The organism is Pelagibacterium sediminicola (genome assembly GCF_003390885.1).
Taxonomy (GTDB): domain Bacteria; phylum Pseudomonadota; class Alphaproteobacteria; order Rhizobiales; family Devosiaceae; genus Pelagibacterium; species Pelagibacterium sediminicola.
This window is the reverse complement of record NZ_QMEL01000010.1, coordinates 1-53,655: the sequence shown is the minus strand read 5'-3', so window position 1 is coordinate 53,655 and position 53,655 is coordinate 1. Positions and strand designations below refer to the sequence as shown.

Annotated in this window: 62 protein-coding genes, 2 tRNA genes and 1 pseudogene (1 of these 65 only partly in view); 30 read left to right on the top strand and 35 right to left on the bottom strand. The window is 62.0% G+C overall.

Features of this window, described 5'->3' with window-relative positions:
* The 22 genes from DQG18_RS13970 to DQG18_RS13875 form a co-directional block, all read right to left on the bottom strand.
* Positions 1-21 carry the beginning of a phage head closure protein gene (locus DQG18_RS13970; protein WP_116654866.1) on the bottom strand. Its footprint begins 342 nt before the window's first position, so only the first 21 of its 363 coding nucleotides appear in the window; its start codon is at positions 19-21; its stop codon lies beyond the left edge, outside the window.
* Positions 21-650 (bottom strand): head-tail connector protein, encoded by a 630-nt coding sequence (locus DQG18_RS13965; protein WP_116654865.1) that lies wholly within the window; start codon positions 648-650, stop codon positions 21-23. Before DQG18_RS13965 ends, DQG18_RS13970 begins: the two co-directional genes overlap by 1 nt.
* Before the next feature lie 48 nt (positions 651-698).
* Complete coding sequence (locus tag DQG18_RS13960) at positions 699-1,085, bottom strand: hypothetical protein (RefSeq protein ID WP_116654864.1); 387 nt, start codon at positions 1,083-1,085, stop codon at positions 699-701.
* A 62-nt stretch (positions 1,086-1,147) separates the two neighbouring features.
* Positions 1,148-2,434, bottom strand: a complete 1,287-nt coding sequence (locus DQG18_RS13955) for a phage major capsid protein (RefSeq protein WP_116654863.1) — start codon at positions 2,432-2,434, stop codon at positions 1,148-1,150.
* 9 nt (positions 2,435-2,443) lie between these two features.
* Positions 2,444-3,298, bottom strand: coding sequence for a head maturation protease, ClpP-related (locus DQG18_RS13950; RefSeq protein ID WP_116654862.1), 855 nt, complete (start codon positions 3,296-3,298; stop codon positions 2,444-2,446).
* Positions 3,276-4,553 carry a phage portal protein gene (locus DQG18_RS13945; RefSeq protein WP_116654861.1) on the bottom strand — a complete coding sequence of 426 codons (1,278 nt, stop codon included), beginning with the start codon at positions 4,551-4,553 and terminating at the stop codon, positions 3,276-3,278. The genes DQG18_RS13950 and DQG18_RS13945 overlap by 23 nt, the downstream gene beginning before the upstream one ends.
* 9 nt (positions 4,554-4,562) lie before the next feature.
* Positions 4,563-6,257: a terminase large subunit gene (locus tag DQG18_RS13940; RefSeq protein ID WP_116654860.1), complete on the bottom strand. Its 1,695-nt coding sequence runs from the start codon at positions 6,255-6,257 to the stop codon at positions 4,563-4,565.
* On the bottom strand, positions 6,254-6,829 hold the full coding sequence (locus DQG18_RS13935; RefSeq protein ID WP_116654859.1) for a hypothetical protein: 576 nt from the start codon (positions 6,827-6,829) through the stop codon (positions 6,254-6,256). The genes DQG18_RS13940 and DQG18_RS13935 overlap by 4 nt, the downstream gene beginning before the upstream one ends.
* A 111-nt stretch (positions 6,830-6,940) precedes the next feature.
* A complete protein-coding gene (locus DQG18_RS13930) occupies positions 6,941-7,153 on the bottom strand; it encodes a hypothetical protein (protein WP_116654858.1) in 213 nt (70 codons plus the stop codon).
* Between the two features lie 25 nt (positions 7,154-7,178).
* Positions 7,179-7,514 (bottom strand): HNH endonuclease, encoded by a 336-nt coding sequence (locus tag DQG18_RS16360; RefSeq protein WP_198669778.1) that lies wholly within the window; start codon positions 7,512-7,514, stop codon positions 7,179-7,181.
* A gap of 3 nt (positions 7,515-7,517) precedes the next feature.
* Positions 7,518-7,679: a hypothetical protein gene (locus DQG18_RS16215; protein WP_157970184.1), complete on the bottom strand. Its 162-nt coding sequence runs from the start codon at positions 7,677-7,679 to the stop codon at positions 7,518-7,520.
* A gap of 60 nt (positions 7,680-7,739) precedes the next feature.
* Positions 7,740-8,066: a hypothetical protein gene (locus DQG18_RS13920; RefSeq protein WP_116654857.1), complete on the bottom strand. Its 327-nt coding sequence runs from the start codon at positions 8,064-8,066 to the stop codon at positions 7,740-7,742.
* 1,167 nt (positions 8,067-9,233) lie between these two features.
* The gene (locus tag DQG18_RS13915) at positions 9,234-10,091 is read right to left on the bottom strand and encodes a hypothetical protein (protein WP_116654856.1); all 858 of its coding nucleotides are present in this window, start codon (positions 10,089-10,091) and stop codon (positions 9,234-9,236) included.
* 76 nt (positions 10,092-10,167) lie between these two features.
* A complete protein-coding gene (locus DQG18_RS13910) occupies positions 10,168-10,743 on the bottom strand; it encodes a hypothetical protein (protein ID WP_157970183.1) in 576 nt (191 codons plus the stop codon).
* A 91-nt stretch (positions 10,744-10,834) separates the two neighbouring features.
* Positions 10,835-11,623, bottom strand: coding sequence for a DUF262 domain-containing protein (locus DQG18_RS13905; RefSeq protein ID WP_116654854.1), 789 nt, complete (start codon positions 11,621-11,623; stop codon positions 10,835-10,837).
* A gap of 13 nt (positions 11,624-11,636) precedes the next feature.
* The gene (locus DQG18_RS13900; RefSeq protein WP_116654853.1) at positions 11,637-11,897 is read right to left on the bottom strand and encodes a hypothetical protein; all 261 of its coding nucleotides are present in this window, start codon (positions 11,895-11,897) and stop codon (positions 11,637-11,639) included.
* Between the two features lie 898 nt (positions 11,898-12,795).
* On the bottom strand, positions 12,796-13,728 hold the full coding sequence (locus DQG18_RS13895; protein ID WP_157970182.1) for a toprim domain-containing protein: 933 nt from the start codon (positions 13,726-13,728) through the stop codon (positions 12,796-12,798).
* The gene (locus tag DQG18_RS13890) at positions 13,725-15,323 is read right to left on the bottom strand and encodes a DEAD/DEAH box helicase (RefSeq protein WP_198669777.1); all 1,599 of its coding nucleotides are present in this window, start codon (positions 15,321-15,323) and stop codon (positions 13,725-13,727) included. The genes DQG18_RS13895 and DQG18_RS13890 overlap by 4 nt, the downstream gene beginning before the upstream one ends.
* Entirely contained in the window at positions 15,320-15,646 is a 327-nt protein-coding gene (locus DQG18_RS13885; protein ID WP_116654851.1) for a hypothetical protein, read from the bottom strand. The genes DQG18_RS13890 and DQG18_RS13885 overlap by 4 nt, the downstream gene beginning before the upstream one ends.
* A complete protein-coding gene (locus DQG18_RS13880) occupies positions 15,639-16,490 on the bottom strand; it encodes a hypothetical protein (RefSeq protein WP_116654850.1) in 852 nt (283 codons plus the stop codon). Before DQG18_RS13880 ends, DQG18_RS13885 begins: the two co-directional genes overlap by 8 nt.
* On the bottom strand, positions 16,487-16,747 hold the full coding sequence (locus DQG18_RS16210; RefSeq protein ID WP_157970181.1) for a hypothetical protein: 261 nt from the start codon (positions 16,745-16,747) through the stop codon (positions 16,487-16,489). The genes DQG18_RS13880 and DQG18_RS16210 overlap by 4 nt, the downstream gene beginning before the upstream one ends.
* 66 nt (positions 16,748-16,813) lie before the next feature.
* The gene (locus DQG18_RS13875) at positions 16,814-17,023 is read right to left on the bottom strand and encodes a helix-turn-helix domain-containing protein (RefSeq protein ID WP_116654849.1); all 210 of its coding nucleotides are present in this window, start codon (positions 17,021-17,023) and stop codon (positions 16,814-16,816) included.
* A gap of 117 nt (positions 17,024-17,140) precedes the next feature.
* Here DQG18_RS13875 and DQG18_RS13870 point away from each other — a divergent pair, with 117 nt between their 5' ends.
* From DQG18_RS13870 to DQG18_RS13820, 14 genes and pseudogenes are all read left to right on the top strand, one after another.
* On the top strand, positions 17,141-17,854 hold the full coding sequence (locus DQG18_RS13870; protein WP_116654848.1) for an XRE family transcriptional regulator: 714 nt from the start codon (positions 17,141-17,143) through the stop codon (positions 17,852-17,854).
* Between the two features lie 85 nt (positions 17,855-17,939).
* Entirely contained in the window at positions 17,940-18,767 is an 828-nt protein-coding gene (locus tag DQG18_RS13865; protein WP_157970180.1) for an ORF6N domain-containing protein, read from the top strand.
* A 65-nt stretch (positions 18,768-18,832) separates the two neighbouring features.
* Positions 18,833-19,093 carry a hypothetical protein gene (locus tag DQG18_RS13860; protein WP_116654846.1) on the top strand — a complete coding sequence of 87 codons (261 nt, stop codon included), beginning with the start codon at positions 18,833-18,835 and terminating at the stop codon, positions 19,091-19,093.
* Positions 19,090-19,374, top strand: coding sequence for a hypothetical protein (locus DQG18_RS13855; RefSeq protein ID WP_116654845.1), 285 nt, complete (start codon positions 19,090-19,092; stop codon positions 19,372-19,374). The genes DQG18_RS13860 and DQG18_RS13855 overlap by 4 nt, the downstream gene beginning before the upstream one ends.
* Positions 19,358-19,642 carry a hypothetical protein gene (locus tag DQG18_RS13850; protein WP_157970179.1) on the top strand — a complete coding sequence of 95 codons (285 nt, stop codon included), beginning with the start codon at positions 19,358-19,360 and terminating at the stop codon, positions 19,640-19,642. Before DQG18_RS13855 ends, DQG18_RS13850 begins: the two co-directional genes overlap by 17 nt.
* On the top strand, positions 19,639-19,800 hold the full coding sequence (locus DQG18_RS16205) for a hypothetical protein (RefSeq protein ID WP_157970178.1): 162 nt from the start codon (positions 19,639-19,641) through the stop codon (positions 19,798-19,800). The genes DQG18_RS13850 and DQG18_RS16205 overlap by 4 nt, the downstream gene beginning before the upstream one ends.
* A complete protein-coding gene (locus tag DQG18_RS13845) occupies positions 19,797-20,045 on the top strand; it encodes a hypothetical protein (protein WP_116654843.1) in 249 nt (82 codons plus the stop codon). The genes DQG18_RS16205 and DQG18_RS13845 overlap by 4 nt, the downstream gene beginning before the upstream one ends.
* The gene (locus DQG18_RS13840) at positions 20,042-20,353 is read left to right on the top strand and encodes a hypothetical protein (protein ID WP_116654842.1); all 312 of its coding nucleotides are present in this window, start codon (positions 20,042-20,044) and stop codon (positions 20,351-20,353) included. Before DQG18_RS13845 ends, DQG18_RS13840 begins: the two co-directional genes overlap by 4 nt.
* Positions 20,350-20,814 carry a hypothetical protein gene (locus tag DQG18_RS13835; protein WP_116654841.1) on the top strand — a complete coding sequence of 155 codons (465 nt, stop codon included), beginning with the start codon at positions 20,350-20,352 and terminating at the stop codon, positions 20,812-20,814. Before DQG18_RS13840 ends, DQG18_RS13835 begins: the two co-directional genes overlap by 4 nt.
* On the top strand, positions 20,811-21,095 hold the full coding sequence (locus tag DQG18_RS13830) for a hypothetical protein (protein WP_116654840.1): 285 nt from the start codon (positions 20,811-20,813) through the stop codon (positions 21,093-21,095). Before DQG18_RS13835 ends, DQG18_RS13830 begins: the two co-directional genes overlap by 4 nt.
* Positions 21,092-21,229 carry a hypothetical protein gene (locus tag DQG18_RS16200; protein ID WP_157970177.1) on the top strand — a complete coding sequence of 46 codons (138 nt, stop codon included), beginning with the start codon at positions 21,092-21,094 and terminating at the stop codon, positions 21,227-21,229. Before DQG18_RS13830 ends, DQG18_RS16200 begins: the two co-directional genes overlap by 4 nt.
* Complete coding sequence (locus DQG18_RS16195; protein ID WP_157970176.1) at positions 21,226-21,402, top strand: hypothetical protein; 177 nt, start codon at positions 21,226-21,228, stop codon at positions 21,400-21,402. The genes DQG18_RS16200 and DQG18_RS16195 overlap by 4 nt, the downstream gene beginning before the upstream one ends.
* A pseudogene (locus tag DQG18_RS16765) lies at positions 21,395-21,535 on the top strand (excisionase family DNA-binding protein); the annotation flags it as partial. The gene DQG18_RS16195 and the pseudogene DQG18_RS16765, both read left to right, overlap by 8 nt.
* A gap of 20 nt (positions 21,536-21,555) precedes the next feature.
* A complete protein-coding gene (locus DQG18_RS13820) occupies positions 21,556-22,545 on the top strand; it encodes a tyrosine-type recombinase/integrase (RefSeq protein WP_116654838.1) in 990 nt (329 codons plus the stop codon).
* Between the two features lie 83 nt (positions 22,546-22,628).
* On the opposite strand, the gene DQG18_RS13815 is transcribed toward DQG18_RS13820, so the two are convergent.
* The 3 genes from DQG18_RS13815 to cpdR all read right to left on the bottom strand — a co-directional run bounded on the left by DQG18_RS13815 (position 22,629) and on the right by cpdR (position 23,321).
* Positions 22,629-22,703 (bottom strand) — tRNA-Val (locus tag DQG18_RS13815).
* Between the two features lie 56 nt (positions 22,704-22,759).
* Positions 22,760-22,834, bottom strand: a tRNA-Val gene (locus DQG18_RS13810).
* A gap of 127 nt (positions 22,835-22,961) precedes the next feature.
* Positions 22,962-23,321 (bottom strand): cell cycle two-component system response regulator CpdR, encoded by a 360-nt coding sequence (gene cpdR / locus DQG18_RS13805; RefSeq protein WP_116654910.1) that lies wholly within the window; start codon positions 23,319-23,321, stop codon positions 22,962-22,964.
* A 231-nt stretch (positions 23,322-23,552) separates the two neighbouring features.
* Here cpdR and DQG18_RS13800 point away from each other — a divergent pair, with 231 nt between their 5' ends.
* A complete protein-coding gene (locus DQG18_RS13800; RefSeq protein ID WP_245958467.1) occupies positions 23,553-24,431 on the top strand; it encodes an N-formylglutamate amidohydrolase in 879 nt (292 codons plus the stop codon).
* 308 nt (positions 24,432-24,739) lie between these two features.
* Positions 24,740-25,561 (top strand): histidinol-phosphatase, encoded by an 822-nt coding sequence (gene hisN / locus DQG18_RS13795; protein ID WP_116654836.1) that lies wholly within the window; start codon positions 24,740-24,742, stop codon positions 25,559-25,561.
* 69 nt (positions 25,562-25,630) lie between these two features.
* On the opposite strand, the gene DQG18_RS13790 is transcribed toward hisN, so the two are convergent.
* Positions 25,631-26,605: an alpha/beta fold hydrolase gene (locus DQG18_RS13790; RefSeq protein WP_116654835.1), complete on the bottom strand. Its 975-nt coding sequence runs from the start codon at positions 26,603-26,605 to the stop codon at positions 25,631-25,633.
* A 511-nt stretch (positions 26,606-27,116) separates the two neighbouring features.
* Between DQG18_RS13790 and DQG18_RS13785 the strand changes: the two genes are divergently transcribed.
* From DQG18_RS13785 to DQG18_RS13770, 4 genes are all read left to right on the top strand, one after another.
* On the top strand, positions 27,117-27,575 hold the full coding sequence (locus DQG18_RS13785) for an Hsp20 family protein (protein ID WP_116654834.1): 459 nt from the start codon (positions 27,117-27,119) through the stop codon (positions 27,573-27,575).
* A 115-nt stretch (positions 27,576-27,690) separates the two neighbouring features.
* Positions 27,691-28,173: a DNA starvation/stationary phase protection protein Dps gene (gene dps / locus DQG18_RS13780; RefSeq protein ID WP_198669779.1), complete on the top strand. Its 483-nt coding sequence runs from the start codon at positions 27,691-27,693 to the stop codon at positions 28,171-28,173.
* Between the two features lie 559 nt (positions 28,174-28,732).
* The gene (gene gltB / locus DQG18_RS13775) at positions 28,733-33,436 is read left to right on the top strand and encodes a glutamate synthase large subunit (protein WP_245958466.1); all 4,704 of its coding nucleotides are present in this window, start codon (positions 28,733-28,735) and stop codon (positions 33,434-33,436) included.
* 9 nt (positions 33,437-33,445) lie between these two features.
* Positions 33,446-34,870: a glutamate synthase subunit beta gene (locus DQG18_RS13770; protein WP_116654832.1), complete on the top strand. Its 1,425-nt coding sequence runs from the start codon at positions 33,446-33,448 to the stop codon at positions 34,868-34,870.
* A 178-nt stretch (positions 34,871-35,048) separates the two neighbouring features.
* On the opposite strand, the gene DQG18_RS13765 is transcribed toward DQG18_RS13770, so the two are convergent.
* On the bottom strand, positions 35,049-36,188 hold the full coding sequence (locus DQG18_RS13765) for an SGNH/GDSL hydrolase family protein (RefSeq protein WP_116654831.1): 1,140 nt from the start codon (positions 36,186-36,188) through the stop codon (positions 35,049-35,051).
* A gap of 226 nt (positions 36,189-36,414) precedes the next feature.
* Entirely contained in the window at positions 36,415-37,413 is a 999-nt protein-coding gene (gene galE, locus DQG18_RS13760; protein WP_116654830.1) for a UDP-glucose 4-epimerase GalE, read from the bottom strand.
* A gap of 159 nt (positions 37,414-37,572) precedes the next feature.
* Between galE and galU the strand changes: the two genes are divergently transcribed.
* On the top strand, positions 37,573-38,469 hold the full coding sequence (galU, locus tag DQG18_RS13755) for a UTP--glucose-1-phosphate uridylyltransferase GalU (RefSeq protein WP_425454227.1): 897 nt from the start codon (positions 37,573-37,575) through the stop codon (positions 38,467-38,469).
* Here galU and DQG18_RS13750 read toward each other — a convergent pair.
* The 4 genes from DQG18_RS13750 to hemH all read right to left on the bottom strand — a co-directional run bounded on the left by DQG18_RS13750 (position 38,453) and on the right by hemH (position 42,824).
* Positions 38,453-39,856: an outer membrane beta-barrel protein gene (locus DQG18_RS13750; protein ID WP_157970174.1), complete on the bottom strand. Its 1,404-nt coding sequence runs from the start codon at positions 39,854-39,856 to the stop codon at positions 38,453-38,455. The genes galU and DQG18_RS13750 overlap by 17 nt on opposite strands.
* Before the next feature lie 144 nt (positions 39,857-40,000).
* Entirely contained in the window at positions 40,001-40,468 is a 468-nt protein-coding gene (locus tag DQG18_RS13745) for an NfeD family protein (protein WP_116654828.1), read from the bottom strand.
* 16 nt (positions 40,469-40,484) lie between these two features.
* Entirely contained in the window at positions 40,485-41,453 is a 969-nt protein-coding gene (locus DQG18_RS13740) for an SPFH domain-containing protein (protein WP_116654827.1), read from the bottom strand.
* A 345-nt stretch (positions 41,454-41,798) separates the two neighbouring features.
* On the bottom strand, positions 41,799-42,824 hold the full coding sequence (hemH, locus tag DQG18_RS13735) for a ferrochelatase (RefSeq protein ID WP_116654826.1): 1,026 nt from the start codon (positions 42,822-42,824) through the stop codon (positions 41,799-41,801).
* Positions 42,825-43,317: 493 nt separating this feature from the next.
* Between hemH and DQG18_RS13730 the strand changes: the two genes are divergently transcribed.
* The 5 genes from DQG18_RS13730 to DQG18_RS13710 are packed head-to-tail and all read left to right on the top strand — an operon-like array spanning position 43,318 to position 46,679.
* Positions 43,318-44,169 (top strand): transporter substrate-binding domain-containing protein, encoded by an 852-nt coding sequence (locus tag DQG18_RS13730; RefSeq protein WP_157970173.1) that lies wholly within the window; start codon positions 43,318-43,320, stop codon positions 44,167-44,169.
* Between the two features lie 26 nt (positions 44,170-44,195).
* Complete coding sequence (locus tag DQG18_RS13725; protein WP_116654824.1) at positions 44,196-44,879, top strand: amino acid ABC transporter permease; 684 nt, start codon at positions 44,196-44,198, stop codon at positions 44,877-44,879.
* The gene (locus DQG18_RS13720) at positions 44,876-45,580 is read left to right on the top strand and encodes an amino acid ABC transporter permease (protein ID WP_116654823.1); all 705 of its coding nucleotides are present in this window, start codon (positions 44,876-44,878) and stop codon (positions 45,578-45,580) included. Before DQG18_RS13725 ends, DQG18_RS13720 begins: the two co-directional genes overlap by 4 nt.
* A gap of 9 nt (positions 45,581-45,589) precedes the next feature.
* A complete protein-coding gene (locus DQG18_RS13715; RefSeq protein ID WP_116654822.1) occupies positions 45,590-46,300 on the top strand; it encodes an amino acid ABC transporter ATP-binding protein in 711 nt (236 codons plus the stop codon).
* Positions 46,301-46,319: 19 nt separating this feature from the next.
* Complete coding sequence (locus DQG18_RS13710) at positions 46,320-46,679, top strand: cupin domain-containing protein (protein ID WP_157970172.1); 360 nt, start codon at positions 46,320-46,322, stop codon at positions 46,677-46,679.
* A gap of 108 nt (positions 46,680-46,787) precedes the next feature.
* On the opposite strand, the gene DQG18_RS13705 is transcribed toward DQG18_RS13710, so the two are convergent.
* The 3 genes from DQG18_RS13705 to DQG18_RS13695 are packed head-to-tail and all read right to left on the bottom strand — an operon-like array spanning position 46,788 to position 49,587.
* Positions 46,788-48,176 carry an amidase gene (locus DQG18_RS13705; protein WP_116654820.1) on the bottom strand — a complete coding sequence of 463 codons (1,389 nt, stop codon included), beginning with the start codon at positions 48,174-48,176 and terminating at the stop codon, positions 46,788-46,790.
* Positions 48,173-48,382: a hypothetical protein gene (locus DQG18_RS13700; RefSeq protein WP_116654819.1), complete on the bottom strand. Its 210-nt coding sequence runs from the start codon at positions 48,380-48,382 to the stop codon at positions 48,173-48,175. Before DQG18_RS13700 ends, DQG18_RS13705 begins: the two co-directional genes overlap by 4 nt.
* Positions 48,383-48,384: 2 nt before the next feature.
* Positions 48,385-49,587, bottom strand: coding sequence for an amidohydrolase family protein (locus tag DQG18_RS13695; protein ID WP_157970171.1), 1,203 nt, complete (start codon positions 49,585-49,587; stop codon positions 48,385-48,387).
* A 298-nt stretch (positions 49,588-49,885) separates the two neighbouring features.
* Here DQG18_RS13695 and DQG18_RS13690 point away from each other — a divergent pair, with 298 nt between their 5' ends.
* From DQG18_RS13690 to DQG18_RS13675, 4 genes are all read left to right on the top strand, one after another.
* Complete coding sequence (locus DQG18_RS13690) at positions 49,886-50,743, top strand: HpcH/HpaI aldolase family protein (RefSeq protein WP_116654907.1); 858 nt, start codon at positions 49,886-49,888, stop codon at positions 50,741-50,743.
* 45 nt (positions 50,744-50,788) lie between these two features.
* A complete protein-coding gene (locus DQG18_RS13685) occupies positions 50,789-51,958 on the top strand; it encodes a pyridoxal-phosphate-dependent aminotransferase family protein (protein ID WP_116654817.1) in 1,170 nt (389 codons plus the stop codon).
* Between the two features lie 74 nt (positions 51,959-52,032).
* Positions 52,033-52,737, top strand: a complete 705-nt coding sequence (locus DQG18_RS13680; protein WP_157970170.1) for a GntR family transcriptional regulator — start codon at positions 52,033-52,035, stop codon at positions 52,735-52,737.
* A 27-nt stretch (positions 52,738-52,764) separates the two neighbouring features.
* Positions 52,765-53,529: an amino acid ABC transporter ATP-binding protein gene (locus DQG18_RS13675; RefSeq protein ID WP_116654815.1), complete on the top strand. Its 765-nt coding sequence runs from the start codon at positions 52,765-52,767 to the stop codon at positions 53,527-53,529.
* Positions 53,530-53,655: the final 126 nt, after the last annotated feature.

The window sequence follows — 53,655 nt, the reverse complement described above, 5'->3', positions numbered from 1 at the left end:
GTCGAGTTTGCCGGCTTCCATCACACTTGCGCCCGGCGATAGGGCGCAGTAAGCGCGGCAAACCCAAGGGGGAGGGAAGTAGCGTTACCAGAGGTCACCGCCTCACGGTTCTTGTATGCGTGACCGATCATCAGCAGGATCGCAACCTTAATGGGTGCAGGAACGGTAGACTGCGCCGGTGTTGCTGGTGTATCGCCGTCCTCGGGGATAGCCGGGATCGTCGGCCATCCAGCCTTGTAGGTGACGGATACAGCGCGGCTTTCGTGCAGATCGCGCGGGAACTCATAATCAGCGTCAAAGCGCACGATCGCGCGCCCGGACGCATCGGTGCGCAGGTCGTAGCGCGCGCTGGGCACGGTACCGACTTGCCCCGCTGCGTTGCGCCAGGTGACCGTGGCGATGCTGTTGACCGCTCCGAGAGGCAAGCACAGCTCGCGCGCAAAGCCATCAAAGTCCTGCCGCCATTCCTGTTCCACTAAGCAGCGCCCGAGAATGCCGGTCCAGCCATCGAGATAAGCCGTTGCCGCCTCGATGAGCCCGCCAATCAGATGATCTTCGTCATCACTGTCCACGCGCAGATGGAGCTTTGCCTCATCGAGCGACACAGGGAGCATGTCAGGCGGCGATACAAGAACCGGGGCGTGCTGCATGGGTTACCTCACAGATGAGAAAGGGGCGGCCGAGACCGCCCCGTCCGATCACGCGACAGGCGCGTCGTAGGGATGACCGCGCAGGATCACCGCGCCGGCGGCGATCGAAGTGCCGGAGGTCTTGGTGATGACGGCGCGGACATAGCGCTTGGTGCCCTTGTATCCCTGCTTGTAAACCGAGTTTGCATCGAGGGCGTCGGGCAGTTCGCCCAACAGGTCACCGGCGCCAACGTCGGTAAAATCGCCGCTGGTTGTGGTGTCGGATTCCTGCAGCTTGACGGCGTAGAGCCCGTCACCAGCGATCGCTCCGGTGTTGACCACCAGCGTGGCACTGTTGAAGCCCTGCAGGTCGACCGCAGTACCATTGCCGTTGGCCGTTACGACGGCTGGCGCAAGGGTCTGCGCGAGGCCGAGGCCGGAAATTCCGTCCTTCATGGATCTCTCCTATTGATGGAATGATGAAGAAACGGGCGACCGAGGCCGCCCGCAAATTATCGTCAGGAAGCGGCGATCTTGAGCAGCTTGATCGCCTCGAAGTTCACGATCCCGCCGCCCACGCGCTTGGTCGTGTAGAAATGCACGAACGGCTTGTTGGTGTAGGGGTCGCGCAGAACCCGGACGCCGAAACGATCGACAATCAGGTAACCACGATTGAAATCCCCGAATGCGATCGGGAACTTGCCGGCTTCAACAGCATCCATGTTGTCGTCGTTGTAAACCGGCTTGCCCAGGATGGTGGCCACGCCCGCCGCGGCGGTCGGAGGTGCCCAGAGGAAGTTGCCCTCGGCATCCTTGAACTTGCGGACGGTACCCATCACCGCATCGCTCATGAGCCACGACGCACCATTCCGGTAGCCGGACTTGAGCGCATAGTAGAGGTCGACCAGCGCATCGGCCTTGCTGACGGTGGCAGAGGCATCCGCGAAGTCCCCGGCCTTGCCCGAAGCGACATAGCCGAGCTTGCCCCATGCATAGGAGGCGTTCGCCACCGTATCATAGGCGAGCAGGCCGCGAGGCTTGTTCACGCCGTTGCCAGTGATAAAGGCCGCGCCTTCCTGCTCCGCAAACTCGATCGACACTTCATCTGCCAGCCAGGCCGCGATGTCGATGCGAGCATCGTCCAGTGCCGTCTGCGTGATGGCCGGATTGGCGTAGAGTTCCGCCGTGTTGATGGCGATCTCGCGAAGGGTCGGCGTATCCGTTTCGGGGCGCGCTTCTTCCTCACCGACCCAGCCAGCGCCGGCCCCACCCATATTGACCAGCTTCTTATAGGTGCTGGTGCCGATGGAGATGACGCGGGCAAGCTGCCGCATCACCGAAGCCGTGCCGAGAACGCGGTCGATTCCAGCCTCGGTTTCCTCGGGGACGAGGTAACCACCATCCGGGTCGGACTGCGTGGTCATCTTGGCGTTGACCTCGAGTTCGCGCATGTCCGCGTCGATGGCCCGGTCGCCCTTGCGGAACCAGGTGTTGAACGCGGCCGCGTGGGCAGCAACGGCCTCGTCTTCGACGCCACCGGCCCCACCAACCTTGATCGCGGCCATCGCCGCATTCACCGCGTCGATGTCCTTGGTCAGCTTGCCCAGTTCGGCGTTGATGCGATCGACCTTTTCTGTCTGCACAACATCAGCCATGCCGGCCTTGATGTCGGCCAGTTCCTTGTCGCGTTCGGCCTTGAAGTCCTCGAAGGTCTTCTGCAGCTCGGCCAGAATTTTGGTCGCGTCACTCGTTTCCGCGCGCACGCCGACCAGCCCGCGGGCGCGGGTGTTCAGTGCAATGGTCATGATTGTCTCCTATGACCGTATGGTTTCGATGAGCCGCTGGACAGCGGCCTTGTCTATGCCTGCATCACGCGCGGCGGGGTTGCGGCTTGCATCACGCGGGGCCGCTGAAACGCCCATCTCCACAAGGAGTTCAGAGCGCTTGTCTCGGGGGAAGCCTGCTTTTGCCAGCGCGGCTTCGGTCTGCCGGCGGGCCATCAGCCCTCGGTCCATATTTTTCGCTTCGCCTTCCGGTTGCTCGATTGCATCATCTACGACATCGGCAAAGCCATTCTTGACCGCATCGGTCGGCCCCATGAAGGTTTCCGCATCCATCAGCTTGACGATCTCGGCCCGCTTCATGCCGGTCCGCGCTTCGTAGATGTCAGCGATAGCGCTGTCGAAGCCATCGAACAGGTCGGCCGCATCGCGCATGTCGTGCCGATTGCCGATCACGACACCCCACGCGTTGTGGACCATCATGAACGTGCCAAGACCCATACGGATTTCGTCACCTGCCATGGCGATGATCGACGCAGCCGACGCCGCCCAGCCAAGCACTTCGACCGTAACCTTGGCAGGATGCGAGCGCAGCAGATTGTAGATCGCAATGCCCTCGAACATGTCGCCGCCCGGCGAGTTGATCTTGACCGTAACGTCCTTCTCGCCAATCGAGCGCAGTGCGGCCGAAATGCGTTTGGCCGTCACCCCGCCGCCCGTCCACCAGTCCTCGCCGATCACCTCGAACATGGTGATGGTGGTATCGTCGCCTGACGCTGCGACCACGGGCGTTTCGGCCCACTTTGACAGCACATCGCTTGGGGCGTCCCACTGGAAGTTTTGCGGACGCTGAAACGTCTTGGCTTCAGGCAGTTTGCGCAGGCTCATCGCCACCATCCTTTTCAGGTTTGTCGCCGCCGGCCGTGTTCGGCGGATCATAGAACTGGCCGCCCAGGCCGTCCGCCCGTGGGTTACGGTCTTCCAGCTCAAGTACGTCATCGGGCGAGAACACACCCCACTGAAGCGCTTTGACGTAGGCCTCCCACCGGGCTTTGATGTCGCCCTTGACCAGCGCTGAGCGATTGAATTTCGCGCGCAGGGCCTCATCGTCGAGAAGGTCGACAGTGATGGCCTCTTCCCACATGGTCAGGTGATCCTCGAGCGTCCACGTCACAAAGCCGATGGACTGCTGCTCAATGCCTGTGCCCCAACTGGTGCTTTTCTCTGTGTCACCGATCATGTGCGGCGGAACACCAAAGAACATGGCAATGTCAGTCCGGCTGAACTTTCGACCCTCCAGCCATTGCGCATCCTCTGCCGTCATGGACAGCGAGCCGGTGTCCATCCCCTCCTCGAGGATGAGTGCTCGACCTTCTTTTTCGCCGCCAGCCCGGAACTCATCGAGACTGGACCGCAGGTTCGCGACACCATCGGGGCCCAGCTTGTTCGGGTGCTTCAGAACCACCGAGACGCGGGCACCATTCTTGAAGACGCTCGCTCCATGATCTTCCATCGAGAGGGACAGGCCGATGGTTTCGCGAGCGTAGGTGAGCGCGGAAACGCCATGCACCCCGTCCAGCGTCAGGCCGACAAGGTGAAACACTTCCTCTTGTGGCAGCTTGATCTTGCGACCGTCCTTGCGGGTGTAGGTGTATTCCAGCGTCAGATCGTCGTTCTGCTTGCAAGCGACTCGATCTGGATGAAGCGGGACGAGTGCTTGCACCTCCCCCCGCGATCGCACGATCAGCGCATAGGCATTGCCGCGCAGTAGAAGATGCGCCTGCATCATGCGCCGGAACACTGCCGGCTTTTGCCATCCGTTCGGCTTGCGACTGAAGATACGGGCGACCGAATTATCCGAAGCCGATTCTCGGGTTCGCTCATCCACCTTGCGGATGATGTCGATCGGCAGCGTGGCGACAGCGCCGGCAATAATACTGACGCAGCGATACACCGCCGCAACACGCATAGCGCTATCCGGCGTCACGCGCGTGCCTGAAGCCGTCACCGTTCCCCCGCGCAGGGCTTCCTCAAGCTCCTCGGACGTGCTGATGACGATGCCGCCGCCACTGTCCTGAAAGGACGCACGAGGCTGCGAGGCCGGAGACGACTTGCCCCCGAACCATCCGCTCCAAAATGCCATTGCGTTCTCCTAAAGGACCAGTGCGCCGCGCGATTTGTAAACGGAAGGACCACTCACTTCCGGGTTCCGCATCATCACGGTTACCGCGTTGAACAGCGCCATGGCCGGGTCGATCTTGGCGTCACCGGCGTTCTGTTTCGTCGCCCGGATCGCCGTTGCTGTTGGTTCGATCTTGAGGTTGCCCACGCACCACGCCATCAGGTCCTGACCGGCATGGCGCAGCGTTCCGTTAGCCAGCTTACGCTCCGCCGTCTTGATCGCGTTCATCATGCCAAAGCCCTGCGGTGCGCCAACGAGCAACCCGGCCTCTTGCGTCACGCCGATCTCATCGAGCGCTTCGAGCAGTTCGCCCAGCCCCGCAGGGTCAACCGCGACCGGCCCAAGCTTTCCGCGCTGCTTGATCTCGCTGATGATCTCGATGATTGAGGAAATGTCTTCCAACTCATCATCGACGATAATCAATTCATCGGCCTTTTCGAAATCACGCAGCCGCGGCGCGATCGACTTCCGCCGCTCCAGCACACCCTTGTGCGCCCACGCCTTGGACCAAGCCCACCAGTCGCGCGCTGCCTTATGCCGCCCCAGCAGGGTAAGGCCGAACAGGTCATCGAGGCCGCCGCCATCAATGCCCGGCACGATCACCTCACACTCATCGAGCAGCGTCTCATACGTGATTGCCGTATCCGCCCGCATCGGCCAGAAGTCTGCACCGGGCCAGCGATTGGCCCGCAGGTTCATCCCGATCTCGATATTCAGATGCTTGGCCAGAAAGACGTTTCGCGTCTCCGGCCCCTTGGCCCGCTCCTTGTCGAGCTCGTCCGCAATCCACTCCCGCCCCCATTCGGTGTGGCCGATATAGGGATTGGTGATGAAGTAGTTCTCCGGCTTGGCGTAAGCCTCGCTGTCGATCATCGCCTGTGGAAACTCGTAGATCACCGGCAGGAATTTCTTGTCTTCGATTTCGCCGTCCCGTACCTGCCGGGCATAATCGAGCTTGTCTTTGAACACTCCCGCCGGCGGGGCATCACTCTGCGTCGTGATCGAGATCAGGAAGCCCTCGGGACGCGCCACACGACCGCCCGCCGCTTCCCGCATCATAGCGTCAGCGCCCTTCTTGGATCCAAACTCCCAAAGCTCATCGACCAGGACAAACGCGGCCTTGTTGCCCGCCACCGTCCCTGTATCCGCCGCCAGCACCCGCAGCGTTGCACCGGTCTTCAAATGCGTGATCGTCCGCAGATGGTCCTGAATGTGCAGGAACCCTTCCTCGCCCGCGTTCAGATCAGGATCAGCGCGCACCATGTCGGCAGCGGGTTTGAACGAGTTATCCGCCGCCTTGATCGTTGGCGCAACGATGATCAGTTCGTTCGATTCACGCCAGTTGCGGATAAGCGCCGTCAGCATGATGCCAGCGGAAATGGTCGATTTCCCGTTCTTCTTCGATACGCACAGGAAAAACTCATTGATGAGACGGCTTCCCGTCTCCGGATCATAGGCCCCGAACACCGCTTCAACGAAATCAAAGACCCACTGCCCGCCCGCCTCGCCAAACGTCGGTCGTCCGGGCGCATCCACGACCCTTAGCGCCTTGAACACGTCGAGCGCCGCTTGCGCCTCGTCCGGGAACAGCGGCTTGCTCGGGATCAGCGACCGACCAGCAACGATCCGCTCCGCCCAGTCCGGGCAGGCCGTGCTCCAGATCACCGCTTGTTATCCACCACGAGCTTTGGTGCACTCGGAGCAGCGAACTTACTGCCTCCGCTCGCTGCGCCTTCCGCCCGCGCCTGCCGCGCCGCCTTCTTGCCACCCTTCCCGCCGTCCGCAGTCTCACCCACGGTCTTGAGGGACGCGGTAAGGTTCTTCAATATGGTAGATCGCTCGGCAAGCGACACGGCCTTGAGCAGCGCCTGCCGCCGGCGCGGGTCGCCTTCCTCGGAACAGATCATGTCCTCAAGCTCACCCACATGGGCGGTGACCGTTTCGAGCTCGTCCATGAGCCGGCCAGCAATGCCTCTGGCGCGATCCGACAGCGCCTCCGGCTCAACCGATGCGGGCTGAATAATCTCCACCGCCTGGGCACGCTTCTCACGATGCTCCTGAAACGGCCCCTTCGGCTTGTCCTTGCGGGTCCACCCCTCGGCCTTGGCCTTCTTGTGAACCGCGGTATCGGAAACGCCGTACCAGCGGGCAATCTCGCGCACACCCATGACGCCGGCGCGGTAGTCACGCTCGATCCCGGCCCAGTCGATAGGCTTTTTGTTGTTGGGTTTGGTCACTGGTTTGCACCTTGGTTTGCAGCCGCAAACTTATAAGGAGGAAAAAATCTCTGCGTGCAGGGGGCGCGGGTGTCCGCTCGGCCCGGTTTTCAGGCTTTCGACCACCCCCCCCTAAAGACAGGCGCCTCGGACAGCCTCGACCTTGGCCTGAGCCATCGTCTCGATACCCTCCGGCGAGTAGCCATCGTACATCAGGCCGCCATCCGCATGCGTGACGCGGATGTAAAACTTGCGGTCGGGGATGTCGTTGTCGCGCTCTATCTCGATAGTGGCGCCCTTATGTGTGCCGCGGAAGTAGCCACGGGACTTCTCGATGATCCTCATGTTTTAACCTTTGGCTCGATCGCGGTCAGCGGCGTCGGTATCGCTCCGGTGTCGGCTTTGCATCTCGCCCGAACTGTTCAGCCGTTACGATGCGGTGATGCTCATCACACAGATTGCGGGTGTTGCTGTCATCGTCTGTGCCGCCAAGAGCCAGGGGGACGATGTGATCCACTACTGTGGCGATGGTGATGATGCCTTTAGCTTGGCAAAGCTCGCACATGTAGTTGGTGCGGAGCATACGGCGGTGACGCTGTTTGACGCCGGCCCTGCCTCTTAGGCGTGGGGTCTCATGCTGGACGGTAGCAGTGAGCTGAGGCTTGAGCGTTGCCACCATGGGCTTGATGGTCTTGAGGCGGGCCATGGGTTATCGGCGGCGAGGATCGGCCATCTCGTGCCGCACGATCGCTCGGATACGCGCATCAAGGGATGCCGTGGCTTGCTCTACCAGTTCATCCACCATCATCTTGATATCGGCGCGGAATTGCTCGGAGTCGACGGTTATCTTGAGGGATTCCATCTTGGCCATACCTGTGCCTCTTGGGTTATGCCGCTTCACCTGAGAAAGGACGGGCGGCGATGAAGGGGGCTAGAATGCAGGGACCGGGATTTTCTCCCAGAGTTTGAAGCTGTCCTTGTCCAGTTCGCCGGAAAGAAGACGCCCCATCTGCCACTTGTGACATTCGGACAGGTCGGCAACAGCGTTGTATTCCGCCGCGCCCGCGAAGCCCTCAATAGGCTCCTTGGCGACAAGGCCAGCCGCAACCAGTTCATCAAGACCCGCTTGGCAACGGGCGCCGGGACGGCACTCGACCATGTGGAAGGTCACGCGGCTGGGAAGATGCGGGAAGAATGAGGCCGCGACTGCCTTGGCGTCATTGGATAAACTAGCAATCACCCGATCAACGTCACCCATGATCCCTCCGTGGTGGCAAAACGGCCTTGTCGACATCTCTGCTTCGCCGTATATTGCCGTTCTGGACGCTCCTTTGGCGATATAAAGCGCTTCGTCCGACGCGGCAGTTCGCCACTGCCATCACCCTGAACTTCAACGAGATTGTTTGCGATGGCTCATTTTGCCAAACGCATGATCTGGTGTGGGTTGATGGCACTCCAAGCGCTTGCCGCTCTAGCCACCATCCATGCTTGGACATGCACATTCATGCACGGTTGCTGATAGCTCTCGGAGGGGCGTGCCTACTGTGCGCGCCCTTCTCCTGCGATTGGTTGAGAGGCATTGAGACGGACGCGGCTCAAGGGTTCACGCAATCGAACGATATGCGCCCGTCTCAAAGAAAAAGCCCGCTGGCGAACCGGCGGGCAGTTGTGGCAAAATTTGCAACAACTGGATTGAGGCGGGACGGCAGCATCTTCATTTAAGCTCAAAAGAGCCCGCCTGCTTTCGCTACTCCACCCTTTCGGTAGGAGCCGCCTCAAACTGTCATCCTGCCGCCGGTACGCTTGCGCTGTGGGAGGTGTTCACGATGACGCTTACCCGGCGCGCCACCCGCCACAGACAGGAAGCGGATTGAGGCGGGCGACGATTGCTCATCGGCCCGTCGCTACCTCATAGCAACCGCCTCAAACTCTGCTTGTCGAGGGTGATGAGCAGCACCTCATCACCCCCGAGAAACAGACCGCGCCACCCGAGCAGGTCCAGATGATTCGCCAATGTCACAATTGCGCGCTAAGCTGCCTTCCTGCTGGCTGGTGCGGCGAGCTGGTGGGCGAAGATAGGAAAAGACAGACCTTCGCCGCGCGACGGAGGAGACCATGGCGTATTCCGAACTTTCCGACCGCGTGGCTACCTGCCCCACATGCCAGGCGGACAATGTTCTGATTGGCAGCGAGCTCGGCTCTGGCACTGAGATATGCTGTTCTCAATGCGGCGCTCATATTGGCCGATGGTCAGATACACGGGATCGGTATGTTGGGAGCGAACCGTATAGCGAAACGGGCGGGGATCTGCGCCAATAGAAAAAGCCCCGCAGTGTGAACCCCGGGGCCTTGGCGCAAGTAGCGCGATTACCAAAACCATAGGGTGATTTGGCCCCCTGCACAAGGGGGGCCAGAGGGGGCCACCCTACGCCGCCTCGCGGTTTTGAACAGGGTTTCCGTTCTCATCCTCGACGATCACAGCTTTACTACCGTCAGTCCAGCGGTGCGTTCGCGCTTTGACCGGCGGGTCCAGCTTGAAGAACTCGACCAGCACGTTCATCGCATCGAGCAATTCCTTTTCCGCCTTGCGGCGCGCCTTGCCGCTCTCGCCGTAGTGCAGTCGCTTCGCCAGCCGCCGTATCGATGAGCCTCCGATCACCACCGCATCAACAATGCCGGTCGCACGTCTACCCAATGCCACGCGCGCGTCGGCCAGTTCCCGCCGCGCATCGTCCTGCGCCGCCGTGATCTGATCCTGTTGCGGTCCCGACGTGTCGACCTTCACCGCCTCATAATCGATCGCTCGGGCCCCGCCGATCTGGGACAGGTCGAACAGCTTGGCATATCGGATCGCGGCAAGGGTCTGAGCCTCGGTGCGTGACTTTACCCGGGCCAGTCCGCCGATCAGGATCACCATATTGTGCGGGGTGAACTTGCGCTCCTCGTGCTTGGTCTCGACCTCCCCACTGGCCACCGCTTCCAGAAGGCCCTTTGTGACGCTGGGGTCATCGGTCAATCGGCTGGCGATGACCTTCTTGGGCTCGTTCTTGCCCTTGTTGACGATGGCGGCGAGTTCGTTATAGCGGCGGCGCGCCAGTTCGGTCCGGGCCATGTCGCGCGCCATGACGGCGTAGAGCTCGTGCAGCTGCTCGACGCATTTCTGGTATTCGGGAGAATGATCGTGGACGCCAGCGCTCAACTCCGCCTGGGCGGCGGGGAGCGCAGCAAGGGCCTGCTCGTAGGTGAGCGGCTTGGTCTTCTGGCCCTTGGTGGGCTTGGTCATAGATCGACCTCTCAGTTGAATGAGAGGTCGGGCAGTCGAAGTGAGACGCTGAACGGTATCAGCCCCTAGAACAGTGTCAAGAAAGAAATGCTCTCACCTCTTCCTTCAGCGCATCCAGGGTCATGCGCGTATGCCGAGCATCGTAAGTTTCCGCTCGACTGTTATAGATGCTTTGCTTAGCCACCAGCATTATCTTACCTTTGAGGTAGCGTGTTATTAGACGGGCATTGTCCGGAATGGGTATTTCATACCCATCTTCGTCGAGCCCAAGGTGCCCTTCATCCCAACGCCGCCGGCTGACATACCCATCAGGGCCCAGATCGAGCACAAGCTCGTACTCATCACCGACGACATCTCCCCGGCCAGTGGGGGGAATTTCTTCGAGATCGACTACGAAATATGACTCGCCGGGATGCCCCGGCAATCGCTGGAAGAATAGTTTTCGTGGCTTGAATAGGTAAAAGTAGCCAGGGCTTACCTGCATTTCTAAGCAGCCAACTTCATGGGAGGCTAGAAAACGGTCCCCGTCCATACCGCCGCCACTAGGTAGAAGCGCATGATTCAATGCTGCAAACGGTTCAAGAATCTGAAGCATTTCGGCAGCATCGTCCCATTCAATTCTGCCGCTGTTCAAGTTGCCGAACTGGGCCATCACGGTGTCTGCCCAGCGCTTTGTGTCTCGTTCTCGTGCCATTGAACTGCCCTCCGTTCATTAGTAGGTGTGCCCTTCTTGGCTGCCCAATTCAAGCCGCCCGCCGCTTCTTCCGCGTCCGGCGGAACCATACGCTCGCCAGCGCACGCCCAACCGGCATCCGGTGCGTCTTGGCGAACGCCTTGGCCTCGACGCCGAATTCCTCGTCGTTTCCGGTCAGCGCTTCCGATAGCGCGTCGGGCTCGACACTGTGCCGGAACTCGTCGTCGGTCATCAGGATTTCAGCTGCCCGGATATGCTCGCCCTTGATCGGGGCCAGTTCGGCCTTGGCCAGAACTTCGAGGATTTGACGCGCACGCATCGCACCCCACTTGTCGACCAGAGACCGGATAGCGCTGATCGCCACGGTTTGCCTCGGCTCGTACTGCGAGCACGGGTTGCGCATGATCGTGATACCGGCTCGCTCGCATACCTGCTCGATCGTTTTGGCGTCGTCATCGCTGGCGGCGACCTCGGCCCAATACCGATCCAGCGCCGAGATGTTCTTGCGTTCGCGGTTGATCGCGATGAAGTTTTCCGCCTCGGCCTGCGTGCCCTGGGCGTGGATGATGATCGCGGGGACGACACTGACCGCCGGGTGCCGACGAGCTGCTGCGAGCCGATGCTGCCCATCGGTGCAGTTGTAGCGGCCCTCCGCTGCCGGGGCGATGACGATGGCGCCAAAAGCATCCCAGGTGAACCAATCCAAGATGCGCTGCACCCGGGCGTCATCGAGGCCGCGCTGATAGGCCGGGTCTATGTCGATCAGGTTGACGTCGATCCAGTCGAGGACCGGGGGGTCGCCGGGATCGCGGTATTCGGTTGCAGTAGCGGGGTTCATACGATGTACCTCCTCAAAATTCCATCAATGTCTCGGGATCGGTCTGCCCCTTGTCGGTGCAAAACCGCCGTCCATATTCCTCGTTGACCTCATCGACGATGATCTGACGGACGGGGTCCTCTGGCGCGAACGCCAGTCGTTCAGCGACGATCTCGGTGAGGTGTCGCACCTCGTCGTCACTCAACTCGTCGAACATCGCGCTCAGACCGTCGATGAACGCCTCGGCCAAGCTCGTTGCCTCGGTGATGAACCTTTCTGATCCTTCGTCTTCCATTGTCTCAGCTCCTTGTTCCGTTCTTCTCTCGGCATCCCTCTGATCGTTCGATTTCCGTTGTCCAAGCTCATTGGAGAGGGTCGGGAAGACACACTACGCCCCGCGAACGGGGCGGGATGTGAAGCGGCAAGCTCATCGGAGCCGGGCCGGTCGTCACAGTCGGATACCATCTGTCCTTGCTTAAGGGCGCGCGGCGGCTGGCCTTACCGCGCATGGATGGCGCTCGCGAGCCGAAGCTCCCAGCGGCGCACTCCCCGTACCATCCGACCGATAGCGGGGCGTGGTGCACGACATTCTCAGCGTGCGTCCAGTGCGGGAACGATCAAAGCGATACCCTCTTGCTGCGCCCGACCGGGGTCCTGCTCCCCCATTATGGTCTTTCACGGATTGCGTCCGCTTCGGCTATCTTGAGCAGCTATGATCGATCCTTTTTGGCGATCGATGTGACGGCGTTCCATTCCGCCCATTTCCCGATGGCAATCCCGCCTGCCATCCCGCTTGAGGAAAGCGCCTGCCTGGCGTGCCGTTTACCGCTTTGCGCGTCACCGGCATTCACGACAGGAGTGAGCGCGCTTAAGGCAAGGGCGCCCCCTTTCTCACGCGGCGGAGCACCTTGTTTGTTGCTCCCCACATGTGACTGGAGGTTCTGCGCTGAAAATGATGTACGGCGGCGTGACAGTCGCGGCAGACCAGTACGAGGTCCATCAACCGCTCTGCCCCGAGGTTCTTGTATGTACGATGGTGAAGCTCCAGCCGCCCCTCGCATCCGCAGCCATGGCAGCGCTTGGGCAGTCGGCTAGACCAATATCGCCTCCGAACGTCTGCCCAATGAGCGCTGTTTAGGTACTCTCCATAGCTCGCGAAACCGAGAGCCCGGAGGCGCGAGTGGAATTCGGACTTACGCACGAATTGCCTCCCGGTTTAGCTTCATGAGCACACGCTGGACGGCAAAGATGCCCTGCTCGACGTGCAGATCGTTGAAGTCAGTTCCCACGTCGGGCGGCATCGCATAGGGCTTGCCAGCCTTGTGCGCGAAATACTCGCCTGCCCCCTTGCCATCGAACTGCTCCGGGCGCGCGGCGGGCGGGGCATCGTTATCGGCAGCAATCAGGCATCGAGCAGGCCGAGGCAGCGCACTCGCCACCTTGGCGATGTTGGATGCCGAGAAGCAGACGAGAACCGTATCGGTCCGATTGAGGCCACGCAGTGCGGTCCGGACAGACAAGGCCGTGGCGTATCCTTCGCACAGCCATATGTCCCGACCGCTGGCGATCCGGTGCGCCGCGCCGCCCATCTCGCCGCCGTAGAGGAATTTCTTGGTGCCATCCTCCCAGATGAGCTGGGCGCTGGTGACCTGCTTGCCGATCCTCGCCGGAATGACGATGGCCTCGGCTGCACCGGACGGCACGAGATAGTCGCCACCGATCCGCGCCGTGTCGCCGGCGGAAATGACCAGCGCCTGTTCATCGCGAAAGCCCTTGCGGGCGAGATAGGCGTGCTGGCCGGGCTTGGCTGCGGCAATGATCTGCCGGGCAAGGTTTGCGGCCCGCTCTGCCCTCTTGCGATCCTCGGCGTCCTGCGCGCGCCGCGCCTGTGCGTAACGCTTGCGATCCTCGACCGTCCGCTCTTTCTTGAGCCAGACGGTTGCCTTGTCGCCTGTTTGCCAGTTGACGGCGGTCACCCGTTCTTCATCAAGGATGATGCGCCCATCGCCCTTGCCGTTCTTTGCCAGCGTGTCGACGGGGATCCATTTACGCAGGGGTTGGCGCCCTCGGGGCGGCACGATGCCGACCGAAGCGCAGGCGCGGACAATGGCGTCATCCATCGTCATGCCGCGCTCCTCCGGTGTGATTTCCGGAACCGGGCGACCTCGCGCTCGATCAGCCCCCATTCGTCCTCTCGGACAGTTTTGGCGTCTCCGAAGGCTTCATAGAGCCCAAAAGGCAAGGTGCTGTCAGGGTAGATTCCGCGCCAGATCGCATAAGCTCTCTTCCGCGCCGCGACCTCGCCCTTCCGGCCATTCGCCAGACAATAAACCACCGCCGCGTTCCATATCCTCCGGGGGTTGTCGAGGCATCCCGCCCGCAACCCTTTTCGAGGGGCAAATGCCTTTGCCGCCGCGTGGTCGAGTTCGATCAGTTCACCTTGTACATACTGAATCTCGCCACGGGCCGGACGCTGCCATCCGCAGGCAGGGCAAGCATCCTGCGCGGGCACCATTTGGGTGCCGCATTCTCCGCAGAAGCGCTCTTTGCGCACCTTCTCGGTTGGCTCTCGAACCTCGGCGTCCTTTTTCTGAGCGGTCGAAAGCGTATCCACCCCATACTCGAACAGCCAAGCCGTGTCGTCAGCGAAGGAAATGCAATTGCCCGAGTGGTCGAGCCAAAGGCCAAACTCCTTGCCCGGATGGATGCGCATAACGCGCCCCATTTCCTGAATGTGGCTCGAAAAACTCTTGCGATAGGGTCGGCACGAGATGCCGCAAAGAACGTCCGGGACGTCAAAGCCCTTTGTCAACACGGCGCATGAGACCAGCCCATCAATGGCACTGTCGGGTTTGCGGAACTCGGCGATCTTGTCGCGCCGGTCGCCGTCATCCTTGTCGAGATAGCTGATCTGCTGGAAATTGAACCCGGCCTCGGCGAACTGGCGACACAGTTCCGCGCCGTGCTTCACCGATGGCGAGAAAACGATGGTTTTGACCGGTCCACCAAACGTCTTGCGTGTCTGCTCAATCCACGTGTCGACCACGTTGCCGATGATCGTGATACCGCGCTGCCCTGCATCTTCTTCCGCATATTCGCCGTCGAATTTCTTCTTGGCGCCGGTCATGTCCGGGCTAACACAGGCCTTAACCCGTAGCGGAGCAAGGAAGCCCTCGGCCAGCAGCTTATTGACGGTGGTGCTGTTGACCAGCCCATCCCAATGATCCGCCATGCCAGCCGTGAAGGGTGTGGCCGTGAGGCCTACAGCTTTGGCTGTCTCCACACGTGCGATCAGGTCGATATTTGCCTTATAGATCGCGTGGCACTCATCCCAAATAATGAGGTGAGGGAGCAAGTCGTCCTGCACTTGAGCGAGACGCATGGCCAACGTCTGCGCTGAAACAATCTGCACCGGCTTGGCATAGTTCGTCAGATAGTGGTCGGCCTGGATAACGCCGTGGTCGATGCCATAGGACGCAAACCGCTCACTGGTCTGATCGATGAGCGCTACACGATCGACAATGAACCAAGCACGCGAACCTTTCCGCTGGGCTTCCTGAACAATTTTCATTGCCATTTCGGTCTTGCCAGCACCGGTCGGGGCCACGAGCACTTGTCGCCGCTTGCCCTCGCGTATCCCGTCGCGCAGTAGCTGCACGGCATGATCCTGATAAGGTCGCAGGTTGATCTCGCGGGACGCGCCACCGAAAAGCATGTTCATTGCGCTGGCCCCGTTTCGCCGCGCACGACGTGGTCAGCCTTGGAGACGAACCACGACCAGTCACACTGGTCCACGCCTTCTGGCTTCGCGCGATAAAGCAGCCGCAGAAACTCAGTCCACGGCTTCGGCAATCCATCGTCGAAAGGTGAGGCGGCACCAGCGTCATGCAGGTGCGGCTCGAGCAACGCGCCGTTATCGGCGAGCCATGCACGTTGCTCGTCGGACAAATTGATCGGGTTGACGATTTTCATGCGCCCGCCATCGAGCACCACGTCCGCGCCCAGCGCCCGCACTTTGGCAAGTATCGTCGCCACGTCAGCCACGGGGCACCTCGCCGGTTTTCCGATCGATCACGATGTCGTCGTTCGCACCGGCCTCAATGGCCTTTTTCTTCCAGTACTCCGCCGAACGAAGGTTTCTGACCTTTTCCTCGCTCTCGCGCTCGACCTGGCGCTGGAGGTTGGCGATCCGCTCGCGCAGCCCCTCGACAACCTCCTCGAACCCACCGCGCTCATATTCAACGACCATGTCGTCGTATTTCGTGAGGGTTTCCCGAAGCTGATCAATTTCAGCCTTCTGGTCCTCATTGATGTTCCGCAGTTCCTCAATCTCGCTCAGAAGAAAGGCAATGCGCTCGGCGTCGTCCTCTTTTGACGAACCGCGTTTGGCTACCGCCTCGACCTTTCGCGCCTCGTACGCCTTCACGTCATCGGAAAGGTCGGTGCGGGCCTCCTCACGCTGGCGGTCGAACTCGGCCTGCTGATCGACCTTTGCGGCCTTTTTGGCTTCGACCACCGCACCGATGGCTTCATTCGGCTGCTCGCCCGCCGCGACCCTCTCCTTAACTGCCTCTAAGGCGACGGGATCGTCCTTGAGAACACGTGCCTCGCGCTTGGAAATGTCCGCCGCGGCGGACAAATCTACGCCGACGCTTTCGAGCGCAGACGTGACCTTTGCCTGATCAATCAACTCATACGCGCGAGACCGACCGATCTCCCACCGCTCCTTGCAGTAGGCCTCGAAGGTCTTGTGGGTGGCGCGATAGAGCTTGCCATCGCGAATTTCTGTCAGCGCCTTGCCGACTTCGATAAAAACCGTGACGCCGCGCGAAATAATGCCTTCGCAGACGGCGAGCCGACCGACCTCTGTTTTGGAAAGACCACTCATAACCGCTCGATCCTCCGCGCATCGCAAAAGGCGTCCAGGGCTCGGCGCAGATAGACCTTCGCGAGAGCGCGGCGGCTGAGCACACCAATGGCGACCGGCCCCTCGAATGGCACTGCGTTGCAGGCCGTAACAAATGAACCGACCGAACGGATGAGGGTTTCAGTGCTCGCCACGCCAGCACGATCGGTTACGTTAACACCGACTGCCGCTCCAAAATCAGGCAAGGCTTCGCCGGTCGCGATTGTGTCGCGTTTCATTTTCTCACCTATGTCTTGGGTCTGGCGCGGTTCTCACTTCGACTGCCCGACCCGGTTAAACTCGTGTCAGGCGGCCTTCTCTGGCGCCACTTCATGCGCGCCGAGCAGCACCTCGATCATCTTTTTGATCGCTCCCCGCGGCACAAGCTCGCCGGTTTCTATCCGATGCACGGTAGACTGGTTACAGCCAATCTCGGCCGCCAGCCGGTATTGCGACCATTTCCGCTCAATTCGCAGGGCCTTCAATCGCTGCGGCACCGAGTTCAAAGTCATCATCTCCGGCCTTTTATTAAATACAATTCGTAGTTTTATGCTTTAAGCATCACGATATGTCAATGCCCTTCGCATCTCAAAGTGTGCTAAACGCATTGCAGGAAGACAAAGGGCCGAAAAATGCAGCAGCACGAACGACTGAAACTCGCCCGCCAGAAGGCCGGATATCGAACAGCAACGGAGGCAGCGAACGCGCTGGGCACATCGGTTCCCACTTACACCGCTCATGAAAACGGCAGTCGCGGCCTTACTGTTCGGACCGCAGAACTGTATTCACGACGATTTAAAGTTCGGACCAGTTGGCTGCTAACAGGAGAGGAGCCGATGCACTACTCCGACTCGCCAGATTACAGGCCGTTGCCGGAAGTCACTGAGGAAGCGTGGGGGAAATACATTCCTGGCGAGCGCTATCGCGGGATAGCCGAAAACTCGGTCGCTGAGATTGACCCTTTCGCCTCAGAGAATTCAAGTGTCGACAATTATGAAGCCGTGGGGACATGGTCCTTTCCTAGCGATTTTTTGACAGGCGTTTTAGGCATTAGGCATGAGGACATTTTTCTGGTGGCACTACCGGATAACTCCATGATGCCCATGCTCCAACTAGGCGATCGTGCCATTGCTGATTCGTCGATAAGGAGATATCGCGGGGACGGGCCCTATGTAATCAGGGACGTTGATGGGAACCTCTATGTGCGGCTACTGACCAAGCTCCTCTACAATCGAGAAGAGGGCGACATGAGCATCGCAACCCTCAACCCCGGCGAGGCCTACTTTGTCCACGCGCAAAAGATTGATATCGCCGGCAAAGTGATCGGAAAGGTTGGAGCGATCTAGCAACATCAAATTTTCTACAAATTGCATTGACATCTAAAATGCTTTGCGCATTAATGCATCCAGCGTCATCACGTTGGAGGCCGATATGCCGTCCCTTCCCATCGTCGCCATCGCAGGCACGGAAATCCACCAGATCACCTATAAGGGTGAGCCTGTCGTCACGTTCGGAATGGTGGATGAAGTCCATCAGCGGGCGGATGGTACAGCGAGCCGCAACTTTCGCGAAAACCGCCAGCGCTTTGTCGAGGGCGAAGATTTCATCGAACTCACATCCGACGAAATACGTCGCATGTCGGATGCGGGGGCGTTCCCCGCACGTACCGCTCGTGGAACTATTCTCACGCGCCGGGGCTATCTCAAGCTCGTGAAGCCGATGAACGATGACCGGGCATGGGAAGTCCAAGGCGAAATGATCGACCGGTACTTTCTGGTCGAGCAGATTGCCGAAGCTGTCACCAGCCGCCCGCGCATCAGTTCCGATCTCCGCGAGACGCGTCAAACGTTCCTTGAAGCCGCCCGCATCGCCAAGATCGCGGGGCTCACCGGTAACGCGGCGATCCTTTCCGCCGCTGACGCCACCAAGCGCCTGCTCGGTACTGATCCGCTCGAAATCGTCGGACGCACTCACCTGCCCGCACCGACCAACGACGCAATGGTCAACCCGACTATGATCGGCAAGGAACTCGGCGTCTCCGCCCACATGGTGAACATTCACCTTGAGGCTTGCGGCTATCAGGACGTGTTCCGCGACGACAAGAACAAGCTCATCTATCAGCCCACCGCCAAAGGCTCCGAAGCGGGCGGGCGGCTTGTCGACACCGGTAAGAAGAGCGGCGGGCGCATGGTCCAGCAGCTTCTCTGGCCGACCAGCATCATCGAGCGCCTGCGCGCCGAAGCATTCACACCTGCCTGAAACGATAGCGGCTCGGGCAGGCTGCCACCTGTCCCGAGCCTTCAACCAAGAACTTGGAGGTTCACATGGTTTCCAAAAAGAATAACCCACAATCCGCGCCGATTCCAGATGGCGGCGTAAGGTCAAAAGCGAAAGCGGCCGATCACGTCAACCGGGCCAAGGCCATCGCCACCACCGTCTGGCACGCCATGCAGAACAGCGGCGAACTGACCGAAAACGATATCGGGGCGTTGGCCGACACCCTCTATGAGGCCATCCTCCGGCTGGCGGAGGCTGAAAAGGACCTCAACGTCTACCACGTCCCGCTGATCGGAGAAGTGGCATGAAGACGGGACGCGAATTGGCCGATCTCATGGCCCAAGCGGATAATGCCGCACTCAACGTTGATGCCCTGATCCGTCTGATTGAGGAAACAGCATGGAGCATGGTGAACCACATTACGGATGGTCACGTCTGCACCGTTGATGACAATGCCCGTATGTCGGCGCTGCACACTGCGGCACTGATGGCTCGCCAAGACTTTGCGGTCATTCAGCAAGCCGTTTCCGAAGGCGCGCAATTCATCACGATAAAGGCGTCGGGAGGGCAGCATGATGAAGCGGCGTGACCCTCTCAAATCTCTGTCGGTGGCTGAGCCTTTCGACGGGATGACCGACTTCGATGATGTTCTTGCCAATGCTCGCGACCAGCTTCGCGTCATCGCCGCTATCATTGAGTCCGCCGAGCGGTATCACGACACCTATGGCACGAACCCCGACGATGAAGGCTCTGTCCTCGTGGTGGCTGCACGCAGGCGGGTTCGCGACCTGCTCGATGATTGCGACCTCGTGCTCGAACGTCTTGATCGTGAAAGCGGGGAAAAGGCAGCGTCATGACCCGCCAACAGATCGAAAACGAGATCGAGCGGCTTATCGCGCTGCTCGATCAGATGGACGGCGATCCGGATTTCGAGATCGAGACCGACTTCGACGTCAATCCCATCAGCCTTGATTACGACCGGCGCCCAGCGCGCCAGATCAGGAGGGCAGCATGAACCCGTTCCTCGCCAACTCGAATATCCGCGACGTTGCCGGTAACGTTCGTCACGAACTCTACGTCCTCAGCGCCCTTCTGTTGTCTCTCGAAATCTGCTCCGACAGCAAATTCGAGAACTGCGCTGAGGAGGCGGCGTCTCTGATCGCCGCTGCTCGGGAGCGGCTCGGGCAATTGCTCATCCACGCTGATGACACGGCAAAGGGTCGGTCATGGCGCGCAAGGGCGGAAGGGGGTGAGGCATGATCGCCCTCGCCATCAAAGCCCGCGCCTTGCTCGACGCGGTGGATTTCGACAACAACGGCAAAATGGTCGCTGGCGTCTACCGTGGCGGCAACGGCGGGCTGATTTCCCGAGAGACGATCATCGCCGCCGACGAGTTGCGCAAGGTTCTGGAATCTGGCGACTACTCGCCGTCCTTCGACGGGTCGAACTCCGAGCAGATGGCCTTGGCGGTCGATTTCTGTGCCGAGATCAACCGGGCGAGCGGGGTCACGCCCGAAGGGCTGCTCGACATGACCAAGCGGCTCTATGAGGCGGGAGGGCGGATATGAGCACCACCCCTGACACCCCTAATGCCGGGGCTGACGGCCTGAAATCCACCGATTTGGCCACCACCCCTCACTTCGACCCGATGGAGCTGGAGATCATCCCCGGTCGCAGGGTTAAGGACCTCAAGTCCCGAGAGGAATGTGCCGTCGCCCTGACCCAGATCGACATGCAGATCGAGGGTATCCTTGCCCAGATCAGCAAGGCGGAGGCCGATCCAGACAGCACCCTCAACAAGCCCGGCTGGCGCTCAAAGGCACAAGCCGCAATCCGGTGGAAGAAAAGGACCCGCGCGGCGGTGAACCGGTTGGCCTCGCACCTGCCCCACCCCGCCGGTGACGCTCGTAAGACACGGGCGCAAATCGTGCTCGACACCTTCGCCCAAGAGCATGGGCAAGCCGAGTTCGACCGCATCTATGAACTGGCGCGAGAAAGGCATCCCGAAGCATGGGAGGGGCAGCTATGAACCGGCATGACGATATTCCGGAGGACGTGTCAGCCACCGCACGTGCGAGCGCCAGTAAATGCCGCTCCGCCATTTTCCATCTTACCGAAAAGTCTGCGGGGGTTTGGGCGGAAGGCGGCGTGATAGAGGCAATGAACGAAGCTTTCGCCCGGGCCATTCTGGCTGAGCGGCAGCGGTGCGCTGACATAGCGGAGACCGCCGCGATCAATGACGAGGGCGAATACTGGATCGCTGCCCGTATCGCCGAGGGCATCCGCACGGGTGTGGAGGTGCAACCATGATGGCCTTCCTCGAATTCACGTTCCAGAGCTTCTGGCACTTCGCTGGCGTGCTGATGCTGATCTATCTGCCGTGCTGGGCAGCGGTTGCCATCGTCACGGTCATAGGCCGCTCGGTCGAGGGGATCGGGAGATGAGGCTGTCGTGGACCACCGCCTGCGTACTGGTGGCCTATCAGTGCGCGTTGTGGGCGAGCGAAATTCAGCCCCAGCACCTGTTCGCACCCGAGTTCATCTGGGCTTGGTGGATAAGCGCGTTCTTCTGGACGCTGACCGCCATCAGGACAGCGGCGGGGTGGTACGATGACTGAGCGCGACGACCGCCCATTTACCACTGAAACACTCGCTGAACGCTGGGACTGCTCACAGCAGCACATTCGTGATTTGATAGCTGCGGGTCGCCTGTCTGCCTTCCGGGTCGGCAGGCTGATCCGAATCCCAGCAACAGTAGTGAGGGACTTTGAATGTCCGAACTCAGAATCAAGCTCTACCGGGGCACATGGTACGCCGTGTGGAACGACCCCGGCGGCGCCACCCAGAGGCGTTCCCTTCGTACCAAGGATCGTGAGGAAGCCGAGCGACGCCTGATCGACCTGCAAGTCGATATGGCCGCGCCTCCCGGCTCCCTCGTTGGCGAGATCGTTGATGCGTACCTGACCGAGAAAGACGGTCGCATCACTGATCACGCGCGCCTGAAATACGGATGGGATCGAGCCAAGGGGCACTTCGGCCACCTCAGGCCCGACCAGATCACCCGCGAGACCTGCCGAGAATATATCGACCAGCGCAGGCAACAGGGTGAGCGGGCGCGTGGAAAGCCGATCGGCGATGGGACGATCCTCAAGGAACTGAACATCGTCCGCCAGGCTCTCAACTGGCACGGCACCCAAGGAGCCGTATTCGAGGCTCCTAGCCAACCACCACCGCGAGATCGGCATCTGACGCGGAAGGAGTTTGCAAAGCTCCTCGATGCGTGCAGCGCGCCGCATATCCGGCTCTATATGGTGCTGGCGCTTTCCACCGCTGGCCGCAAGTCGGCTATCCTGCAGTTAACGTGGGATCGAGTGGATTTCGAGCGGGAGCAAATCCGGCTCGGCGTCGTCGGGGAGCGGAACCGAAAGGGACGCGCCCTCGTGCCAATGACCGACCGGCTCAAGGCTGAACTGCTCGAGGCCAAGGCGTTGGCGATCACCCCGTATGTGATCGAATATGCCGGTGAGAGAGTGCTGAACATCAAGAAGGGATTCGCGGCAGCGGTTAAACGTGCCGGCCTCGACGATGTGACGCCTCACGACCTACGCCATAGCGCGGCGGTTTGGATGGCCGAGCAAGGCATACCGATGGACGAAATTGCGCAATTTCTGGGCCACACCGACCCTCGGATCACGTATCGCGTATATGCTCGATACTCCCCGAAATATCTCAAGAAGGCGGCTTCCGCCCTCGAATTCTGACCCTTCTGGTTCAATTGAACCAAGGTTCACTGTCTGCCACCCCTTGAAGCAAAAATTAAAATCAACAATTTCAAGGGCTTAAGTGGTGGGAGTAACTGGGATTGAACCAGTGACCCCTGCCGTGTGAAGGCAGTGCTCTCCCGCTGAGCTATACTCCCGTCAGACGGCGTTGCGTCTGGTCATCCTGCCTTTGGGAAAGGGCAGGGAGAGAGAATGGTGGGCGTAACTGGGATTGAACCAGTGACCCCTACGATGTCAACGTAGTGCTCTCCCGCTGAGCTATACGCCCATCTCTCATTTGCAAGCGCTGCGTCAGCAGCCCCTGCGAGGGCGATACACCACAAAACCATCGCCCTGGTCAATAGGATAAGTCGGCCGATGCGATCGATCAAGGGCGCGGGTGGAAAACCGGCCCGTCAGGCGGCCAGCAGACGCTCGACTTCCCCCACCAGTTCCCTCAAGTGGAACGGCTTGGAAAGCACCGAGGCGCCCTTGGGCGCTTCGCTGTCGGGATTGAGCGCGACGGCGGCAAAGCCGGTAATGAACATCACCTTCAGATCGGGGTCGAGTTCGGTGGCGCGGCGGGCAAGCTCGATCCCGTCCATCTCGGGCATCACGATATCCGAGAGCAGAAGCGTGAACGGTTCCTCGCGCAGCCGCTCATAGGCCGAGCGGCCATTATCGTAGGCAACGACCTCGTAGCCGGCGTTCTTGAGCGCGCGGGTGAGAAAGCCGCGCATGTCGTCATCGTCTTCCGCCAGCAGGATTCGGTTCATCATCGTCCAGAATTTCCGCGCATACGCCTCGTTTGGTGATTCGCATGTTTTACAAAAGCGTCTTCGCTGGCAAGCCGGTTGCATTGTCCGGTGGACAAGTGCCGTCCGCCCATGCACAGTTATCGGAAAAAGGGCACCGATTTGCCGGATAGATCATTTTGTTGGTTGCGCTTCCAGACCGGATAAGAGGTGCCCGCCTATTCTGGAAACGCTCCACTCCAGGGAGTTGCCGTGCACTCGGACTTTGAGGACCGGCCCGCATTCGAGACCATCCGCCCGCGCCGCCAGCTTGCGCCTGTCGTGCTCAACTCGCCCCATTCGGGCTCGGACTATCCCGAGCGGTTCTTAAAACTCTCCCGGCTCAATTCCCATACCATCCGGCAGTCCGAGGACGCCTATATCGACGAGATCTTCTCGCGCGCGCCCCGTATGGGCGTGCCTCTGCTCCGCGCCCGCTTTCCGCGCGCCTATCTCGACGTCAACCGCGAGCCTTACGAGCTCGACCCGCGCATGTTCCGCGAGGCGCTGCCCGAGCACTACAACACCACCAGCCCGCGCATCGCGGCGGGGCTGGGCACCATCGCGCGCATCGTTTCGGAAAACCGGCCCATCTACCGCGATCTCCTCTCCCTCGAGGACGCGGCCATGCGCATAGAGGGCATCTACAAGCCCTATCACCGTGCCCTGCAGGGCCTTTTGTCCGACACGCTGTCGCGATTCGGCATCGCGGTGCTGATCGACTGCCACTCCATGCCGCGCCTTTCGCGCAGCAATGACCGCTCGGTCCCCGATGTGGTGCTGGGCGACCGCTATGGCGCCTCCTGCGCCCCGGCCATCGTCGATCTGGTTGAAAACATCTTTGTCGGCGCCGGGTTGAGGGTGGCACGCAACCGGCCCTATGCGGGCGGGCACGCGACCCGTACCTATGGCCGCCCGCGCTACGGCGCCCATGCGCTGCAAATCGAAATCAGCCGCCACCTCTACATGAACGAGGCGACACTGGAAAAGAACGAGGGGTTCGCAGCGCTCAGCCAGGTCGCGAGCCGCCTCGTGGCCGCGCTGATCGATTTCGACGCCGTAAGCCTCGCTCAACCGCAGGCGGCCGAATAGCGGCGACGGCCAAAAAATTCCGGGATCAGGAAAAAGAGTGGGCCGCGCGGAGCGGCCCAAGTCAAGGGAGGAAACGTTGGCAGTTCACGAGGTTTCCTGAACTGGAAAAGAACTACCAAACCATCATGCAATATTGTGCTTGAACCTTTTTCGGGGATGACGCAAGTGCGACCATCGCACCAAGGCCTACAATCCATACCCCCTGTTGCAAAAAAGAATCACTTTCGGAAACCATTTGTTAAACACTATGAACGAGTGGTTTACGGCCCGCGCCATTCGTCCGTTCCTCCCCAAGATTTTGGCAAGCCATGACAAATTCCGCCTCAGCCCTGCCCGCCACCGCCGAGATCGCCGCCACTCTGCGCGCCGCCGCCGACGCGGCCCGCCCGCTCACGCTGGGGCATTTCCGCACGCAATTGGCTGTGGACAACAAGCTGGCCTCAGGCTTTGACCCGGTGACCGCCGCCGACCGGGAAGCGGAAACCGCTATCCGCGCCGTCATCGGGGATCGCTTCCCCGACCACCAGATCGTCGGCGAGGAATGGGACATGAAGGCCACCGGCAGCCCCCTCACCTGGATCATCGATCCGATCGACGGCACCCGCGCCTTCATCTCCGGGGTTCCGGTCTGGGGCACGCTGATCGGCCTCACCCGGAATGGCCGCGCCGTCGCCGGGCTGATGGAGCAGCCCTTTACCGGCGAGACGTGGCTTGCCGCCGGAGGCGAGGCAAGCTTCATTCGCGACGGCACCAGCCAGCCCATCAGGACCAGCGCCGTCACCCGGCTGGCCGCTGCGCGGCTCTCGACCACCACGCCCGAGCTTTTTTCAGAACCCCACCTGGCGGGGTGGAACGCAGTCCGGAAGGCGTCGCTTTTCGTGCGCTACGGGCTCGATTGCTACGCCTATTGCCTTCTGGCTTCGGGCCATCTCGATATCGTCGTCGAAGCGGGCCTCAAGGACGTCGACATCGCCCCGCTGATCCCCATCATCGAGGCTGCGGGCGGCACGATCACCACCTGGGACGGCGGCCGCGCCGAACAGGGCGGCACCTGCGTCGCCGCCGCGACGCCGGAATTGCACGCCGAAGCGATGAAGGTGCTGCGCGAAGCGATGCTGGGCGCGGTCTGAAGCGCCTGGCCCACCCATTTATTCTGTCGTCGCCCACTGGCGACGAAAGGAACATAAGAGCTTCAGGGCTTATTCCGCCTGCTCGGTAATGAACGCATCGAAGGCGGCAAGCACCTGTTCGCGGATGGCGTCGGTTTCCATGAACAATTCGTGCCGCGCGCCGGGTATGATCACGTGGCGTCCGTTGCGCATCCTCAGCCCTAGCATCTCTGTGGCCGCCGTATCCACGACGCGGTCGAGCGCGGCGGCACAGATAAAGACCGGGATCTTGAGGCTGGCGGGAAATTCATCGGCGTTGACCTGCGCCATCGCATCGAGCGATGAGCCAATCCAGCCCAGCGTTGGCGAGGTGACTTCGAGATCGGGGCGCACCGCGAGCACATCGACCGAACGCATGTAGCGCGCCTTGTCGCCCGTCAGCGGGTTGCCGGGAAAACTCGCCTCGCTCTGCGGCTTATCCTGCCGACGCGCCAGAGGCAGGCGCGAAAGCCCGAGAAACCGCAAGGCGCCTACCAGCCGCGCCATGCCATTGAGGCCCAGCGGCAGGCCGGGCAGCGCCACCATGGGCGAGGACAGGAACACCCGGTCGAACATCAGCCGGTCGCGTGCCGCGGCCAGAAGCGCCACGAGCCCCCCGGTCGAATGGCCCACGAGATAATAGGGCGGCGGGCAATCGGGCAGGAGTACGTTTTCGTGAAAGCTCGAAAGATCGAGCCAGTAATCGTCGAAATGTTCGACAAAGCCGTGTTTCCTGTTCGGGATCAGCCTGTCCGAGCCGCCCTGCCCGCGCAGATCGAAGGTTGCGACCGCAAAGCCGCGCTTCTGGAAGTCGGCGATGGTCTCGAAATATTTCTCGATGAATTCGGTCCGCCCCTGGACGATGCAGACCGTTCCCCTGTGCACCGGCCCGGTTCGCGGAAACCGCGCATAGCGGATGCGGACATTGTCGCGCGTTGAAAAATACCCCGCATGCGCGCCCTCGGGCACGGGGTTGGACGGCACGTCGCACAGCGTTGCAGGATCGGCGTCGGCAACAACGGTCATGATGGGCGAATCCCCCGGATGGTCCTTCTAGAGTGTTTCCAGCATAAGTGGATACCACTTATGCGGTTCGGAAACGCGATATAACAAAGACATAGAGCCCCTGTTTTGACTCCATCAAAACAGGGGCTCTAAGAACGATAAGGCCAAACCCCTTTCCAGACCATGAGGGACGCGCAAAAAGGCGAAGGCGCGCCGGCCGGGTGGGGCAGACGCGCCTTCTTTCAGCGAACACCGTTGCGGGGGGCGGTGAACGGGTCCGCTGACGAACACGGGGACCCCCCGCGTTCTTGAAACCGTTCTACCCGAGCCCGCCTGAACCCTTCCCCAGCGCGCCATTCATGCCCCGTTCATCGCCTCGAGGCGCCCCCTTGAACCGTCCCGAACGGGTTCCTATCTCTTTTTTGTCCGCCGGATGATCCGGGGACGCGGGCCGGAAATGTCTCGCCTTTTAAAGGGAGCCCCTCCGGCCAGCACAACTGTGATTCTTGCTTTACGTTCAGGAGAACACAAAATGCAACGTCTTGATTTTACCCCCTTTTATCGCTCGACCGTCGGTTTTGACCGCCTGTTCTCGCGCCTCGACAATCTCGTGGGCGAAGACGCCAAGACCTACCCGCCCTACAATATCGAGCGCACCGGCGATGACACCTATCGCGTTTCGATCGCGGTAGCCGGCTTTTCGACCGGCGATATCTCGATCGAGACCAAGGAGAACAACCTCGTGGTCAAGGGCGCCCGCGCCAACGGGTCCGACGGCAAGGCCCGCGAATTCCTCCATCGCGGCATTGCCGAGCGCGCCTTCGAGTTGCGCTTCCAGCTAGCCGAGTATGTGGAGGTCTCGGGCGCCGCCCTCGAGAACGGCCTGCTTCATATCGAATTGAAGCGCGAGCTTCCTGAATCCAAGCGCCCGCGCCAGATCGAGATCAAGGCCGCATCCGCGCCCACGATCGAAGACAAGACCGTGAACTGATCCGGCCTTAAGCGCCGATAGCAAGGCGCGGCCCCAAAAGCCGCGCCATTTCTTGTCGCGGAACCGTCTTGCTCCATAAAGGTTTGGTGAGTCGGGTATCGCCAGCACTTAAAGGATTTCGACCATGAAGACCCCCTCGATCGCGCTCAAGGCCAACGCCAAGTCCACCGTCATCGACATTCTCAACGCCCGCCTCGCCGACTCCATCGATCTGGCGCTGGTTACAAAGCAAGCCCACTGGAACCTCAAGGGTCCCGACTTCATAGCCATTCACGAAATGCTCGACCCCATGCGCGCATCGCTCGATGAACACGTCGATACGATCGCCGAACGCGTGGCCCAGCTCGACGGCATCGCCATGGGCACCAGCCAGGTCGTCGCCAAACAGACCAAGCTCGCCCCCTACCCCACCGATATCCGCAAGACCATGGACCATCTCGCAGCCCTTGCCGAGCGCTACGCGGCGCTCGCCAATCAGGTGCGCGAGGATATCGACGCGACCGAGGAAGCGGGCGATGCGGACGCCGCCGACATTCTCACAGCCTTTTCGCGCGACCTCGACAAGAATTTGTGGTTCATCAAATCCCATCTCGAATAGGATTTTTCTGCTCGGAAAAGAGCGGATTTCAGGCGGACACCATCACCGGTGCCCGCCTTTTTTCATGTCATTTTTCCTTCCCCCGATGATGCAAAGCCGCTTGATCGAAAAAAAGAAGTGTGCAAATCTCGCAGATAGGGCAGCACTCCTGCCCCATTAAAGGCGGTGCTCCGGTCTCCCCGGCTGTGCCGCGCGCCGGTCAGCCGCCCGCAAGAAACGGCATGGCGAAGGACCGGTGGGACTGACAAGGCAGGCCAGGACCTTTTCGTTCAGCCGGCCGGAGGCGAACGGTTTTCGATTGGCCGGAAAGCAGCGTATACTGCGCTGCGCGCGGCAACGGAACGCGCCTTGCGGGCGGGCAGCGGAAAACGCGGCGGATGCCTTGCGCCCGGACCTGAGCGGCCATTTGGATAGAGCGCCGCTCCATATTGAATTGCCGACCTGCTCACCCGAGCCGTGCCGACGAGGACGACCCGAGCAGGATCATTGTCTCTTCCCGGTGTCCGCGAGGATGGATGCCGGGTGTTTTGGCGAGGAAAAAGAAATGGATGTAATGCAAATGAGTGTCTTACGGGCGGATGCGCGTCTTTCGGGAACGCCTCCGTCCAAACCCGCTATCCCTTCCAGGGGGCTTTACGACCCCCGCAAAGAGCACGATGCCTGCGGCATCGGCATGATCGCCAACATCAAAAACATCAAGAGCCACGAAGTGGTCGAAAAGGGTCTCGAAATCCTCGAGAACCTCGAACATCGCGGCGCCGTGGGCGCCGACCCCCTGATGGGAGACGGGGCCGGACTGCTCGTGCAGATCCCCCACGCTTTTTTCCAGAAAGTCACGGATTTCGCGCTGCCCGAACCGGGCCATTACGCGCCGCTGATGATCTTTTACCCCAACGATCCTTCCCTGCGCGAGCGCTGCGCGGACCTGATGCGCAAAACGCTTGCCGCCGAAGGGCTCGCGGTCATCGGCGAGCGCGTCGTCCCAACCGATAATGCCTGCCTTTCCCAAGGCGTGATCGCCACCCAGCCGATCATCGAGCAGATGTTCGTTGCGCGGTCCCAAGGGCTCGACAGCATCGACGACTTCGAGCGCCGCCTGCTCATCGCCCGCAAGGTGATTTCCAACACCGTCTATGGCGAAATCCCCGAGGTGCAGGACGATAACGGCTTTTACATCGTTTCGATGTCGGCCCGCACCATCGTCTACAAGGGCATGTTCCTTGCCGACCAGTTGGACAGGTTCTATCCCGACCTGCACGATGAAATCTTCGAGAGCGCCATCGCGCTGGTGCATCAGCGTTTTTCGACCAACACCTTCCCGAGCTGGAAGCTCGCCCACCCCTACCGCATGACCATCCACAATGGTGAGATCAACACCATCCGTGGGAACGTCAACTGGATGGCGGCACGGCAGGCTTCGGTCAACTCCAACCTCTTCGGCGCGGAAATCTCCAAACTCTGGCCGATCTCCTATGAGGGCCAGTCCGATACCGCGTGCTTTGACAACGCGCTCGAATTCCTCGTGCGCGGGGGCTATCCGCTGCCCCACGCCGCGATGATGCTCATCCCAGAAGCCTGGGCGGGCAACCCGCTAATGGACGAGGAACGCCGCGCCTTTTACGAATATCACGCCGCCCTCATGGAGCCCTGGGACGGCCCCGCCGCCATGGCGCTGACCGACGGGCGCTATGTTGTGGCAACGCTGGACCGCAACGGATTGCGCCCCGCGCGCTATCTCGTGACCCGCGAGGGCCATGTGGTCCTGGCCTCCGAATCCGGGGTGCTCGATATCCCGGACGAGGACGTCGTCGAGCGCTGGCGGCTCCAGCCGGGACGGATGCTGCTGATCGATCTCGAAGAGGGCCGCATCGTTTCCGACGACGAGATCAAGAAGACGCTGGCGGGCAAGAACCCATACGCCCAATGGCTGGGCCGGACCCAGATCGTCCTCGAGGACCTGCCCGAAACCACCCCCAAGGCCCCCGAGCCCACCGATGCCCTGCTCGACCGCCTGCAGGTCTTCGGCTACACGCAGGAAGACATCAAGCTCCTGATGGCCCCAATGGCGACCACGGGCCAGGAAGCCGTCGGCTCGATGGGCACCGACACCCCGCTTTCGGCACTCTCGGACAAGCCCAAGCTGCTTTATACCTATTTCAAGCAGAATTTCGCGCAGGTCACCAACCCGCCCATCGACCCGATCCGCGAGGAATCGGTGATGAGCCTTGTGTCCTTCATCGGCCCGCGCCCCAATCTTTTCGATCTCGAAGGGCTGTCCACCGTCAAGCGCCTCGAAGTGCGCCAGCCCATTCTCACCAATGAGGATCTCGAAAAAATCCGCGCGCTCGGGGATATGCCCGACAACCAGTTCCACACCGCAACCCTCGACATCACCTACCCGGTGGGGCTCGGGGTCGCGGGCATGGAGCCCGCGCTCGACGAGCTTTGCGCGCGCGCCGAAAGCGCGGTGGGGAACGGGTACAACATCATCATCCTCTCGGACCGTCTGGTCTCGGCGGAACGGCTCGATATCCCCACGCTTCTGGCGCTCTCGGCGGTGCACAACCACCTGATCCGCAAGGGGCTCAGGACCTCGACGGGGCTCGTGGTCGAGACAGGCGAGGCGCGCGAAATCCATCATTTCGCGATGCTCGCCGGATATGGCGCGGAAGCCATCAACCCCTATCTCGCCTTCGAGGTGCTGGCCTCCCGCCATGCCGAGGGCGCATTTCCCGAGGAGGTCGATGCCCAAGAGGTCGTTCACCGCTATATCAAGTCGGTGGGCAAGGGGCTGTTGAAGGTCATGTCCAAGATGGGCATTTCGACCTACCAGTCCTATTGCGGCGCGCAGATTTTCGATGCGGTGGGGCTTTCGAGCCCTTTCGTTGAAAAATACTTCTTCGGTACCGCCACCTCCATCGAGGGCGTGGGCCTGCTCGAAATCGCCGAGGAAAGCCTGCGTCGGCACAAGCTCGCCTTTTCCAACGACATGGTGCTGCGCAAGGCACTCGAAGTGGGCGGAGAATATGGCTACCGCATCCGCGGGGAAGCCCACGCCTGGGAACCCGACATCGTCGCCAACCTCCAGCACGCGGTGCGCGGCAAGGAGATCGACGCCGCGGAAGCGCAGGCGCGCTATAATGCCTTTTCAAAGGCCGCCAATGGCGACAGTGCGCAACGCCTCACTATCCGCTCGCTCTTTACGATCAACCCGCTCGGCCCCGAAATCGACATTTCCGAGGTCGAGCCCGCCGAAGCGATCGTCCGGCGCTTTGCGACCGGGGCCATGAGTTTCGGCTCGATCAGCCGCGAGGCGCACACGACGCTTGCCGTCGCCATGAACAGGATCGGGGGCAAGTCCAACACCGGCGAGGGCGGCGAGGAACCGGACCGGTTCAGGCCCCTTGTCGACGGCTCGACGAACCCCCAGCGGTCCGCCATCAAACAGATCGCCTCGGGCCGGTTTGGCGTCACCGCCGAATATCTGGTCAACGCCGACATGCTCCAGATCAAGGTCGCCCAAGGGGCAAAGCCCGGCGAGGGCGGGCAGCTTCCCGGCCACAAGGTCGATTGGGTGATCGCCAAGACGCGCCACTCGACGCCGGGGGTCGGGCTGATCTCGCCCCCGCCGCACCACGACATCTATTCCATCGAGGATCTTGCCCAGCTCATTTACGACCTCAAGAACGTCAACCCGGAGGCGGACGTTTCGGTCAAGCTCGTCTCGGAAGTGGGCGTGGGCACGGTCGCGGCGGGCGTTGCCAAGGCGCGGGCCGACCACATCACCATTTCCGGCTTCGACGGCGGCACCGGCGCTTCGCCTCTGACCTCATTGAAGCACGCCGGCGGGCCGTGGGAGATCGGGCTGGCCGAAACGCACCAGACGCTGGTTCTCAACCGGCTGCGCTCGCGCGTGGCCTTGCAGGTGGATGGCGGGTTCAAGACGGGCCGTGACGTGCTGATCGGCGCGCTTTTGGGGGCGGATGAATTCGGCTTTGCCACCGCCCCGCTGATCGCGGCGGGCTGCATCATGATGCGCAAATGTCATCTCAACACCTGCCCCGTGGGTGTCGCGACGCAAGACCCCGTGCTGCGCAAGCGCTTCAAGGGCACGCCCGAGCACGTCATCAATTTCTTCTTCTACGTGGCCGAAGAACTGCGCGGCCTGATGGCCGGGATGGGTGCAAGAACGCTCAACGAGCTTGTCGGGCGCGCGGACCTGCTCAACCAGACCCGGCTCGATGACCACTGGAAAGCGCGCGGGCTCGATTTCTCGCGGTTGTTCCATACGCCCCAGCCGGTCGGCGGCGATACCCTCCATCATTCCGAACGCCAGAACCATCATCTCGAAGCGGTGCTGGATCGTGACCTGATCGCCAAGGCGCGCGCCGCCATCGACACGAAGACCCCGGTGCGGATCGAGATGCCGATCCGCTCGCTCAACCGCGCGACCGGCACGATGCTGTCGGGCGAAGTCGCAAAGGCGCACGGCCATGCGGGGCTGGCGGACGACACGATTTCCGTGACCTTCAGGGGCACGGCGGGCCAGAGTTTCGGCGCGTTCCTTGCAAAAGGCATCAGTTTCGATCTTGTCGGGGACGGCAATGACTATGTCGGCAAGGGCCTGTCGGGTGGCCGCATCGTCATCCGTCCGTCCGAAGGATCGGCAACCGTTCCCGGCAATTCGATCATCGTCGGCAACACCGTGCTTTACGGGGCGATCGATGGGGAGTGCTATATCCGGGGCGTAGCGGGCGAACGGTTCGCGGTGCGCAATTCGGGCGCCATCGCGGTGGTCGAGGGCACGGGCGATCACGGCTGCGAATATATGACCGGCGGGCTGGTCGTCGTCATCGGCGGGACGGGTAGGAACTTCGCCGCCGGCATGTCGGGCGGCGTTGCCTATGTGCTCGATGAGGACGGCACGTTCCGCAACCGCTGCAACCTCGCCATGGTCGATCTCGAACCGGTCGAGGAAGAAGAAGAGCTGATGCAAAAGCTCCACCACCATGGCGGCGACCTCGAATGGCATGGCCGGGTCGATATCTCGGGCGACATGACCCGGCACGACGACGAGCGGCTCTACCAGCTCATCTCCAACCACCTGCATTATACCGGCTCGGACCGCGCGAGAACGATCCTCGACGACTGGGAAGAATACCGGCCCAAATTCGTGAAGGTAATGCCCGTCGAATACCGCCGGGCGATGCAGGAAATGGAAGCACGCCGCGCCGGACAGTCCGTCCGCCCGGCTGCCGAATAGGAGGAAGGCATGGGCAAGGTCACAGGTTTTCTCGAAATCGACCGTCAGGAGCAGCGCTACGAGCCCGCTTCGGACCGCATAAGGCACCACCGCGAGTTCACCATTCCGCTCACCGAGCCGGAGATCACAAAGCAAGCGGCGCGCTGCATGGATTGCGGCGTCCCTTATTGCCACGGCGATATGGGGTGCCCGGTGCACAACCAGATCCCCGACTGGAACGATCTGGTTTACAACGACGATTGGGAGGAAGCGGCGCGCAACCTCCATTCGACCAATAATTTCCCCGAATTTACCGGCCGCGTGTGCCCCGCCCCGTGCGAGGAAGCCTGTACGCTCAACCTCGAGGACATGCCTGTCGCCATCAAGACCATCGAGCAGGCCGTCGCCGACAAGGCCATCCGCAACGGATGGATCAGGCCCCAGCCAGCCGAAGTAAAGACGGGAAAGACCATCGCCGTGGTGGGCGCGGGCCCAGCCGGGCTCGCCGCCGCCCAGCAACTGGCGCGCGTCGGCCATGAGGTGCATGTCTATGAACGCGAGCCCAGACCCGGCGGGCTGCTGCGCTATGGCATCCCCGACTTCAAGATGGAAAAACACCACATCGACTTCCGCCAGACCCAGATGGAAGCCGAGGGCGTCGTCTTTCATTTCGGCGAAAATATCGGGGTCTCGCGTCCGCTGTCCGAGCTTCAGAAGAGCCACGACGCCGTGCTGCTGTGCGGCGGCGCGGAGCATCCGCGCCATCCGGGGTGCGCGGGGACGGACCATGCGGGCGTGCACTACGCCATGCCCTATCTCGTCCAGCAGAACCGGCGCAATGGCGGGGAGGCGGTGACGGGCGAACCGATCCTTGCCTCGGGCAAATATGTGGTGGTGATCGGGGGCGGCGACACCGCCTCGGACTGCATCGGCACCGCCTTCCGGCAGGGCGCGGTTTCGGTGACCCAGCTCGATATCCGCCCCCAGCCCCCGGCAAAGGAAGACAAGCTCACCTCGTGGCCCAACTGGGCGATCAAGATGCGCACCTCATCGAGCCAGGCCGAAGGGGCGGTGCGCGAGTTTTCCGCCGGAACGCTCGAGATCGTTGACGATGGCACCGGGCATGTGACGGGGGTCGAATGCGCCCGGGTCGGGCTCTCCCGCCAGCCCATCGAGGGCACCGATTTCGTGCTCAGGGCCGATCTCGTCCTGATGGCCATCGGCTTTGCCCACCCGGTCCATGAAGGGATGCTGGAACAGCTCGGCGCGAAGCTCGACGGGCGCGGCAATCTTTTCGCCGATACCTTCACCTACAGGACCTCGGTCGAAGGCGTTTACGCCGCCGGCGACATGCGGCGCGGCCAGTCGCTGATCGTCTGGGCGATCCGCGAAGGCCGGCAGGCGGCACGGGCCATCGACCTCGATCTGATGGGCGCAACGAGCCTGCCGCGCTGAAAATACGGAGTATTCCCGATCCATAACTGAACGGGAAAACGATTTGCGTTCAATTCGTTCAGTTATTTTTTCCAACCCCGCTTTCCTCCCCTGCAATGGGACCCCGGCTTTCGCCGGGGAAGCAAAGGAAAGGCATCGGCGATTATAGTGCCCAAGAGCGGAGCGAGGGTATCGGGCCTCACCGCCCGCGCGGGTTTTCGACCACCATGGGTTCCCGTATCGGCACCCCGAACGCGTCGATCCGCCCTTCGGGCGCGTTGAGCAGGGCTTCGATCTCGAACCCCTCGCGCGCGGCGACCGGGGCACCGGCGACGACCAGATCGTTTGCCCGATAGGTCCGGGTGCCGATCTGCTGGACAAGGCCCGCCATTTCCCCGAGCTGCACCTGCCCCAGCCCCTGAAAGGGCGGGCGCAGCATCAGGGCGGCGTCGGTGCCCGCAAGGTGATCGGCGACCTCGAGCGTCGAGCCCCCGCCGCCATGATAGTCGCCGATCGCCCGGTCGACGTAAAAGGCCAGCTTGTCGGACCCCGCCGCCGAAAAGTGAATGCCATCGGCCTTGCGCATGGTCGTGATGTCACCGTTGAGATCGGGGCCGGTGGCGGTATAGCCCCCGCTCTCGCTCATATAGCGCTCGAAGGTCTCGACCCATTCGGCGCCCGCTGCCTCGACGGCGGCACGGTGCATGGCCGAAATCTGGATGATCCCGGCGCCGTACTGGGCCAGTTCCATCGGCGGCAATTCGATCCACACCACGGGCTTGTCGGCGGCGCGCAGCGTTGCAAGGAATTTTTCGAGCCGCGCCGAATAGGCGGCTCGCCAGGGGTCGGAAAGCGGCGCGTCCGCCCCCAGCGCCTGCCGGTCGTTGATGCCGATGATGACGACGGCGATGTCGAAACTGTCCTCGGCGATCGCCTCCTCGATGGTCCGCTGCCAGTTGAAGAAATCATCGCGCACAAAGCCCGACGAGCCCACCCCGCGCCCGATGACACGCACATTCTCGTTCTCGGCGTAAAACCGCTCCAGCCCGCGCGCCAGATCGACCGCCATGGAATCCCCCACCACCATCACCCGCTGGGCGTCTGGCGATTTTTCGACCGCCGGAGGCGGCGGTGGGGCGGCGGGCGCCCGCACCACCCCCTGGCCCGGCGATGACGGCGCAGGTGCCGGAGCGGGGGCGGGCACCGGCTGGCTCTGCTGCTGGCCGGTCCCGAACAAAAGCTCGAACAGATTACGCGGCCGCTGCTCCTGCGCAAACGCGGGCACCGCTGCGACAAGCAGCGCAAGCAACGCAAGGATAGGCAGGCGGATACGGCTCATGGCGGGTAGTGATACCTTATTCGGGTTGGGGCTGAAAGCGGGGGCGCTTGCGATTAGGTGAGCATCGCTGCACCCCTCACCCCCAGCCCCTCTCCCTCAAGGGGAGAGGGGGGCTCAAGAGCCGATACGCCCGCGGTGCTACCCTTCTCCCCTTGAGGGAGAAGGTGGCCGGAGCGAAGCGGAGGTCGGATGAGGGGTGCTGCGATGCCAGCCAAATACGCCGGGCCTAGTAAATCGACGGCCGATCGTTCCGCGTGTTGAGATATTGCTCCCAGCGATAGGCGAGATCGACGATTTCGTTGAGATCGTCATGGGCGGGTGTCCAGCCCATTGAGCGGATGCGGTTGGCGCTGGCGACGATGGAGGCGGGATCGCCCGGGCGGCGGGGCCCGCGTTCGACGGTAAAATCGACTCCCGTCACGGATTTCACCGTGTCGATCACCTGATCGACCGAAAAACCGCGTCCATAACCGCAGTTCATGGTCGTGCTCTCCCCGCCCTTCCTCAGATGATCGAGCAGGACCGCGTGGGCGGAGACCAGATCGCTGACATGGATATAGTCGCGCACGCAGGTGCCGTCCGGGGTGGGATAATCCTCGCCGAAAACGCTCATCTTGTCGCGCAGGCCCAGCGCGGTCTGCACGGCCACCTTGATGAGATGGGTCGCGCCCGCCGCCGACTGGCCCGAGCGCAAATGCGGATCGGCGCCCGCCACGTTGAAATAGCGCAGCACGCCATAGGTCATGGGATGGGCCGCCGCCACATCGGCCAGCATCCACTCGGTCATCAGCTTGGATCTGCCATAGGGCGAGACCGGGTTGAGCACCGCGTCCTCGGCCACCGGCTCGAGCCCCACCATGCCGTAAACGGCGGCGGTCGATGAAAAGATGAAGTGCTTCACCCCGCCCGCAACGCAGGCTTCGATGAGGTCGCGCGAATTGGCGGTGTTGTTCTTGTAATATTTGAGCGGGTTCTCGACCGATTCCGGCACGACGATCGAGCCGGCGAAATGGATGACCGCCTCGATGCCGTGCTCGGCGATGATCCGGCCCACCAGCGCGCTGTCGGACACATCGCCCGACACGAAGGTGACGCGGTTGTCGATCAGCCACTCGAACCCGGTGGTCAGGTTATCGATGACGACGACATCCTCACCGGCATCGGCCAGCGCCAGAACCATATGGCTGCCGATATAGCCCGCCCCGCCCGTTACAAGAACACTCATGAGGACTCCCGCATCCGCTTACCCTGTTGCCCCTTGCCTCGCATACCGATCCGCAATTTGGGGTGCAACCGCAACCCGAAAGATGCCATTAGCGTATTGAAATTGCATTATGCCCTGTTCCGGGGCATGGGACACTTGAAAAGTTCGAGGAGATTTCAATTGGCGAACCGCGTACGCACTGCCGTTTTTCCCGTGGCCGGCCTCGGCACCCGCTTTCTGCCCGCCACGAAAGCAATGCCCAAGGAAATGCTGACCGTGGTCGACCGGCCGGTCATCCAGTACGCGGTGGACGAGGCGCGCGAGGCGGGAATCGAGCATTTCGTCTTCGTCACCGGCCGCAACAAGGGTGTGATCGAGGACCATTTCGACCGCCAGTTCGAGCTCGAGGCAACGCTTGAGGCGCGCGGCAAGTCCGAGGCGCTGGCCGAACTGCGCCGCGACCTGCCGCGCGCAGGCCAAACCAGCTTCACCCGCCAGCAGGAGCCGCTGGGACTGGGCCACGCCGTCTGGTGTGCGCGCGACATCGTGGGGCGCGAGCCCTTCGCGCTGCTCTTGCCCGACATGATCTTCCAGTCCGCCCCCGGCGTTCTCAAGCAGATGATGGACGCCTATGAGACGACGGGGGGCAATGTGATCGCCGTCGAGGAAGTACCGATGGAAAACGTTGCCTCCTATGGCGTCGTGGCGCGCGGCGAGGGCCCCGACACGGGGTTTGCGATCACCGGCATGGTGGAAAAGCCCAAGCCCGCCAATGCGCCCTCCAACCTCATCATCTCGGGGCGCTATATCCTTCAGCCCGAGATCTTCTCGCTTCTCTCGGACGCGACCGCCGGGGCGGGCGGGGAAATCCAGATCACCGACGCCATGCACCAGCTCATGGCGCGCCAGTCCTTCACCGGGGTGAAATATCAGGGACGGTCCTTCGATTGCGGCTCCAAGATCGGGTTCCTGACCGCCAATGTGGTCTTTGCCCTCGACCGCCCCGATATCGCCGACGATTTCATGGCGGAACTGAAGACGCTGACCGGCGATATCCCGATCAGTATTGCAAACTGACCCCGGCGCTCACCCGGTGTTCGTCCGCCTCGCGCGGAGTGGCAGCCGGATCGTTACGCCAGCCATAGCGGTAATCGAGCGCAAAATCGGAATGGGGACCGAGGACGAGGTCCGCGCCGAGCCCGGCGGTATAGCGGCGGGTGAGCGCGCCGGTCCCTTGCGCCTCGGACCATGAGCCGCTGGCCGTCCCCCGGAGGCCCAGCCACTGGTTGACCTTGTAGGCCGCCTCGAGCGAAAGCGTATAATCGGTGCTGGCCGCGCCGCTGCCCGTGCCCGGCGCGATCTCAGTATCGAGCGCGGCGCGCAGGCGCAGGGTGGAATCGGGATTATAGCCAAGGGCGAGCCCGTAGAGCAGCGAACGGGTATCGGGCAGGGACGCATCGTATGTCCGCCATCCCGTGCCGATAGAGGCTTCGAGCGTCGCCCTTTCCTGCCAGTTCGCGGTAGCCCCGGCACGGGCCGCATAGGTCCACCCGCTGCGCCGTATCCCGAGGGCAGGATCGACGGCATCGAATTCGTCCCGGCCCGCTTCGCCCGCAACGAACACTCCTAGAAGCGGCGTCAACGCATAGCCCAGGCGCATGCCACCGGAAAACCGGGTGCGGTTCTCGCCGGAATTGTCGAGCACGCCCCCGCTGGCAAGCCGGGTTTCCCCCCTTTCCCCGCGGTCGAGGGCAAGGGTGCCGGTCAGATCGAAAAGCCCCAGTTGCTGCGTCAATGCGCCTTGGAGCGAAGCGTCCAGCCGCAGCGGCGCGGTTGCAACGCCACTGGAGGTGACGTCGAGCCCTTGGGGGTCATCCCTCTCGAGCGCGAGCGCGCCCTCAAGACCGAGGCGGGTCGTGGACCCCAGCGCGTGGGCAAGGCTTCCATCAAGGGTTGCGCCCCCGATGCGGAACTCCCGGCGCAGGCCCTGCACAAGCGTTGCATCGCCCGAAAGGCTGATTTCGGTGCCCGCGCCACTATAGCGCAGCGAGGCGTTGGGGATCAGCAGCGCCTCGTAGCGGTTGGCGCCCCGGGCATGGACAAACGCGCCGCGTAACGCAATGCCGTACCCGGCCCGCCAGGGCGAGGAAGGCGAAAGCGGATAAACCATGGGAGCGGAAGGCAAGGCCGCCGGGACGGGCGCAGGGTTATCGAGCGGCGGGGGCGCGGCGGGCGCAAGCGGCTCCGGCGCCATCGATGCGACAGGCGCGGGCACTGGCGGCGGCGGATTTTCCGCGACGCTGCACAGCATGGCCGGTTCGCAAAAGGGCGAGAACGATCCGCGCAGCAGGTCGGGGTTGTTGGTGACCGAGCCGTCGCCCTGCCCATGGGCAAGCCCCGCGGACAGCACACCAAGCGCGCCCGCGAGCAGCACAGCCCTCAAAGCCCTCATCGATACCGGCACAAAAAGTCTCCACGGCGCCATGGGCGCCTGCGCCGCAGACTTCCAATTTAGGGTTAACAAATCCTTACGATCGGCCCGGTGGAGCACGATTCATCTGGATGGATGGTATTTCGGTTTATGCCGGATAGCGACGGGGACGACAGGTCAGACGAGGCCCACGGGCTCGACCACCAGCACCGGGCCCTTAGCGCCCACGATGCGCACCGAGGCTCCCGCCGGCAGGTCCGGCCCGGTGACCTGCCAGATACTGTCCTCGATATGGACCCGCCCCATCCCGTTCTTGATGGCCTCGGCCAGCACCACCTCGCGTTCGAGGTAACGTGCCGTGCGGCGGTTGAGCATGGGACTTTCCGAGGGCGGGGTCTTGCCGTAACGCCGCCGCTGGTAACCCAGCCAGCCGGCGACCAGAACCAGCGAGAGCACCCCGAACAGGGCCCATTGCAGCGGCCAGCTTATCGCCGAAACGATGACCGCCAGCCCCGTTACGATGGCGGCGGCGCCCAGCCAGACCAGAAATGCCCCCGAGACCGCCAGCTCGAGCGCCAAAAGCGCCAGCCCGAGAACGATCCACGACCATCCGCCGTACTGGGCAATGAACTCGATGACCGCCATGATCCCGAAAGCCCCCTCAGGTCTCGCTGCGCGTCGAAGGCGGGCGCGCGCCGCTCGATCGCCTGGGCGCCTCGCCGCCGAACGATTCGCGCGCGATCTCGGCGATCCCGCCCAGTGCGCCGATGACGTTTGCCGCCTCGACCGGTAGCATCAGCACCTTCTGGTTGGGTGCGGCGGCGACCGTTTCGAGCGCCTTGATGTAATTGTTGGCGACAAAATAGTTGATGGCCTGCACATCGCCCTTTGCGATGGCCTGGGAAACCATTTCGGTGGCCTTTGCTTCCGCCTCCGCCGCACGCTCACGCGCTTCCGCGTCGCGGAACGCGGCCTCGCGGCGGCCTTCTGCCTCGAGCACCTGTGCCTGTTTTTCGCCCTCGGCCTTCAATATCTGCGCCTGCCGCTTGCCCTCGGCCTCAAGGATCACCGCGCGCCGGTCGCGCTCGGCCTTCATCTGCCGGCCCATGGCATCGACCAGATCCTTGGGCGGATCGATATCCTTGATCTCGATACGCGTGATCTTGACGCCCCATGGCGTTACCGCGGCATCGACCACCCGCAGGATGCGCGCGTTGATCTCGTCGCGATGACTCAACAACTCGTCGAGATCCATCGAGCCCATGACCGAGCGGATATTGGTCATGGTGAGATTGAGCACCGCATTTTCGAGATCGGCCACCTCATAGGCGGCGGCCTCTGCGTCGAGAACCTGATAAAAGGTCACGCCATTGGCGGTGATCGATGCGTTGTCGCGGGTGATGACCTCCTGATGGGGCACGTCGAGCACCTGCTCCATCATGTTGAGCCTGCGCCCGATCCCGTCGATGAACGGCACGATGATGTTGAGACCCGGCTTGAGAGTCCGCGTATAGCGCCCGAAGCGCTCGACCGTGTGGTTGTACCCTTGCGGCACGGTCTTGATCCCGGCCAAGAGCACCAGCACCGCCAGGATGCCGATGGCGACAAGAACGATACTCAGCCCATCCATGCGCGGGGTCCTTTACCGCTTTTGATCCCTGCGCGGACTTTAGGTTGGGCCGGCGCCGCTGACAATCGGCAAAACCGCCGGCTAAGAGTGCCTAACAGAACCAGAGATGGCCACGATGGGGTTTGGACGCGTCGGATGCAAGGACAGGCGCGCGGGCGATACCGGGGGTATCGCCAAGCGACTGGACACGGCAGCCGGCCGTCCAAACCCCACCTGCGGCGCGCGGAATTTATCCATCCGCTGCGTTCCCGCGCTTGCCGATACCTCGGTATCGGCTGCACGCGGCGCCTTGCGGGCTGGACAAATTGCGCGCGTCGTGGCCGTCTCTGGTTCTGTTAGGCGCTCTTAGAGCCAGCCGGAAAGCTCGCGCCGGGCGATGGTCTCGATGATCTTCATGCCATCGGGCGTATCGTTGAGGCACGGGATATAGGCGTAATTCTCGCCCCCCGCCGCCATGAACAGATCGCGCCCCTCCATTTCGATTTCTTCGAGCGTCTCGATGCAATCGACCGAAAAGGCCGGGGCGAGGATGGCCACCTTCTTGATGCCCTTGCCCGGCAGGCTCTCGAGCGTTTCGTCCGTATAGGGCTGTAGCCATTCGGTGGGGCCGAACCGGCTCTGGAAGGTGACCATCAGCCGATCCTGTTCCCAACCCAGATGCTCGCCCACCAGCCGTGTCGTCTCGTGGCACTGGTCGTAATAGGGGTCGCCCCTCTCGATGTAGGACCGGGGCATGCCGTGATAGGAGGTGATCACCAGATCGGGCGTGAAATCGAGCTTTGCCAACCCCTCGGTGATCGAGCGGGCCAGAACCTCGACATAACCGGGGTCCTCGAAATAGGCCGGCACCGTGCGCACCGCAGGCTGCCAGCGGATTTTCATCAGCGCCCGGAACGCCTGATCATTGGCCGTCCCGGTCGTGGTGGCCGAATATTGCGGGTAGAGGGGAAAGAGCAGGATGCGGTCACACCCCGCCTCGTGCAGCCGTTCGATGGCGCTCTTTATCGAAGGGTTGCCGTAGCGCATGCCGTAATCGACGAGCACGTCATCGCGGCCGGCGAACGCTGCCTGCAGCTTTTCGGCCTGGCGGCGCGTGATGACGCGCAAGGGGCTGTCGTTTTCCTCGCGATCCCAGATCTTGGCGTAATTGGCCCCAGCCTTTTGCGGGCGGACCGAGAGGATGACGCCGTTGAGCAGGGGCCACCAGATGAGCCTGGGCGTCTCGATGACGCGCGGGTCGGAAAGAAATTCCTCGAGATAGCGCCGCACGCTCCAGTAATCTGTCGCATCGGGCGTACCGAGATTTAAAAGAAGGATTCCGGTCTTGCGTGACGGAACGGCGGAATGTCCGGTGGGCAGTTGCGCGTTCATTGATCTCTCTTGCGGAGGACGTGAGGGTCCGCACGGGTTGGGCGTCTTGATTATTGCGGCACATTAACGGGAAAGTTCCGCCGGGCAACCCAATAGCGAAAACTGCGTCCATATGCCTTGCAGTCCACGCAACCGGCCTGACGCGCTCTATCGCGTCGATCATGATGCACTCGGGCCTGCGACCTTCCCACAATCACAAATCGCTCCTCAAGGACATCCTACGATTCACAGTTCATGCAAGATGCCCTAGCTGTGGACCATGCATTCCAACTTTCTGCCAATTTACGGCCCGTCGGGGCGCCTCTTTATGAAGAGACCGATCACCGAAAACAGGCAGCCCAGCCAGGCCGCAGGCAATCTTTCCATACAAATTGACATTTTTGTCCGACAAAGATGTTTGTATCATTCTTTTATTTGATGTAGATTATTGACGTTAAGCGAGGTGTACCTTTAGGGTTCACCTGCTTTTGCACTCATGGAATGGGAGGATTTTATGACACATACGAAATCGAACGGCATGGCCCGCTTTGCCCGGCTCTCGCTGGCGGCGCTTGTCGCCACCGGCGCCTTGGCGACGTTCTCCGTCGCGGCGCATGCCGACAAGCTTGATGCAATCAAGGAGCGCGGCGTCCTTATCTGTGGCGTGATGAGCACCAATCCGCCGCAAGGCATGCTGGAGACCGGCACGCGCGAAGTGGTGGGCTACGACGTCGATGTGTGCCGCGGTATCGCCGCGCAGCTCGGCGTATCCGCCGATCTCAAGGTGATGTCAACCGCTGCCCGCATTCCCGAGCTCACCCAGGGCCGGGTCGATATCCTCACTGCCGGCTTCATCTACACCGCCGAACGCGCCGCCCAGGTAGACTACAGCTATTCCTATCTCGACGCGGTGGAAAAGATTGTCGTGGCCGAGGATTCCGAATTCCGGTCGATCGCCGATCTGTCCGGGCACAAGGTCGCTGCCGCCGATGGAACCACCTCGGCCAATGCCGCCCGCGCCTCCATCGAGGGCGTGGAGGTCATCACCCTGCAGGACAACCCCACGGCCTTCCTCGCCTTCATGCAGAACCGCGCTGATGCCTTCGCGGCCAGCCAGTTCATCCTCGCCGACTACGTCCGCACCAGCCAGGATACACGCCCGCTGCGCATCCTGCCCGAAGCCACCATGTCGTCGCCGTTTGGCGCCGCCGTGCGCAAGGACGAGCCCCGGCTACTCGAAGCGGTAAATGCGGCGCTGGTCGCTATGGACAGATCCGGCCAGTTCGACGAGATTTTCGCCAAGTGGCTCGGGCCCGACTCCAATTACAACCTCGAACGCACTTTCGTCGTTCAGGAAATCGAGTAAACGGGCGAGGCGGCGGGAACGGCAGCATGGACATCATTCTATCAGGCGATAATATCGCCAAATTCCTTCTTGGACTGCTGACTACGCTTGAGCTTACCGCCGCCTTCATCGTGTTCGGGGGCTTGATCGGCGTCATATTGGCGGCGCTGCGCTCGCTGCCGGTGAAGCCCCTGCAATGGCTAGTGGCGCTGTTCGTGCTCTATCATCGCAACGTGCCACTGCTGGTACAGATTCTGTTCTGGTATTTCGCGATTCCGCAGGTCTTCCCACCGCCGCTGCAAAAGCTCGTCAATGGCACCTATCCCGAATTCATCCTCGGCGCCACCGCGCTCAGCATGGCCTTCGGCGCCTATGTGTCAGAGGATCTGCGCAGCGGCTTCCGTTCACTGCCCAAGGTTCAGTTCGAGGCCAGCCGTGCCATTGGCATGAGCTTCCTGCAGAGTTTCGTCTTCATCATCCTGCCCCAGGCCGTGCGCGTCGCCACACCTGCCCTCACCAATCAGCTCCTGCTGTTCTTCAAGGGAACCAGTCTAGCCTCGGTCATCGGCGTGGCCGAGATCACCCATGTGGCGTCTGACCTCAACACCAGCACGCTGCTCACCTTCGAGTCCTTTTTCATCGCCACCATGCTCTATCTGACGATTTCCCTGATCATCGTGACGATGGGCCGTCAGCTTACGGCGCGCGCCGCCGCTGGTACCCGCTCATGATCGAGATCATCCAAACCTATTGGCTCGATCTGCTGATCGGCAGCTATCCTAACGGGCCGCTGGGCGGCCTGGCCATGACCATGATCATCGCCGTGGTCAGCATTGCCCTGGCGGTACCCCTGGGGGTGCTGCTGGCCTTGGCCGAGCTCAGCCCACGCCGCTGGCTGAGCCTCGTCACCGGGGCGCTCATCACCTTCGTGCGCGGCGTGCCGCTGCTGATGTTCATTTTTTGGATCTATTTCGTGGTACCGGTCATTACCGGCATTTCGATCCAGGGCACCACCACGCTGATCATCGCCCTGGTGATTTTTGAAAGCGCCTATATCTCCCAGATCGTCAAGGCCGGCATTCTCGCATTGCCCAAGGGGCAGAGCGAAGCCGCCGAGTCGCTGGGCATGGCACCCTGGCAGATCAATGTGAAGATCATCCTGCCCCAGGCCATCTTCAACATGACGCCCAGCCTGATCTCCCAGCTCAGCTCTGCAGTGAAGGACACCTCGCTCGGCTATATCATTAACGCAACCGAGGTCACCTTCGCCACGGCCCAGATCAACAGTATCCTGCTGACCAAGCCGATGGAGGTGTTCGGCATCCTGGCCATCGTCTTCTTCGTGGTCTGCACCTCGCTTACCGGTCTGGCCAGCCTGCTGGAAAAGCGCCTCGGCCACGCCCAGAACGCCGCCGGCGTGCGCGCCAGTTAGGAGCCGGAGATGATCGAGTTCGAAGCCGTCGAGAAATATTTCGGCGATCGCCATATTCTCAAATCCATAACCGGAAGCGTCTCCAAAGGGCAGGTCGTGGTGGTGTGCGGCCCTTCGGGCTCGGGCAAGTCGACGCTGATCCGCACCGTCAACCGGCTTGAATCCATCGATGGCGGCCATCTCCGCGTCGACGGGCGCGACATCCACACCGTCCGCAATATCAACGAACTGCGCAGCGGCATCGGTTTCGTCTTCCAGTCTTTCGGCCTGTTTCCGCATATGAGCGCGCTGGACAATGTGATGATCGGGCTGCGCCGTGTCCGCAAGCTCGGCCCGGCCGAGGCCCGGCAGATTGCCATGGAACGGCTGGCGGGGCTCGGCCTCGCCGACAAGGCCGATTCCATGCCGGCGCAATTGTCGGGCGGGCAGCAGCAGCGGGTGGCCATCGCCCGCGCCGTCAGCATGCGCCCTGCGGTGATGCTGTTCGACGAGCCGACCTCCGCGCTCGATCCCGAACTGGTCTCCGAAGTGCTGGCGGCCATAGAGCAACTGGCCGATGAGGGCATGACCATCATCTGTGTCACCCATGAAATGGGTTTCGCCCGCCGCGTCGCCGACCGCATCTGGTATCTGGAGGCGGGGCGCCTGCTGCATAATCTCGACACCGAGGATTTCTTCAAGCTGCGCCAGGCCATGCGTCTGGAAGCGGCGTCATCGTGACAGGATCAGGGAGTTAGCCATGCATATCACACGCTCGCAGGATGTCGCCGCGATCGAAACCGGTGGCCGCGAAATTGGCGGGGTGCAGACCCAGGGCGAAGTCGACTTCAAACTGCTGCGCTCGGGCGAGAAGGTGCAACTGGTCGAAACCAAGATGAAGGCCGGCTTCTTCCACCCCAACCATCTGCATCCGGAAAACGAAAGTATCGGTTATCTGGTCAGCGGCCGGCTGGAAATGGTCATTGGGGGAGAAACCTATATCATCGAGCCCGGCACCTGCTGGCATCACCCCACCGGCGTGGTGCATTCCACCCGCGCCCTGGTCGACAGCCACGCCATCGAGGTCCATAGCCCCCTGCGCGCCGACCTCGCCCGCTGACGCCGTCTTTTGTCACATCTGCCTCGGGTGAGGGGGCTTTTCCCGACGCCATGCCAGCGCATGGCCTCTTCAACCGATCTACCATCTTCAGCAAGAACCGCCTTCTCTTTATAGCCCTGCGGTCGGTCGCTGCCCGCGCCAGGGCGTGGCGCGCTCATAGCCATGTCCCACGCGCAATATGGTCGCCTCGTCGAACAGCCTTCCCACCAATTGCAGCGAGAAGGGCAGGCCATTGACCGCGAAGCCGTTGCACAGCGCCAGCGCCGGATTGCCCGATACGCTGAAGGCCGCGTTAAAGGCCAGCTTGGTGAACAGCGAACTGGCCGGCACCGGCGTCAGCTTGCCCGCCGGCTCGGCGGTGGGCAGAGCCAACAGATCCACCTCGGTCAGCACCGTCTGCACCGCTGCCGCCAACGTGGTGCGGACCCGTTGCGCGCGCAGATAGTCCTCCGCCGGCACCAGGCCGCCGGCCAGCACCCGGCCGCGGAAGTTTGCGCCATAGAGTTCGGGATGCTCCCGCAGCCCGCTACCATGCAGCGAGAACAATTCGCATAGCGCCAGGATTTTCTTGGTATCCTCGAAATCGACCAGCGGCGGCAGGCGCACCGTCTCGATGCCGGCGCCCAGCGCCCGCAGCACCTTCAGCGATTCCTCGAAGGCGGCCAGGGTCTCGTCATTGACCGGGCTTTCCTCGGTGAACCAGGCATAGGGCACGCCGATGCGCAGACCCTTGATGGACCCATCCAGCCCGGCCCGGTAATCGGGCACCGGCATACGCGACGACGCCGGATCGAGCGGATCGTGGCCGGCCAAGACGTTGAGGGCGATGGCCAGATCCTCCACGCACCAGGCCAGCGGCCCCACATGGTCCTGGCTGGGCGAATTGGGCATGGCGCCGCGCCGGCTGACCCGGCCGAAGCTCGGCTTGATGCCGGCAATGCCGCAGGCGGCTGCCGGCCCTCGGATGGAGCCACCGGTATCGGTGCCCATAGCCAGCATGCACAGCCCCGCCGCCACCGCCGCCGCCGAGCCGGAGGAAGAGCCGGCCGGGCTATGCTCGGGATTCCAGGGGTTGCACGCGGGCGGAAACAGCACGTCCCAGGAGGGCCCGCCATGGGCGTGTTCCCAAGTAGCGTTCTTGCCCATCAGCACTGCACCCGCCGCCTGCAGCCGCTCCTGGGCGTGGCTGTCGGTGGCGGGCACATTACCGCCCAGCGTGCGCGATTGCGCTGCTGTCAACAGGCCGGCGGTGTCGAACACGTCCTTGAGCCCATAGGGGATGCCGTGCAGCGGCCCGCGATAATACCCTGCCGCGATTTCAGCGGTGGCCGCCGCCGCCTCGCGCCGCGCCCGCTCCAGCGTGGGCGTGACGAAGCTGTGCAGCACCCCGTCATATTTCTCGATGCGGGCGATCGCGGCCTCGGTCAGTTCGACCGGCGATACGTCGCGTTTTTCGATCAGTTCGGCGGCCTGGGCAATAGTGAGGATCGCGGTCATGGGTCGACCTCCTTCACGACCGGCATGGGCACGAAAACCTGCTCCATCTCTCCGGACGCGGTCTGGCAGCGACGGAACCGCGTCAGCATGGCGTTCACATGCCCATAGGCTTCCTCCAGTTCCCCAGAATAAGGCTCGGGCAGCAGCATGTCGTTGGCCACCGCCAGCGCCGCCACCGTCTCGCGTGAAGGCAAATCTCCCGCCATGGCTAGACCACCGCTTCCAGGGTGATCTCGCTCGGCCGCATGACCCGGCCGGCCTGCACCACCCGGTCCACCCGCTCCAGATTATAGGGGTCCTCCAGCGGGTCGGCGGCGAGGATCACAATATCAGCGATCTTGCCGGCTTCGAGCGTGCCGATGTCGCGGGCCAGGCCCAGCGCCCCGGCGGCATTGCGGGTGCAAGCCAGCAGGCTGTCCTTGGCGGAGAGGCCGAACAGCCGCATCATTTCCACATCCTCGGCATAGCGTCCGGCCGAATCGGTGCCGGTGACGATCTTTACGCCCGCCTTCACCGCAGCGCGGAAGCTGGCCTCCATCGGCGCCACCAAAGCCAGGTGCCGCTGCCCCCATGCCTCGCCGCGCTGCAGCCTGGGGTTAAAGGTCTGCCGGCCATAAGAGCTGAGCGTCGGGTCGAAATAGACATTCTGCTCCACCATGCGGGCGGCATGTTCGTCATTGAGATAGAAGCCGTGGGAGATGACGTCCACCCCCGCATCGAGCACGCGGGTCACCGCCGTCGTGCCCATGACGTGACAGGCGGTGCGCTTGCCATGGGCACGGGCCTGGTCGAAGGCCGCCTGCATCTCGTCGATCTCCATTTCCGGCCGCGTCTTTTCCGGGTGGTCGATGTCGATCGGGTCGTGGCTGGCGACAATCTTGATGAAGTCGGCGCCGGCGAGCAATTGCTGGCGCGCGGCACGGCGCACGTCATAGGGCCCGTCCGCCTCGATATTGAGCACATAGCCGTGTCCGCCGGTGATGCTGACCGGCGAGCCGCAGGCCAGCACGCGCGGCCCCGGCAGATGCCCGTCATTGATCAGGTCGCGGTAATGCAGGCCCACGCCGAAGGACGAGCCCATGTCGCGCACCGTGGTCCAGCCGCGCCGCAGGGCGACCAGGGCGTTGCGCACCGCGTTAAGCGACAGGCGCGTCACCGGCGCCTTCAAATTCTCGTAGGGGTGCCCGATCAGGTCGCGAAAGGCGAGATGGTCGTGCATGTTGATCAGGCCCGGCATCACCCATTGTCCGGTCGCATCGACGATCTCCGCATCGCCATAGGCGGGGTCGCGCCGCTCCGCCTCGGTGTCCAGCACGCGCGCGATCCGGCCATTCTCGATAACCAGGCTCCTGCTGGCCTGGGGATCGGCGCCCGTCCCATCGAACAGCATTCCGCAACGTATGATACGCATGATTTCGTCCCTTTCGATCCGCAACATATTCGCAGCCACGCCCATATCGCGGCCCGGCCATCCTCTGGCTTGATGAGCTCGAACCTAAATCAAAAACATCCTAACATAAACCCTATTTTGTAGGACGATTGATCTACATTCCGCGAGCGCCTATGGCGCCAAGGGGTCTAAAGGCGCAAGGAACACCACCAGACCTCACTTTAGTTGGACATTTTAAAATATTTTGTTTGCTAATCTTGTTGTATCTTAGGACAATATGGCTATATTGCCGCAACCAGCGAGCGGAAAGGACTGCATGATGAGCGCGACGAGACTGAATGGTGTGATCAGGGCATTTGAAAACGGCCAAACGGCCTTCGGCACTTTCGTGGCGCCCGAAATCTTGGACACGCAGGTCGTCGCTGCCGCGCCCTATGACGGCATCATCTTCGAAATGGAGCACAATCCTTACGACATTACCAAGCTGCGTCATGCCCTCCAATATATGCTCGACCGGCGCGAACTTGCCGGGGCCGGCAGCCCGGCTCCGCGCGTCACGCCCATGGTCCGCGTGCCCGTCAATGGCGGTGAGATGAGCCAGTGGATCGCCAAGCAGGTGCTCGATCTGGGCGTCTATGGCGTCATCTGGCCGCATGTCTGCACGGTCGAGCAGGCCAAGGCGGCCGTTGCCGCCTGCCGCTATGCCCGCCCCCGTGGTGCGCCCAATTACGAGCCGGCCGGTCAGCGTGGTGATGGCCCGCGCATTGCCGCGCGCTACTGGGGCGTCAGCCAGGCTGAATATTACCGCAAGGCCGATGTCTGGCCCATCGATCCCGAGGGGGAAATCCTGGTCGGCATGATGTGCGAGAAGGTCGAGGCCATGGAAAATCTCGAGGACATCCTCTCGCAGGTGCCTGGCATCGGCCTGGTCATTATCGGCGAGGGCGATCTCTCGCAGAACATGGGCTATCCCCGCCAGTATGACCACCCCAAAGTGATCGAGGCCATGACCCGCATCCGCGAGACCTGCTATCGCCACGGCGTCGTCTGCGGCCACCCCCATGTCGACACCAAGAATATCGAAGACGTGCTGGCCAAGGGCTATCGCTGGGTGCAGTCAGCGCCAGTCACCAGCTTTCCCGGCCTCACCCAGGGGCGTCAACTGGCCGGCCGCTGAGCGGCAGCGGATTTTCCCTTCACTGATTTCCTAGAGGAGCTCGCCATGCGCAAGCCAGGTCGTCACTTCCTGCAGATTCCGGGGCCAACCAACGTTCCCGATCGTATTTTGCGGGCTATGGATATGCCGACGATGAATCACCGCAGCCCCGCCTTCGGCGAATTGGGCCTGCGCGTGCTCACCGGCATCCGCACCATCTTCAAGACCGAGCGCGCGGTCGCTATCTACCCCGCCTCGGGCACGGGCGCTTGGGAGGCGGCCCTGGTCAATACTTTGTCACCTGGCGATAAGGTGCTGATGTACGAAACCGGCCATTTCGCCTCGCTGTGGCGCAGCATGGCGCTGCGGCTAGGGCTGGAGCCGGAATTTATCGCTGGCGACTGGCGCCGGGGCGCTGATGCGGAGCAGCTGGGCGAACGCTTGGCCGCCGACAAGGACCATGCCATCAAGGCGGTCTGCGTGGTTCATAACGAGACCTCCACCGGCTGCACCTCGTCCATCCCTGCCATCCGCGCCGCCTTGGACGCCATTGGACATCCTGCCCTGTTGCTGGTCGACACCATTTCCTCGCTGGGCTCGATCGACTATCGCCACGACGAATGGGGCGTGGACGTTACTGTGGGCGGTTCGCAAAAGGGACTCATGCTACCCCCGGGCCTCTCGTTCAACGCCATCAGCGCCAAGGCGCTGGACGCGGCCAAGAGGGCCACGCTGCCCCGTGCCTTCTGGGACTGGACCGAGATTCTTGCCTCTGGCGAAACCGGCTATTTCCCCTATACACCGGCCATCAACCTGCTCTACGGTCTCGCCGAGGCCATCGACATGATGCATGAGGAAGGGCTGGAGCAGATCTTCCTCCGCCATGACCGTCACGCCGAGGCGACCCGCCGCGCGGTGCGGGCCTGGGGCTTGGAGATACTCTGTCAGGAGCCGAAGCATTACTCCAGCGCGCTGACCGCGGTGCTGATGCCCGACGGCCATGGCGCCGACGCTTTCCGCCGCGTGGTCGAGGAGCAATTCGACATGACCCTGGGCAATGGACTGTCCAGGATCGCCGATCGGGTCTTTCGCATTGGCCACCTGGGCGATTTCAACGACCTGATGCTGATGGGAACCCTGTCCGGTCTGGAAATGGGCCTGGAACGCGCTGGCGTCCCCTATCGCAAAGGTGGCGTGCAGGCGGCGCTGGATTATCTCTCAGAACCGGTGAACTGAGCGTCCCGTCCAGCACCCTCGGGTGGTGACAGCTTGCACAGGCCACCCGAGGCGCGCTAGTCAAGCAGAAGTGCTTGGACGATACTGGGGCTTTTATGACAAAAAATTCGGAACAATTGGACAAAGAGAGCCGGGGGAGCGGCACAAAGGCCATCGATGCCCGCCAGGTCATCGAGGAGGCCATCCTCAAGGGCGATTTCGACGCCGGCGAAAAGCTGAACGAGGCGACGCTGGCGGCGTCTATCGGCGTCAGCCGCGGCACCATCCGCGAGGCCTTGCGCTCCTTGGCCAGCCTGGGAGTGATCGAGATCATACCCAATCGCGGCGCTTTCGTACGCAAGCTGCGGCTCAGCGACGTACTGGAGTCCTACGACATCCGGGCCGAACTCTTCGCCTATGCCGCCCGCACCGTCACCAACCGTCTCACGCCGCGCATGACCGAGGAACTCAAGGCAGTCATGGCGGCGATGCAGGCAGCGAGCGACGCGGAGGACAGCCACGCCTATCACCGCGAGAATCTGCGTTTCCACGCCATGCTGTTCGAAATGAGCAACAACCGCAAGGCATCGGAGATCTATCATTCCCTAGTGCGCGAAATCGCCATTTACCGCGCCAACATGATTTATAACCGCGCGGTCACTCTCAATTCGCAGGAAGAGCACCAGCGGCTGCTCGAAGCCATTTTCACCGGCGACGAGGCACGCGCCGGCAAGCTGGCCCGGGATCACATCATGGGCGGCAAGACCCGCTTCGTGAATTACTTCAAATACGTTGACTGACGGATCAATCGGTTGGGGGAGAATAACATGACCAATGGACGGGACTCGGCTTCCAACATCGCTGTGACGCTGGCCGGCGTCAACAAATGGTACGGTGTGTTCCATGCGCTGAAAGACATCGATCTCACCGTCCGGCGCAGGGAAAAAGTGGTGGTTTGCGGCCCCTCCGGCTCCGGCAAATCGACCATGATTCGCTGCATCAATCGCCTGGAGACCCATCAGCAGGGCCGCATCACCGTCGCCGGCATGGACTTGACCGATGATCCGCAGCGCATGCGCCAGATCCGCCGGAAGGTGGGAATGGTCTTCCAGCAATTCAACCTGTTCCCGCATCTGTCCGTTTTGGAAAACTGCACCGTTGCACCGATCTGGGTGCTCGGCCGCGCCCGGCGCGAATCCGAAGAGCGTGCCATGCATTTCCTCGATACCGTGCGCATCGCCGATCAGGCGCGGAAATATCCCGGCCAACTCTCCGGGGGACAACAACAGCGCGCCGCCATCGCCCGCGCCTTGTGCATGGACCCCGAAATCATGCTGTTCGACGAGCCCACCTCAGCCCTCGACCCGGAGATGATCAACGAGGTTCTGGCAACAATGGTCGAGCTGGCCGATGCCGGCATGACCATGGTGTGCGTGACGCATGAAATGAATTTTGCGCGCGAGGTGGCCGACCGGGTAATCTTCATGGATCAGGGCCAAATCAGGGAAAGCGCCGAACCTGACGAATTCTTCGATGCTCCTCGCGATCCGCGCCTGCGTAAATTCCTCGACCAGATCATCCGCGCTGACTGATACCAACGGCTTTGGCGTGTGACTCTCGGGGGATTCCCAAACTGGCGGGTTGCTGATTCGATAGCGGGGAAGGAGATTCGCTCATGCCCGGATCGATACGATTGCGACAGGACTATTCCGCCCCTG

What these genes read in the sequence shown, in the direction of transcription:
- DQG18_RS13955 (WP_116654863.1), bottom strand. Translation starts at nt 2,434, where the DNA reads ATGACCATTGCACTGAACACCCGCGCCCGCGGGCTGGTCGGCGTGCGC.
- DQG18_RS13875 (WP_116654849.1), bottom strand. Translation starts at nt 17,023, where the DNA reads ATGATGACTTTGAACTCGGTGCCGCAGCGATTGAAGGCCCTGCGAATT.
- DQG18_RS13840 (WP_116654842.1), top strand. Translation starts at nt 20,042, where the DNA reads ATGATCGCCCTCGCCATCAAAGCCCGCGCCTTGCTCGACGCGGTGGAT.
- DQG18_RS13950 (WP_116654862.1), bottom strand. Translation starts at nt 3,298, where the DNA reads ATGAGCCTGCGCAAACTGCCTGAAGCCAAGACGTTTCAGCGTCCGCAA.
- DQG18_RS13710 (WP_157970172.1), top strand. Translation starts at nt 46,320, where the DNA reads ATGCATATCACACGCTCGCAGGATGTCGCCGCGATCGAAACCGGTGGC.
- DQG18_RS13930 (WP_116654858.1), bottom strand. Translation starts at nt 7,153, where the DNA reads ATGAGGATCATCGAGAAGTCCCGTGGCTACTTCCGCGGCACACATAAG.
- DQG18_RS13705 (WP_116654820.1), bottom strand. Translation starts at nt 48,176, where the DNA reads ATGACCGCGATCCTCACTATTGCCCAGGCCGCCGAACTGATCGAAAAA.
- DQG18_RS13725 (WP_116654824.1), top strand. Translation starts at nt 44,196, where the DNA reads ATGGACATCATTCTATCAGGCGATAATATCGCCAAATTCCTTCTTGGA.
- DQG18_RS16195 (WP_157970176.1), top strand. Translation starts at nt 21,226, where the DNA reads ATGAGGCTGTCGTGGACCACCGCCTGCGTACTGGTGGCCTATCAGTGC.
- DQG18_RS13900 (WP_116654853.1), bottom strand. Translation starts at nt 11,897, where the DNA reads ATGGAAGACGAAGGATCAGAAAGGTTCATCACCGAGGCAACGAGCTTG.
- DQG18_RS13785 (WP_116654834.1), top strand. Translation starts at nt 27,117, where the DNA reads ATGCAACGTCTTGATTTTACCCCCTTTTATCGCTCGACCGTCGGTTTT.
- cpdR (WP_116654910.1), bottom strand. Translation starts at nt 23,321, where the DNA reads ATGAACCGAATCCTGCTGGCGGAAGACGATGACGACATGCGCGGCTTT.
- hemH (WP_116654826.1), bottom strand. Translation starts at nt 42,824, where the DNA reads ATGAACGCGCAACTGCCCACCGGACATTCCGCCGTTCCGTCACGCAAG.
- DQG18_RS13715 (WP_116654822.1), top strand. Translation starts at nt 45,590, where the DNA reads ATGATCGAGTTCGAAGCCGTCGAGAAATATTTCGGCGATCGCCATATT.
- DQG18_RS16215 (WP_157970184.1), bottom strand. Translation starts at nt 7,679, where the DNA reads ATGGCCAAGATGGAATCCCTCAAGATAACCGTCGACTCCGAGCAATTC.
- hisN (WP_116654836.1), top strand. Translation starts at nt 24,740, where the DNA reads ATGACAAATTCCGCCTCAGCCCTGCCCGCCACCGCCGAGATCGCCGCC.
- DQG18_RS16205 (WP_157970178.1), top strand. Translation starts at nt 19,639, where the DNA reads ATGACCCGCCAACAGATCGAAAACGAGATCGAGCGGCTTATCGCGCTG.
- DQG18_RS13770 (WP_116654832.1), top strand. Translation starts at nt 33,446, where the DNA reads ATGGGCAAGGTCACAGGTTTTCTCGAAATCGACCGTCAGGAGCAGCGC.
- DQG18_RS13685 (WP_116654817.1), top strand. Translation starts at nt 50,789, where the DNA reads ATGCGCAAGCCAGGTCGTCACTTCCTGCAGATTCCGGGGCCAACCAAC.
- DQG18_RS13945 (WP_116654861.1), bottom strand. Translation starts at nt 4,553, where the DNA reads ATGGCATTTTGGAGCGGATGGTTCGGGGGCAAGTCGTCTCCGGCCTCG.
- DQG18_RS13690 (WP_116654907.1), top strand. Translation starts at nt 49,886, where the DNA reads ATGAGCGCGACGAGACTGAATGGTGTGATCAGGGCATTTGAAAACGGC.
- DQG18_RS13820 (WP_116654838.1), top strand. Translation starts at nt 21,556, where the DNA reads ATGTCCGAACTCAGAATCAAGCTCTACCGGGGCACATGGTACGCCGTG.
- DQG18_RS13745 (WP_116654828.1), bottom strand. Translation starts at nt 40,468, where the DNA reads ATGGCGGTCATCGAGTTCATTGCCCAGTACGGCGGATGGTCGTGGATC.
- DQG18_RS16210 (WP_157970181.1), bottom strand. Translation starts at nt 16,747, where the DNA reads ATGAAACGCGACACAATCGCGACCGGCGAAGCCTTGCCTGATTTTGGA.
- DQG18_RS13695 (WP_157970171.1), bottom strand. Translation starts at nt 49,587, where the DNA reads ATGCGTATCATACGTTGCGGAATGCTGTTCGATGGGACGGGCGCCGAT.
- DQG18_RS13860 (WP_116654846.1), top strand. Translation starts at nt 18,833, where the DNA reads ATGGTTTCCAAAAAGAATAACCCACAATCCGCGCCGATTCCAGATGGC.
- DQG18_RS13790 (WP_116654835.1), bottom strand. Translation starts at nt 26,605, where the DNA reads ATGACCGTTGTTGCCGACGCCGATCCTGCAACGCTGTGCGACGTGCCG.
- DQG18_RS16360 (WP_198669778.1), bottom strand. Translation starts at nt 7,514, where the DNA reads ATGGCCCGCCTCAAGACCATCAAGCCCATGGTGGCAACGCTCAAGCCT.
- DQG18_RS13865 (WP_157970180.1), top strand. Translation starts at nt 17,940, where the DNA reads ATGCCGTCCCTTCCCATCGTCGCCATCGCAGGCACGGAAATCCACCAG.
- DQG18_RS13835 (WP_116654841.1), top strand. Translation starts at nt 20,350, where the DNA reads ATGAGCACCACCCCTGACACCCCTAATGCCGGGGCTGACGGCCTGAAA.
- DQG18_RS16200 (WP_157970177.1), top strand. Translation starts at nt 21,092, where the DNA reads ATGATGGCCTTCCTCGAATTCACGTTCCAGAGCTTCTGGCACTTCGCT.
- DQG18_RS13850 (WP_157970179.1), top strand. Translation starts at nt 19,358, where the DNA reads ATGATGAAGCGGCGTGACCCTCTCAAATCTCTGTCGGTGGCTGAGCCT.
- DQG18_RS13910 (WP_157970183.1), bottom strand. Translation starts at nt 10,743, where the DNA reads ATGGCCCAGTTCGGCAACTTGAACAGCGGCAGAATTGAATGGGACGAT.
- DQG18_RS13730 (WP_157970173.1), top strand. Translation starts at nt 43,318, where the DNA reads ATGACACATACGAAATCGAACGGCATGGCCCGCTTTGCCCGGCTCTCG.
- DQG18_RS13700 (WP_116654819.1), bottom strand. Translation starts at nt 48,382, where the DNA reads ATGGCGGGAGATTTGCCTTCACGCGAGACGGTGGCGGCGCTGGCGGTG.
- DQG18_RS13965 (WP_116654865.1), bottom strand. Translation starts at nt 650, where the DNA reads ATGCAGCACGCCCCGGTTCTTGTATCGCCGCCTGACATGCTCCCTGTG.
- DQG18_RS13830 (WP_116654840.1), top strand. Translation starts at nt 20,811, where the DNA reads ATGAACCGGCATGACGATATTCCGGAGGACGTGTCAGCCACCGCACGT.
- DQG18_RS13960 (WP_116654864.1), bottom strand. Translation starts at nt 1,085, where the DNA reads ATGAAGGACGGAATTTCCGGCCTCGGCCTCGCGCAGACCCTTGCGCCA.
- DQG18_RS13920 (WP_116654857.1), bottom strand. Translation starts at nt 8,066, where the DNA reads ATGGGTGACGTTGATCGGGTGATTGCTAGTTTATCCAATGACGCCAAG.
- DQG18_RS13720 (WP_116654823.1), top strand. Translation starts at nt 44,876, where the DNA reads ATGATCGAGATCATCCAAACCTATTGGCTCGATCTGCTGATCGGCAGC.
- DQG18_RS13845 (WP_116654843.1), top strand. Translation starts at nt 19,797, where the DNA reads ATGAACCCGTTCCTCGCCAACTCGAATATCCGCGACGTTGCCGGTAAC.
- DQG18_RS13855 (WP_116654845.1), top strand. Translation starts at nt 19,090, where the DNA reads ATGAAGACGGGACGCGAATTGGCCGATCTCATGGCCCAAGCGGATAAT.
- DQG18_RS13895 (WP_157970182.1), bottom strand. Translation starts at nt 13,728, where the DNA reads ATGACGATGGATGACGCCATTGTCCGCGCCTGCGCTTCGGTCGGCATC.
- DQG18_RS13740 (WP_116654827.1), bottom strand. Translation starts at nt 41,453, where the DNA reads ATGGATGGGCTGAGTATCGTTCTTGTCGCCATCGGCATCCTGGCGGTG.
- DQG18_RS13890 (WP_198669777.1), bottom strand. Translation starts at nt 15,323, where the DNA reads ATGAACATGCTTTTCGGTGGCGCGTCCCGCGAGATCAACCTGCGACCT.
- DQG18_RS13915 (WP_116654856.1), bottom strand. Translation starts at nt 10,091, where the DNA reads ATGACCAAGCCCACCAAGGGCCAGAAGACCAAGCCGCTCACCTACGAG.
- DQG18_RS13870 (WP_116654848.1), top strand. Translation starts at nt 17,141, where the DNA reads ATGCAGCAGCACGAACGACTGAAACTCGCCCGCCAGAAGGCCGGATAT.
- DQG18_RS13675 (WP_116654815.1), top strand. Translation starts at nt 52,765, where the DNA reads ATGACCAATGGACGGGACTCGGCTTCCAACATCGCTGTGACGCTGGCC.
- galE (WP_116654830.1), bottom strand. Translation starts at nt 37,413, where the DNA reads ATGAGTGTTCTTGTAACGGGCGGGGCGGGCTATATCGGCAGCCATATG.
- DQG18_RS13765 (WP_116654831.1), bottom strand. Translation starts at nt 36,188, where the DNA reads ATGAGCCGTATCCGCCTGCCTATCCTTGCGTTGCTTGCGCTGCTTGTC.
- gltB (WP_245958466.1), top strand. Translation starts at nt 28,733, where the DNA reads ATGAGTGTCTTACGGGCGGATGCGCGTCTTTCGGGAACGCCTCCGTCC.
- DQG18_RS13880 (WP_116654850.1), bottom strand. Translation starts at nt 16,490, where the DNA reads ATGAGTGGTCTTTCCAAAACAGAGGTCGGTCGGCTCGCCGTCTGCGAA.
- DQG18_RS13905 (WP_116654854.1), bottom strand. Translation starts at nt 11,623, where the DNA reads ATGAACCCCGCTACTGCAACCGAATACCGCGATCCCGGCGACCCCCCG.